General features: G+C 39.9%; 59 protein-coding genes, 2 pseudogenes and 1 riboswitch (1 of these 62 running past the window's edge). Of the genes and pseudogenes, 9 read left to right on the top strand and 52 right to left on the bottom strand.

Annotated features, from left to right (window positions below; genetic code table 11):
* Positions 1-91 precede the first annotated feature (91 nt).
* The 19 genes from J2Z32_RS06630 to J2Z32_RS06720 form a co-directional block, all read right to left on the bottom strand.
* Positions 92-1,045 (bottom strand): peptidoglycan recognition protein family protein, encoded by a 954-nt coding sequence (locus J2Z32_RS06630; protein ID WP_342453926.1) that lies wholly within the window; start codon positions 1,043-1,045, stop codon positions 92-94.
* A gap of 46 nt (positions 1,046-1,091) precedes the next feature.
* Positions 1,092-1,325 carry a hypothetical protein gene (locus J2Z32_RS06635; protein WP_245251267.1) on the bottom strand — a complete coding sequence of 78 codons (234 nt, stop codon included), beginning with the start codon at positions 1,323-1,325 and terminating at the stop codon, positions 1,092-1,094.
* Positions 1,326-1,493: 168 nt separating this feature from the next.
* Positions 1,494-1,796 (bottom strand): hypothetical protein, encoded by a 303-nt coding sequence (locus J2Z32_RS06640; RefSeq protein WP_210088403.1) that lies wholly within the window; start codon positions 1,794-1,796, stop codon positions 1,494-1,496.
* Between the two features lie 17 nt (positions 1,797-1,813).
* Positions 1,814-2,716, bottom strand: a complete 903-nt coding sequence (locus tag J2Z32_RS06645) for a hypothetical protein (protein WP_210088404.1) — start codon at positions 2,714-2,716, stop codon at positions 1,814-1,816.
* Positions 2,717-2,752: 36 nt separating this feature from the next.
* Positions 2,753-2,881 carry an XkdX family protein gene (locus J2Z32_RS06650; RefSeq protein ID WP_210088405.1) on the bottom strand — a complete coding sequence of 43 codons (129 nt, stop codon included), beginning with the start codon at positions 2,879-2,881 and terminating at the stop codon, positions 2,753-2,755.
* Positions 2,881-3,189, bottom strand: a complete 309-nt coding sequence (locus J2Z32_RS06655) for a hypothetical protein (RefSeq protein WP_210088406.1) — start codon at positions 3,187-3,189, stop codon at positions 2,881-2,883. Before J2Z32_RS06655 ends, J2Z32_RS06650 begins: the two co-directional genes overlap by 1 nt.
* A gap of 26 nt (positions 3,190-3,215) precedes the next feature.
* A complete protein-coding gene (locus J2Z32_RS06660) occupies positions 3,216-4,277 on the bottom strand; it encodes an NHL repeat-containing protein (RefSeq protein ID WP_210088407.1) in 1,062 nt (353 codons plus the stop codon).
* The gene (locus tag J2Z32_RS06665; RefSeq protein WP_210088408.1) at positions 4,274-4,591 is read right to left on the bottom strand and encodes a hypothetical protein; all 318 of its coding nucleotides are present in this window, start codon (positions 4,589-4,591) and stop codon (positions 4,274-4,276) included. The genes J2Z32_RS06660 and J2Z32_RS06665 overlap by 4 nt, the downstream gene beginning before the upstream one ends.
* Positions 4,592-5,161 carry a hypothetical protein gene (locus J2Z32_RS06670; protein ID WP_210088409.1) on the bottom strand — a complete coding sequence of 190 codons (570 nt, stop codon included), beginning with the start codon at positions 5,159-5,161 and terminating at the stop codon, positions 4,592-4,594.
* Positions 5,161-5,727: a YmfQ family protein gene (locus tag J2Z32_RS06675; RefSeq protein ID WP_210088410.1), complete on the bottom strand. Its 567-nt coding sequence runs from the start codon at positions 5,725-5,727 to the stop codon at positions 5,161-5,163. The genes J2Z32_RS06670 and J2Z32_RS06675 overlap by 1 nt, the downstream gene beginning before the upstream one ends.
* Positions 5,720-6,838 carry a baseplate J/gp47 family protein gene (locus J2Z32_RS06680; protein WP_210088411.1) on the bottom strand — a complete coding sequence of 373 codons (1,119 nt, stop codon included), beginning with the start codon at positions 6,836-6,838 and terminating at the stop codon, positions 5,720-5,722. The genes J2Z32_RS06675 and J2Z32_RS06680 overlap by 8 nt, the downstream gene beginning before the upstream one ends.
* Entirely contained in the window at positions 6,838-7,329 is a 492-nt protein-coding gene (locus J2Z32_RS06685; protein WP_342453927.1) for a DUF2634 domain-containing protein, read from the bottom strand. The genes J2Z32_RS06680 and J2Z32_RS06685 overlap by 1 nt, the downstream gene beginning before the upstream one ends.
* A complete protein-coding gene (locus tag J2Z32_RS06690; protein ID WP_210088413.1) occupies positions 7,322-7,741 on the bottom strand; it encodes a hypothetical protein in 420 nt (139 codons plus the stop codon). The genes J2Z32_RS06685 and J2Z32_RS06690 overlap by 8 nt, the downstream gene beginning before the upstream one ends.
* Positions 7,734-8,723, bottom strand: coding sequence for an XkdQ/YqbQ family protein (locus tag J2Z32_RS06695; RefSeq protein ID WP_210088414.1), 990 nt, complete (start codon positions 8,721-8,723; stop codon positions 7,734-7,736). Before J2Z32_RS06695 ends, J2Z32_RS06690 begins: the two co-directional genes overlap by 8 nt.
* Positions 8,720-9,388, bottom strand: coding sequence for a LysM peptidoglycan-binding domain-containing protein (locus tag J2Z32_RS06700; RefSeq protein WP_210088415.1), 669 nt, complete (start codon positions 9,386-9,388; stop codon positions 8,720-8,722). Before J2Z32_RS06700 ends, J2Z32_RS06695 begins: the two co-directional genes overlap by 4 nt.
* 10 nt (positions 9,389-9,398) lie before the next feature.
* Positions 9,399-11,195: a hypothetical protein gene (locus tag J2Z32_RS06705; protein ID WP_210088416.1), complete on the bottom strand. Its 1,797-nt coding sequence runs from the start codon at positions 11,193-11,195 to the stop codon at positions 9,399-9,401.
* 165 nt (positions 11,196-11,360) lie between these two features.
* On the bottom strand, positions 11,361-11,522 hold the full coding sequence (locus J2Z32_RS06710) for a hypothetical protein (protein ID WP_210088417.1): 162 nt from the start codon (positions 11,520-11,522) through the stop codon (positions 11,361-11,363).
* Complete coding sequence (locus tag J2Z32_RS06715) at positions 11,522-11,977, bottom strand: phage tail assembly chaperone (RefSeq protein ID WP_210088418.1); 456 nt, start codon at positions 11,975-11,977, stop codon at positions 11,522-11,524. The genes J2Z32_RS06710 and J2Z32_RS06715 overlap by 1 nt, the downstream gene beginning before the upstream one ends.
* 165 nt (positions 11,978-12,142) lie before the next feature.
* Positions 12,143-12,559, bottom strand: coding sequence for a phage tail tube protein (locus tag J2Z32_RS06720; protein ID WP_210088419.1), 417 nt, complete (start codon positions 12,557-12,559; stop codon positions 12,143-12,145).
* 39 nt (positions 12,560-12,598) lie between these two features.
* Between J2Z32_RS06720 and J2Z32_RS22510 the strand changes: the two genes are divergently transcribed.
* Complete coding sequence (locus tag J2Z32_RS22510; RefSeq protein WP_280921112.1) at positions 12,599-12,730, top strand: hypothetical protein; 132 nt, start codon at positions 12,599-12,601, stop codon at positions 12,728-12,730.
* 74 nt (positions 12,731-12,804) lie between these two features.
* On the opposite strand, the gene J2Z32_RS06725 is transcribed toward J2Z32_RS22510, so the two are convergent.
* The 10 genes from J2Z32_RS06725 to J2Z32_RS06770 all read right to left on the bottom strand — a co-directional run bounded on the left by J2Z32_RS06725 (position 12,805) and on the right by J2Z32_RS06770 (position 20,392).
* The gene (locus J2Z32_RS06725) at positions 12,805-14,262 is read right to left on the bottom strand and encodes a phage tail sheath family protein (RefSeq protein ID WP_210088420.1); all 1,458 of its coding nucleotides are present in this window, start codon (positions 14,260-14,262) and stop codon (positions 12,805-12,807) included.
* Between the two features lie 115 nt (positions 14,263-14,377).
* Positions 14,378-14,863, bottom strand: a complete 486-nt coding sequence (locus J2Z32_RS06730; protein WP_210088421.1) for a hypothetical protein — start codon at positions 14,861-14,863, stop codon at positions 14,378-14,380.
* 63 nt (positions 14,864-14,926) lie between these two features.
* Positions 14,927-15,106 carry a hypothetical protein gene (locus J2Z32_RS06735; RefSeq protein WP_210088422.1) on the bottom strand — a complete coding sequence of 60 codons (180 nt, stop codon included), beginning with the start codon at positions 15,104-15,106 and terminating at the stop codon, positions 14,927-14,929.
* Positions 15,107-15,387: 281 nt separating this feature from the next.
* Entirely contained in the window at positions 15,388-15,966 is a 579-nt protein-coding gene (locus J2Z32_RS06740; RefSeq protein ID WP_210088423.1) for a DinB family protein, read from the bottom strand.
* 69 nt (positions 15,967-16,035) lie between these two features.
* Positions 16,036-16,974: a helix-turn-helix transcriptional regulator gene (locus J2Z32_RS06745; RefSeq protein ID WP_210088424.1), complete on the bottom strand. Its 939-nt coding sequence runs from the start codon at positions 16,972-16,974 to the stop codon at positions 16,036-16,038.
* Between the two features lie 3 nt (positions 16,975-16,977).
* A complete protein-coding gene (gene queF, locus J2Z32_RS06750) occupies positions 16,978-17,475 on the bottom strand; it encodes a preQ(1) synthase (RefSeq protein WP_210088425.1) in 498 nt (165 codons plus the stop codon).
* Positions 17,476-17,753: 278 nt separating this feature from the next.
* Positions 17,754-18,488 (bottom strand): 7-carboxy-7-deazaguanine synthase QueE, encoded by a 735-nt coding sequence (gene queE / locus J2Z32_RS06755; RefSeq protein ID WP_210088426.1) that lies wholly within the window; start codon positions 18,486-18,488, stop codon positions 17,754-17,756.
* On the bottom strand, positions 18,485-18,973 hold the full coding sequence (gene queD, locus J2Z32_RS06760; RefSeq protein WP_210088584.1) for a 6-carboxytetrahydropterin synthase QueD: 489 nt from the start codon (positions 18,971-18,973) through the stop codon (positions 18,485-18,487). The genes queE and queD overlap by 4 nt, the downstream gene beginning before the upstream one ends.
* A 2-nt stretch (positions 18,974-18,975) precedes the next feature.
* Positions 18,976-19,659 (bottom strand): 7-cyano-7-deazaguanine synthase QueC, encoded by a 684-nt coding sequence (queC, locus tag J2Z32_RS06765; protein WP_342453928.1) that lies wholly within the window; start codon positions 19,657-19,659, stop codon positions 18,976-18,978.
* 155 nt (positions 19,660-19,814) lie between these two features.
* A riboswitch (PreQ1 riboswitch) is annotated at positions 19,815-19,858 on the bottom strand.
* A gap of 57 nt (positions 19,859-19,915) precedes the next feature.
* Complete coding sequence (locus J2Z32_RS06770; RefSeq protein ID WP_210088428.1) at positions 19,916-20,392, bottom strand: ArpU family phage packaging/lysis transcriptional regulator; 477 nt, start codon at positions 20,390-20,392, stop codon at positions 19,916-19,918.
* A gap of 176 nt (positions 20,393-20,568) precedes the next feature.
* On the opposite strand from J2Z32_RS06770, the gene J2Z32_RS06775 reads away from it, so the two are divergent.
* From J2Z32_RS06775 to J2Z32_RS06785, 3 genes are all read left to right on the top strand, one after another.
* On the top strand, positions 20,569-20,919 hold the full coding sequence (locus J2Z32_RS06775; RefSeq protein WP_210088429.1) for a helix-turn-helix domain-containing protein: 351 nt from the start codon (positions 20,569-20,571) through the stop codon (positions 20,917-20,919).
* A 115-nt stretch (positions 20,920-21,034) separates the two neighbouring features.
* Positions 21,035-21,658, top strand: a complete 624-nt coding sequence (locus J2Z32_RS06780; protein WP_210088430.1) for an ImmA/IrrE family metallo-endopeptidase — start codon at positions 21,035-21,037, stop codon at positions 21,656-21,658.
* The gene (locus tag J2Z32_RS06785; RefSeq protein ID WP_210088431.1) at positions 21,636-21,956 is read left to right on the top strand and encodes a hypothetical protein; all 321 of its coding nucleotides are present in this window, start codon (positions 21,636-21,638) and stop codon (positions 21,954-21,956) included. The genes J2Z32_RS06780 and J2Z32_RS06785 overlap by 23 nt, the downstream gene beginning before the upstream one ends.
* A gap of 143 nt (positions 21,957-22,099) precedes the next feature.
* On the opposite strand, the gene J2Z32_RS06790 is transcribed toward J2Z32_RS06785, so the two are convergent.
* Both J2Z32_RS06790 and J2Z32_RS06795 read right to left on the bottom strand, forming a co-directional pair.
* On the bottom strand, positions 22,100-22,900 hold the full coding sequence (locus J2Z32_RS06790) for a metal-dependent hydrolase (protein WP_210088432.1): 801 nt from the start codon (positions 22,898-22,900) through the stop codon (positions 22,100-22,102).
* Positions 22,901-23,037: 137 nt separating this feature from the next.
* Entirely contained in the window at positions 23,038-24,495 is a 1,458-nt protein-coding gene (locus J2Z32_RS06795) for a glycoside hydrolase family 1 protein (protein ID WP_210088433.1), read from the bottom strand.
* A 487-nt stretch (positions 24,496-24,982) separates the two neighbouring features.
* Here J2Z32_RS06795 and J2Z32_RS06800 point away from each other — a divergent pair, with 487 nt between their 5' ends.
* Positions 24,983-25,981: a Gfo/Idh/MocA family protein gene (locus J2Z32_RS06800; RefSeq protein WP_210088434.1), complete on the top strand. Its 999-nt coding sequence runs from the start codon at positions 24,983-24,985 to the stop codon at positions 25,979-25,981.
* 152 nt (positions 25,982-26,133) lie between these two features.
* Here J2Z32_RS06800 and J2Z32_RS06805 read toward each other — a convergent pair whose 3' ends face one another.
* On the bottom strand, positions 26,134-26,934 hold the full coding sequence (locus J2Z32_RS06805; protein ID WP_210088435.1) for a MurR/RpiR family transcriptional regulator: 801 nt from the start codon (positions 26,932-26,934) through the stop codon (positions 26,134-26,136).
* 282 nt (positions 26,935-27,216) lie between these two features.
* On the opposite strand from J2Z32_RS06805, the gene J2Z32_RS06810 reads away from it, so the two are divergent.
* Positions 27,217-29,373, top strand: a complete 2,157-nt coding sequence (locus tag J2Z32_RS06810) for a 5'-nucleotidase C-terminal domain-containing protein (RefSeq protein WP_210088436.1) — start codon at positions 27,217-27,219, stop codon at positions 29,371-29,373.
* A gap of 135 nt (positions 29,374-29,508) precedes the next feature.
* On the opposite strand, the gene J2Z32_RS06815 is transcribed toward J2Z32_RS06810, so the two are convergent.
* The 14 genes from J2Z32_RS06815 to J2Z32_RS06880 form a co-directional block, all read right to left on the bottom strand.
* Positions 29,509-31,146 carry a response regulator transcription factor gene (locus J2Z32_RS06815; RefSeq protein WP_210088585.1) on the bottom strand — a complete coding sequence of 546 codons (1,638 nt, stop codon included), beginning with the start codon at positions 31,144-31,146 and terminating at the stop codon, positions 29,509-29,511.
* 58 nt (positions 31,147-31,204) lie between these two features.
* Positions 31,205-32,980 (bottom strand): sensor histidine kinase, encoded by a 1,776-nt coding sequence (locus J2Z32_RS06820; protein ID WP_210088586.1) that lies wholly within the window; start codon positions 32,978-32,980, stop codon positions 31,205-31,207.
* Between the two features lie 104 nt (positions 32,981-33,084).
* Positions 33,085-33,939 carry a carbohydrate ABC transporter permease gene (locus tag J2Z32_RS06825; RefSeq protein WP_210088437.1) on the bottom strand — a complete coding sequence of 285 codons (855 nt, stop codon included), beginning with the start codon at positions 33,937-33,939 and terminating at the stop codon, positions 33,085-33,087.
* Complete coding sequence (locus J2Z32_RS06830; protein WP_210088438.1) at positions 33,936-34,910, bottom strand: carbohydrate ABC transporter permease; 975 nt, start codon at positions 34,908-34,910, stop codon at positions 33,936-33,938. The genes J2Z32_RS06825 and J2Z32_RS06830 overlap by 4 nt, the downstream gene beginning before the upstream one ends.
* 273 nt (positions 34,911-35,183) lie before the next feature.
* Positions 35,184-36,497, bottom strand: coding sequence for an ABC transporter substrate-binding protein (locus tag J2Z32_RS06835; RefSeq protein WP_210088439.1), 1,314 nt, complete (start codon positions 36,495-36,497; stop codon positions 35,184-35,186).
* A gap of 339 nt (positions 36,498-36,836) precedes the next feature.
* Complete coding sequence (locus J2Z32_RS06840) at positions 36,837-37,304, bottom strand: P-loop NTPase family protein (protein WP_210088440.1); 468 nt, start codon at positions 37,302-37,304, stop codon at positions 36,837-36,839.
* The gene (locus J2Z32_RS06845; RefSeq protein ID WP_210088441.1) at positions 37,301-37,840 is read right to left on the bottom strand and encodes a GNAT family N-acetyltransferase; all 540 of its coding nucleotides are present in this window, start codon (positions 37,838-37,840) and stop codon (positions 37,301-37,303) included. The genes J2Z32_RS06840 and J2Z32_RS06845 overlap by 4 nt, the downstream gene beginning before the upstream one ends.
* 324 nt (positions 37,841-38,164) lie before the next feature.
* Entirely contained in the window at positions 38,165-38,605 is a 441-nt protein-coding gene (locus J2Z32_RS06850) for a zinc ribbon domain-containing protein (protein ID WP_245251268.1), read from the bottom strand.
* A gap of 224 nt (positions 38,606-38,829) precedes the next feature.
* The gene (locus J2Z32_RS06855; protein ID WP_210088442.1) at positions 38,830-41,103 is read right to left on the bottom strand and encodes a preprotein translocase subunit SecA; all 2,274 of its coding nucleotides are present in this window, start codon (positions 41,101-41,103) and stop codon (positions 38,830-38,832) included.
* A gap of 292 nt (positions 41,104-41,395) precedes the next feature.
* Positions 41,396-41,722 carry a hypothetical protein gene (locus tag J2Z32_RS06860; RefSeq protein WP_210088443.1) on the bottom strand — a complete coding sequence of 109 codons (327 nt, stop codon included), beginning with the start codon at positions 41,720-41,722 and terminating at the stop codon, positions 41,396-41,398.
* A gap of 153 nt (positions 41,723-41,875) precedes the next feature.
* Positions 41,876-42,790: an aminoglycoside phosphotransferase family protein gene (locus tag J2Z32_RS06865; protein WP_280921113.1), complete on the bottom strand. Its 915-nt coding sequence runs from the start codon at positions 42,788-42,790 to the stop codon at positions 41,876-41,878.
* 279 nt (positions 42,791-43,069) lie between these two features.
* Positions 43,070-45,193, bottom strand: a complete 2,124-nt coding sequence (locus J2Z32_RS06870; RefSeq protein ID WP_245251269.1) for a serine hydrolase domain-containing protein — start codon at positions 45,191-45,193, stop codon at positions 43,070-43,072.
* 112 nt (positions 45,194-45,305) lie between these two features.
* Positions 45,306-46,613 carry an ATP-binding protein gene (locus J2Z32_RS06875; protein WP_210088445.1) on the bottom strand — a complete coding sequence of 436 codons (1,308 nt, stop codon included), beginning with the start codon at positions 46,611-46,613 and terminating at the stop codon, positions 45,306-45,308.
* 4 nt (positions 46,614-46,617) lie between these two features.
* The gene (locus J2Z32_RS06880) at positions 46,618-47,358 is read right to left on the bottom strand and encodes a LytR/AlgR family response regulator transcription factor (protein ID WP_210088446.1); all 741 of its coding nucleotides are present in this window, start codon (positions 47,356-47,358) and stop codon (positions 46,618-46,620) included.
* Positions 47,359-47,479: 121 nt separating this feature from the next.
* Between J2Z32_RS06880 and J2Z32_RS22700 the strand changes: the two genes are divergently transcribed.
* Entirely contained in the window at positions 47,480-47,608 is a 129-nt protein-coding gene (locus J2Z32_RS22700; RefSeq protein ID WP_210088447.1) for an IS3 family transposase, read from the top strand.
* An 18-nt stretch (positions 47,609-47,626) separates the two neighbouring features.
* On the opposite strand, the gene J2Z32_RS06890 is transcribed toward J2Z32_RS22700, so the two are convergent.
* The 5 genes and pseudogenes from J2Z32_RS06890 to J2Z32_RS06910 all read right to left on the bottom strand — a co-directional run bounded on the left by J2Z32_RS06890 (position 47,627) and on the right by J2Z32_RS06910 (position 56,398).
* Positions 47,627-48,340, bottom strand: coding sequence for a class I SAM-dependent methyltransferase (locus J2Z32_RS06890; protein ID WP_210088448.1), 714 nt, complete (start codon positions 48,338-48,340; stop codon positions 47,627-47,629).
* Between the two features lie 497 nt (positions 48,341-48,837).
* Positions 48,838-49,116, bottom strand: a pseudogene (locus tag J2Z32_RS06895) (sigma-70 family RNA polymerase sigma factor); the annotation flags it as partial.
* 677 nt (positions 49,117-49,793) lie between these two features.
* Positions 49,794-54,491, bottom strand: coding sequence for an OmpL47-type beta-barrel domain-containing protein (locus tag J2Z32_RS06900; protein WP_210088449.1), 4,698 nt, complete (start codon positions 54,489-54,491; stop codon positions 49,794-49,796).
* 18 nt (positions 54,492-54,509) lie between these two features.
* Entirely contained in the window at positions 54,510-55,136 is a 627-nt protein-coding gene (locus tag J2Z32_RS06905) for a hypothetical protein (protein ID WP_210088450.1), read from the bottom strand.
* Between the two features lie 77 nt (positions 55,137-55,213).
* A complete protein-coding gene (locus J2Z32_RS06910; RefSeq protein WP_210088451.1) occupies positions 55,214-56,398 on the bottom strand; it encodes an IS256 family transposase in 1,185 nt (394 codons plus the stop codon).
* A gap of 403 nt (positions 56,399-56,801) precedes the next feature.
* On the opposite strand from J2Z32_RS06910, the gene J2Z32_RS06915 reads away from it, so the two are divergent.
* The gene (locus J2Z32_RS06915; protein WP_210088452.1) at positions 56,802-56,972 is read left to right on the top strand and encodes a hypothetical protein; all 171 of its coding nucleotides are present in this window, start codon (positions 56,802-56,804) and stop codon (positions 56,970-56,972) included.
* Positions 56,973-56,983: 11 nt separating this feature from the next.
* Positions 56,984-57,247: pseudogene (locus J2Z32_RS06920) on the top strand (RNA polymerase subunit sigma-70); the annotation flags it as partial.
* A 217-nt stretch (positions 57,248-57,464) separates the two neighbouring features.
* On the opposite strand, the gene sigK reads toward J2Z32_RS06920, so the two are convergent.
* Positions 57,465-57,671, bottom strand: the 3' portion of a protein-coding gene (gene sigK, locus J2Z32_RS06925; RefSeq protein ID WP_210088453.1) for an RNA polymerase sporulation sigma factor SigK. It continues 492 nt past the right edge of the window; the window shows 207 of its 699 coding nt (coding positions 493-699); its start codon lies off the right edge, out of view; the stop codon is at positions 57,465-57,467.

A 57,671-nucleotide genomic window follows, 5' to 3' on the forward strand; every position in this document is an offset into this window, starting at 1 on the left:
TAGGGAATGAATGTACACCATTCGGAACCCAGCATACAGGAGGCGCTTTTTTTGTTCAAACCTCAAATTAATTCATTACAGGAATTGCTCCTTATTGCACTGGTAAGCCTGCTGCTTTACGAAGTAGATTAGCAGTTTCGTTCAATTGTTTGGCAAGATCATTTCGTCCGTATGATTTTGCTTCAAACCAAGCAGGGGATAACCAGCGATAAATAATTTCTTGGGCGTTGCTTTTTGGTAGCTTTTGGACTGGCGTCGTTGTTGTGCCTGCGATTGGAATTCCTGCGTTGAGTCGTAAATTATTTGCTAGGTTGTGAAAGTGGTTCATACCTTCAAGATCGTTGCGGTCTTTAGATACGTACCAAATTGGTGAAATATAAGTGGCGATTAGAGATTGGGCTACATTTGCGGGAATTGGTTCAAAGTCGAGGGTAACGCCACCTGAGGCGGGTTGCTTCAATTCAGTTGCGACATCGTTTAATAGGTCCTTTAATGTTTTGCCATTGGTTGCTAATGCCTGATCGACATCACGCTTGCGAGCTGGATCTAGCTGTCGGTGTGAAGGGATATGCACAAACGGGTTTTTCCCCCATTTATCACAGCAATATGCCAAATACCACACATACCGCTTGTAGGCTTCGTCAAAATCAATTTTACGCAGCACCTTGCCATTTCGGCGGCTTTCTCCGTAACATAGCTCAATCGCTAATGCAGCATCATTACTGTCATAGCCAAAACGCTCGTTATCAGTTGTCACGTTGTAAAGCACATGCCACGCTTTTTCGGCAGGGTCACCTCCAGTTCCAGTGGGGATAATTTCTAGAATCATTTTGTCATCAATAAAGACGTGGGCAGAGGCGCTTCTATCTTTTTGTGTGTTAAAGTAGCTATAATGATTTTCTGCTCCTGCGCCCGGATTGCCTGTATCATGCGCTACAAAAAAGGCAGGTGTGCCTGTTTTCAAACGTGTACCAGGACGGACATTTGGACGTTTATCGATATATCTTCGTTCAATCTTATATTTAGTTTTGTCCAAGATATTCACTTCTCCTTTCTAGCCTATGCAAGAAGTTTGCATTTCTGCTATTATTCTATTCTTCTATTCGATCCATTCGCTTGTGCATTTGCTTGGAGGACTCTTCAATTCGTGTTACGCGCTCACTTAAAACGTCAATTCGTTGACTTTGTACACGTTGATCAAGCCTGATATCGTCTACGCCACGCCGAATGTATTCGAGATCCGTCTGCAAAGCGGTCACTGTGCCCGCATCGTGGGCGGCATCTTGCCGAATCGAACGTGTCCTGCCAAGCCAGCCAAGCGCCATGCCGCTAAGGGCGGTAATGACGGCGAAGATTGCTGTGGGGTCCATGGGTTTTGCCTCCTTTTTTTGTGGGATAGAGAATAGCCCTCTGACGGGGTCAGAGGGCATAAAAAATACGCCTTTAGGCGCTGTCTGTTATACTATTAAGTTACCCATACTCCGCCCCTCCCTCTAATAAATTAGTTCATTAAATCCTTGAACATTTTCGGGATCATGTAATTTTATTTCGTCTAATAGATCGGTTCCGTTTTCCATTGCCTTAGTAATAGCAATCGACTTCATTTCAACAAATTTAACCGCATCGGTAATAAGGTCTATTTCATAAGACTTACCATCATAATTGTGATGAATAGTAGTAGAATAAATTCGAGTCTTTGTTCTATCCATAACAAAATACGTCGACAAGAAATCAATCATTGCTGTCATGCGTTCCTCAGAAATTTCTTCTTCTCTATCTGGCATAATATTAAACATTCAAATTCCTCCTCCTACTATTTTGTAAATACATGAATCTCTGAATACATATTAACTCCACCAGTATTCATGAATCCTATTCTATTGTTTTCAGGTTCGTAGTTAAAAAACTGTACAACGTTATTACCGTTTTTAAGAGTTACATAATTTGATAATGTAGTTGGATAGCCTAAATACATATAGTCCATTATAATACTCATTGATTCTGTATTATTATACGGCGGGACATTTTGGGTTGAATATGAGGTGAACCATATAAGATACGGACGGGTAGGAGCGTGAATATAAATTAATGTATTAGGAATAGTCAAAAGATTCTTGTATACATTCTCCTTTATCGCTCCTGTATAACTCCCACTCACCCCAAACAGACTAACGCCCTGCTTAATATTTCCTGCAACCAAATTCGGACTCCCCTCGACCACAATCGGACTATCATAAATCCCAGCTTGTTTAGTTTGATTAGTGGTACTAGGCGTAACTGTCCCGCCAGTCCTAACAGGTAACATCCCAACTACATCTCCATTATCTGTTGTTGCAACCTTCCCTGCTCTGATGTCTCCTGCAACTGCATCACCTGACCCACCAGAGCTATCTGCCAAAAAATCTATACCTACTTTGCGGAAGGTGTAGGGCTTACCTGCTTGTAATTTTCCTGATGTAAAGGCTTTGCCTTTTTGGTCTTTAAGACTGATTGCACCAAGTCCATTAATGTTAAGCGTTACTTCTGCTTCGTTAGTTACATGAGGAACAATAGTAATTCCAAAACCATCTTCTAAAATAATAGGCTTAGGATCTAGGTTAACTGTATAGGCTTCTGCTGTGCCTTCTGTATGAGCAAATGCGGGCTGACGGACATAGTTAGCTTGGAGTTGTTGTACTGTTTCCTCGGACATTTCTTGGAGTGTGATTCCGTTCATAGCTATTCCCCTTTCTTTAGGCATAAAAAATACGCCTTATTCGGCGCTCTGTTTAATTTCCCCATATTGTTCTTCTGTAATCCACTTCTTAACATCAACCGCTTTACGCAAGCCTGCATCATCTAGCTTTTCAGTTAAATACAACCGTTTCAATGTTTCAAACATTAATTAGCACCTCCTAATGAATCTAATACAAGTTGATCAATAATGACTTGTTGCTGTTTTAATAGGACTTGTGTTTGTTCTTCAGGTGTTAATGGTACTTCAATTTCTTCAAGCCATTGCTCCGCCGTAATTGGATTAACAAACCACTGATAGCCCTTGCCTGCTTCGTATTCAGGGAATGTAATTTCATCCTCTACTACAACTCCGATGCTACGATCAATAGAATCATTTTGTGAGACATCCAAATTATATATAGTTTCAACTTTAATTTTTTTATCATTAATTTTCGTCCCTACTAATAATCTCATTTTTTCCTCTTCCTTCCAATAAAACTCTATTTTATTTTATAATATACCTCACCTTGTAATTTTCTCAAAGACGTATTATTTGCTAAAAAGTGTGCACAATACACATCCCCTCTGGAGTCTACGTCAATACCATACACTTGACCTAAATCCAAACTACCCCAAATCTTATTCCAATTTTTATCCATCTTCACAACCGTATCCATTCCTATTGCTGCGCCAATTATACCTACATAAACCCTGCCAAGGCTATCCGTTTTTATCGTTTGACAGTTTCCAACCTTGTTTGTTCTGTTTTTTTCAGAGCCAGAAACACCATCAATCACAGTTATACCGTTGTTCGCCAAGGGGTTGTCTGCAAAACACACATAAACGTTGTTTTCTTCGTCTATCGTTATACCTCGCGGCGATTTAGTCTCGCTTCTCCCCCAAATTCTATTGCCATTACTTGTACTCAATCTCCTGATTCTCTCGCTTGAACTGACAGCATGAGAGCAAACCAAAATGTCATTTTTCACAGCCATACCAACGCAATTAGGTAAATCCGCTTTTTGCCACAACTGAGCAAGACCGCTATTATATTTAGCTACCGATACAGAACCACCAGTAGAACCCTCATACCCAACATATACATTCTGTTTTTCGTCTACCGCTATCGACAATCCGTTTCGGGGTTCGGATGAAGCCAACACAAGACCTCCATCACTTTCCCTTAATTTTATGACGCTATAAGTGCTAGAAGCTAAACCATTGAGCGCCACGTAAATGTTTCCAAAACCATCTCTAGCTATTGCCGATGGAAAATTGAAATTTGTAGAAACATGCGACCAAACCTCTGTGCCGTTTACGTCTAATTTGATTATTTTTTTTACTGAGCCGGAGTTATAACAAACCCAATACGAACTCCGATCATCGTCAACGACGACTCCTTTTGCGAATTGCGCTTGCGATGCGCTCTTTACCCAAGCTACCCCCCCATTCCCCTTAGTATTATCTATTTCTAAGTCCGAATCAGTTACTACGCCCCCAGAAACGTTTTTTTTTGCCCCTAGCCTATAATTATCTAGTCTGTAATCATCTAATAGACTCATTCTATGTCCACCTCACGACCTGAAATGTAATAGTGTCCATTTCCTGTTCCTACTTTGGAAATGAACAACGCTTCACCAGATTCTAATATTTGATCTAAAAAAGGGATTGTTATTGAATCATACTCTTTTAACTCGTGATTGAATGCAAGATGAACATTAGCAAAAGTAATAGTGAATCTTATAGCTGACGAGGAATAGTTGCATATAGAAATCGCCTTGACGAATGCTTTCTTCCCCTCTGGAACTGTATAAACAATGGTAGCTACCCCATCAACTATACTCCCCTTAGCAAACCTCTTACTCACATCAGCCATTTACAACGCCCCCCAATTACTTTGTTGATTAATAATTCTATCTAAATCTCTAATTCTACTAATAGGAACGCTATCTACCGCCAACACCGCCCCATTAATCGCCCCATCTTCCCCAATGGGTACATTTTTCATAACAAGCAGCGACAACTCTGAACCTTCAGCAATTCCTTTGGCAAGCACCAGTTCCGCTCGCTTCACAAGCGTACCAGCTTCATCCCGAACCGCACCCTTCACTGTGTACTGACTCGCATCCAAAAACGCTCGGTTAATGACCACGATCAACGTATCCGTGGCCACCTCAAACGTATCCAGCGGAATCTCAAAGGTTGTTTGGTTATCCTCTGTCGATACCACCTGTAAAGGATAGCTCACTAACTTTGGAATTCCTGTAGCGGTAACTAAGCTAATTTGCTCATCAGTATAAGCTTTGGCTTGCTGGAAGCCACCTCCAACCGCACCATCTAGTTTGTCCCAGTTGTCATTTAGCATCGTCTGGATGTTAAACGTATCGTTTTTGTCTAAAATAGGATCTTTTTTCAATAGACCTAAATTTTTAGTTTTACTGCTCACTATACCTCACTCCTTCCATCAAAGTTACCTAGTGGCTGTGCTTGCATTTGTTCCAATATCATCACCTCATGAATGTCGCTAAGTCGTAAATAATTAAAGGAATATTCAGCGATCAAATGCGCTGGCTTAATTTCTTCAATCATCGCTTTAATATCATCCAAGTTAGGAGGGACACCAATCGTATCTTTAAAATAAATCGTAAAGCTCCACTCCGCTGGCTGAAAGGTGACATCCACATTACCCACGTAATAAGCTTCGGCTACATTTTGGACTAGACGACCTGAGAAGCTGCCACTGCCGCGAAGCTTTGACTCCACCACTGCTCTACGCTGTGAGATCGGCTTACTAGGATCACTATAAATGCCTAGCTCATTTTCCCAATGCACTAATCCCCATGTTGCCGTCTTCACAAAAAACTGATCCAACGTCTCATGGAGCGCTTCACTCAGCTTATCTAACTCTGTCCCCACGCCATCTAAATGAGAGCGCATAACACGAGAGTTTTCGTAATAAGTTGGCAAATAACCAAGCATTTCTCGTCCCGATTCACTCATGACTTCATTCATGCACATTCACCTCGCCAAGCACCGCCACCTGACCAAATGGGATTTCGATGTTGCTATCTGTGGAGCCATTTACGGTTAAACCAGAATAGTCTGTGATCGGCGGAATATCTAACAAAACCGCGGCAATACGTGTAATCCGCACCAAGCTATCCTGAAAAGCTAGCTGCTTTAGGTAGCTCGTTACTCCTTTTTGAATGAGTGCTTTGACCTCGTCTAGGGTCGCCTCCTTCGCCAAAGTAAGCTGTACCGAAATGTTAATCGGCACTTCCTGAGCAGGCATAACTGTTGTGATTGCTCCTGCTGGTGCCATGCCTTGCCCTTGCCCGTCCTGCGTGGGGTCAATATACGTCTGAACGGCTTGCACAATGTCTGCATTAGCTGCACGTTTTTCAGTATCAATGACATAAATACCAACTGTGCCAGCCCCTTGCCACAAAGGCTTGACCTGTACACCTCCGACACCCGCAATTTCAGTTGCCCAAAGCGTATAATGGGCTTTGTTTCCACTCGTGCCTTGGTTACGAACTCTTGCATAAAAACGCTCTAGCAATGCTTCATCCGACTCAACATTTGCGCCACCACTAAACTCTTTTTCATTCGTAATCTTTGATATCCCTTGAATTGGGGTGGACATAATTGTAATTACGCCACTAGGGACATTGCCTTGCTTCCCTGCTACCAAAGCAGCTGCTCCCACCTTGCCAACGCCTTCATCATTTAAGGTGACATCAGCATTTGTGACATACTCGATGCTAGCTTCGCCAGTCCATTCGTCGGCAAGTGTCGCTAAGATCGTCCCCTTAGGTACGACCTGCCCTGGAGTACCTGAAAACGTAATCCCACCACTAGCAGCAACAGCACCACGACGACTCACACCATGCTCTGCCACCCGATAGTCCAAATATTCGCCATACGTTGTGCTTGCAAATCCACGCGCTAACACCTGCTGCGCCCAAATTGCGGCTTCAGATAACGCAAACGCCACCGGCGCTTCCGCGTCCCAAATAAAAGAACCTTCAGATTTATCAATATCCGAAGGCACTTTGTCCAGCATTCGCTGCATAATTTGTTCTTCTGTTTGCTCCTGTAAATAAAGCGGCAACTCTGCCATTAGAACGACACACTCCTTTCCAGCCTACTGCTCTCCTGCCTTACACTTGTGACAACACAGCTAAAATGACACGCACCTTCCGACCAATCAAACTGGAATTGATCCACCTCAGCCGTTCTAGGGTCCACCATTAATGCTTCCGTCGTCATTCGTTCGATTTCGGATTCAAGCGCTGGCTTACTATATGCTCTGCCTATTAACTCATCGTATTGCTGTCCATAGTCATTGGAGTACACCAAATGTCGGTATCTTGGCGTATGTAGCGCCTTCATGCACCACACCTTCCAAGCCTCTAGCTCGTCTGCGACCGCAATCCGTTTCGTATTTGTAAAAATAAAATCCCCTTGCTCAAAATCAAACTGCCAGCTTCGTCCAAACTGAACCGCAGAAGCGTCACTAGATACGTTCAATACATCATCAACCGCATCAAGCTCGTTACCACTTCCGTTACTCTCAGCCCAAACGACATCATTTGGAAAAAGATCAGCCACCTGCACTCACCACCTTGCATAATACAACGGCATCTTGCCCTCCATTGAGCTGTAATACAACCACTCTGTCCCCAGCTACTAAACCTTTGGCTAAGCTCATGCCTACCTTTGGAATCTCACCAGCTTCAACCTCATAGCTCATCTGTCCTGTCCCAGAGCTTAATTCCTCGCTATCAGGATGATCAGCGTCAACCTTTATTTTGCCCTTTTGAGTATAGGCTGGCATGGCTAAAGTCACGTTAAAATCTGCAACATAATAGTCCTGAATTTCATGCTTAAATTGATCTAGCTTAAGTCCAGTTGCTGTAATTGTGCCTAGCTCCGCTCCAGTACCTAACATCATCTGCTGGGCATGCCCAGAAATTTGCTGCTTTAAGGAGGAGGCAAAAGATACATAAGGATCATCAGCCATAATTTAAAAAATACCTCCTTTTCACAAAATCCTTCGACGCTAGCTCTAGCGACATATGCCCTGGATCACCTAGCTCATGCGTAATTGAGGTGACAATGAGCTTCAACCCATTAAAATGTACAAGATCACCTGCACGCATCGTATTAATGTCCATAGCACGAACCGTAAAGGTTTCAATCACTCCCGTCAGCATGGATTGTGCTAGTTTTTTGGCAGCGGCGGTTGTTTTTGTTTCTTCGTTTTGTACAATTTTTTGTAATGTGCCTAGCTTAGGAATATCGGGAGAAGAAGCTATCGCTAACACTGGAGATGGTGAATCAGCGCCTGACTTCCCATTTTCACTATTTCCAATGACCTTCACCTTCGTGATTGCCCCTTCAAGAGTACGCACCTGTGTTACTTCCTCTATCGCTTCCAGATTCCATACCGTTTTGTTACTTCCGATTTTGAAAAGCTCTAAACCTGCTGGCGTCATGCGTGGAATATACATCTCCCCACCAGCCTTGACGGTTTCTTGTAGGTCTTGCGTAATCATGTTGTAAATAGGCTGAGCACGATGAGTTGCTTTACTTAGCTTCGTTGAAATATTAGGGATATTCCCTAATTTAATCTTCCAGTCTGTCGCATACTTTTTTAATCGTTGACTCGCTGTACTTCCCGCTTTGAAAAAATACTCATCCTCTGATTTTGTCAAATAAATGGTGCGATCATAGGCAACGATAGTAATATGCTTACTACCTTTTGTATTACTGCTCAGATCCCAGACCACCCCAGGATGAAGCAAATACACCATACTGCTACCCTCATATGGAACACCGCTAACTCGAATACCTTGTCCCGGTTCAATTTGTATTCCCTCAGTAGGCACTTTTAACTGAATGGTCGCTTCATACGATATTTGCTCTAAAGAATCCTTGAGTGAAATACTCTCAATGAGTTCTCTTAAATAATACTTATTGTCTAAAACAACCTCGTAACTCACGATGGCATCACCAACTTTTGTCCAACCTTAATTTTGTTAGGGTCTGCACCAATCGTTGCCTTATTAAGCTTATAAATATCTTGCCACTTAGAGCTAGAGCCTAACTCCCTTTTTGCAATTTTAGATAAGCTATCCCCTGATTTCACGACATAAGTGACCGATTTTTTACGCGTATCACTACGTGAATCCTTAGCTTTTGAGCTTGCACCTGTTTTGCTTGCAGTTGAAACTGTCCCTGCCTTCGTGTGCATTTTAGGCTTTCGCCAAGTACGCGCCACGATATCAAAATAAATATCGCCAGGCTCCCCACCTCGAAATGAATTGTTATGTGCTGAAAGAATGACAAGTGCATTCAGTAGCTTGGAGTTTTCTCCTGCAATAAGCAATCTTAGCGGCTCCCCTTTACTCATCATCGCAGTAAGTTGATCCATCGCTGTTTTGGGATCTGGAAAATCTTCATAGGTACAATAGCTTTTGTTATAGTGAAGTGGAAAAAAAGAAGAGAAGGCGATTTCCTTCACCTTCTCCCCTCCCGGGAAATCATATTCGCCAAGAGAAAGAATGTTCACCGTCTCCACATCTTTGCCTCTTGTAATACTCACTTCCTCCGGATTTACAGGAAATTTAAAATCAACACCAGAGGAATCTTTTAAAATAAACTCCATATTCCATTCCTCATCTCAACTTCGTATTTTGCCATGCTAACTGAACAGAGCTTGTAATTTTCGTCCCTACAACGCTAGCAATTTGATCATAATTTAGCTCAGGCTGATTCACGGTAAGCTGTACCGCCCCGACTGGCAGGTTAACTTGAATCGTTGGATCAAGTACCTGCTTTTGCACGTCAGGCTGTGCCTGCATCGTTGCAGTAGGGGTGATTGGGGTTGGAGCCATACTAGTACCTATATTTGTACAATTGCAATTGCAGTAACAATGGCAACCTCCATTGTTAGAAGGTGTAAGTCCTCCCCGATCTGATGTTGGTGATGATGGAGGCCCCATAATAACGTTATTTCTAGGATATCTAATAGAATCTGGGATAGGCGCAACGCTTGCTTCACGTTGTGCTAAAATTGGAGAAGATATTACTGCTCCAACAGTTTTCTTAGGCTCCTCTTTTCCATAGATTAGATCAAAAATCCAACCACCTACAGCATCACCTGCATGGGAGCCTGCTGCACCGCCAGCAAGTGCACCTGCTGCTGTACCTATACCAGGTCCAAACAAAGTCCCAATTGTTCCACCAAGGAAACCTCCTCCAGCAGATAAAATAGCAGAGCCAATCGCTTGTGCTCGTTCTCTACCAGAACCTGCAGTTATTATAGACACTCCATCTACCAATGCTCCTAGTGCTCCACCCATACGTCCAAGTACATTTTTCCCAAATTTCCCTATCGCTTTAGTACCATTCCAAGCTCCCTTTAAAAAATCACCAGCAGAACCTAAACCTTTAGAGATGCTTGAACCGACACCCCCAAAAATATTTTTGCCCCAGTCTAGCACCTTACCACCTACATTTTTAGTGCCATTCCAAAGGCCTCCACCAACATCTTTGGTTTTATCCCACAGGTTACCACCAATATTTTTGACTCCATCCCATAGATTTCCACCTACGGTTTTAGCCTTTTCCAGCACGTTACCGCCTACGTTCTTCGCTCCATCCCATAGGTTGCCGCCAACGGTTTTAGCCTTCTCCCATGCTTTTCCAGCTACTTCGGTACCTTTACCAATCCATTTGCCAGCCGTTTCCCCCATGGATTTGATTTTATCCTTGCCCCAATCGCCTATTTTATCTAATACTGCATCCTTTAGCGCTTTAACTAAAGATCCAATTTTAGATTTCTCAAGAAACTTATCTATTAAAGTGGAAAGCTTATCTGCAATTAGATTTTTAAGGGTATCTATTGCAATATCGATAATAATATCGCCAAGACTATCCCCATCTTTGCCACCTGAGCCATCACCTGAATCACATTTACATTCACAGCAGTCCTCTTTCCCTTTTTCAATAGAAGGGATTGCAATTTGAACTGTGGATAGCTGAATAGAAATAGAGCTAGATATTGAGGTAATCGTTTTGCTAGCCTGATTAGAAAACCACTTTCCAAATGTGCTACCAATCATCGATTCCCAATTTACCTTCTGTAATTGAATTGCCCATCTCTTAGAGGTTAATGCTCTTAAATTAGCTTCCACACCCGCAATCTCTGCCGTAGCAAAATCATTTATGTGAAGGGTCGGCATAAAGGTTCGACGATTAAGTCGTAGTAACCGATTCTCAATCCTAGTCAAATGATCCGACAGCTTATCATTAAGTGCAAGCGTTGGCGCAATATTCATCTTGCCTAAAGCAGTACCTCGCCGCTGTGCACGCTCAAACAAACTATCCACTCGACTTATCTTCTTTTCAAGCTGATCTAGCTGGCGCACACTTTTATCTGTGTTGACTTCATATTCATTTTGTTTAGCCATAATCTCCTCCTTTCTAGACTTACATCCAAAAGAGATTCGCTAAGTCTTTTTCTAATTCCGTTATCCCTCTATACCTCATTCAATTTCATTCCAATGGATTAAATTACATTCATCGCATTTGCTGCTTCTTTACGCACTCTATCCTATCAACCAAGCATTCTCGCTTTATCGCTTATCTATCGAACCTGTAGCTAACTCTAGCTCTTTTTCTGAAAAAGCGCGTAGTAGCTTGCGTTCCCCTTTAGACAACGACCAATACACCCCGGGGCGAAGATGATGCCGATTCCACAGATGGAACATAAGCGCCGTCTCCCCACCGGAGTCCATTAGTTTTTTATGTCTTCGATGTTAACCCCAAATCCAGAAATTTCGAGCACCTTGTCACCTACTGCATCCAGTTCCCCTGCTAAAAGCAAACGACGAACCGCTTCCTCGCCACCAGACAATTTCAAGCGACTCACCAGGCGATCATCCCCCCAGCCAGAAAGCTGTACAGAATGCTCAGTTCCTTCCTTGTCCTTTTTCACGACCTCTAAGGCTGCCGTTGCTTCCTTAATTAAAGCCGCATTAAACAGCTCACTATCTACCTTTTCAGAAACATGACCTTTGTTCGTTTTCCGCACTGTACAACGCTCACGAATACCATCTACCTTGCTAGAGGTCAAACCACGGAGCGTGATGCGCAAATTCAGACGATTAATAAACACCGTTTCCTCGGGCAAATTAGCCGCCGTTTCAAACAAACCATCCAAAATATCCTGCTCGTTAAATACTTCACTCATCTTTGTTTCCTCCAGTAAATTGACTAATTTGATTATGATTTTAGATAATAGAAAAGCTCCTTCGCCTATAAAAGTTAGGTTTGGGAGCTTTCCTTCTATTTCTCTATGCTAGTATGATGTTATACTGCATGATTGTTATCTTCTCTTTTGCTTTTTAATTCCTCTTTATGAAGCTTGAATCGGATCAAGCAATTCATAGGATTCAAACGTAAATGGAGTTTCCTCGGTTACCTCTTCTCCTGCTGTCCAGTTCGCTAGCTGAATCTTATCTACAATACAACCAGTCAACTGAATACGCTCAAAACCATAAGATTCAGGATCAGCTAACTTGTGGATAATGTCGAAACGTTCAAAACCACGTTTAATCATATCCGAAGTCACTTTATATCCACTCATCGTGCCTGTTCCCTTTTTGCGCCCAAGCTTAACGACCGTATAATCTGTACCCACTAAATTTAATTCCTTTTTCTCCACCTCAACACCTGCTTCCAAATGATTGAGATTACTTTGCCAGTTCCCATTAATAAAAATTTGACCAAAGGTCCCCATAATTACCCGAGTTGGGTCAAGATGCTGTGCCATATATAAATACCTCCATAAATTTTAATTTTTTTGAAAATATTGGCTGAATATCACCTTACTTTATACCGCCACAGTCAGCGTAGAGCAGGGGGATTGCGGAGAAATGAAATGTGCGCCTTTAAAGACGGATTGTATTCCTTAATCTATTCCATTCAAGGAATCCGTCTTTAACAGCGCTCGCAGCAACCCTCTGCTCGTAGCGACTCCCTCACCAAAAGTAAGTTTTTCAAGCCTTCATTCACTTATCACACATAAAAAGTCCCAAAAATCTGCTCCATCACGTCGGTTGTATCTGCACGCCATGTCAAATAAACCTGATCCGCATCAGGCGTAAATTGCTTTGTATTACCATAGAAGCGAGGGTCAAGTGCAACCTCATAACCTGTGGATTCAATGATATTTTCAGAAGCTAGACGTTGTAGGTATTGTCTACTTGCTTCGATTAAAGCTAAGCGGCCTTCTTCGGTGTTATTCACTTTACCGATATAGTTGTCCTCAGCTTGACGTTGTAAATCACTATTAATTTGATCAATGACGCGAATTTTACGGATTTTTTTGAAGCTAGTTCCTTGTCCCTCCGCTAAAGAGGTCAAAGTATTAACACCACGAAGTACCTTCACACGTAAACCGTCATGAATCAAAATAAATACGCCTTGCTTCACCGCTTGCTCTTGCTCTGCTCTTGTCCAGCGACGAGTGACATCATCAAATGGTGAGATCGCATAAGTCGTTGATTCCTTTAAGCCTTGACCTGCAATTAAACCAGCAACCCAAGCAGCCACCTGTGCGGAGGAATAGCTTACGCCGTTAAGCTTTGCACCTGTACCCACGTTGATGATGCCTTCATGATTAGCCACTTTGCTTCGTTCAATTGCATTTTGGACTGCGTTTTCTGCTAAATCCTCTGCATTTGAACCTCCAAGTGTGAGCAAAATTCCTTTTCCTTCTTTACGCACACGTTTTACCCAAGCAATTAGGCTTGTTCTTAGAGCCGCATCACTAACACCATCTAAGGTCAACACATGGAATTCCTCAGTTTCAAACACATTTGTTGCCGCGATATAATCTGCATTGGTAATGCCAGCAATCCCGCTATTTCCGCCTGCTAGTGCAGCTTGAGCCACATTTGCGAGTACACCCTCTGCCAGCTTTTCAGCTACAATATATTTCTGTAAAGTAGCATTAATAGCTGTAACGGCCTGCTCAACTTCACCTGTCCCAAGGTTCACTGTACCTAACAGCGTTGTCCCCTCTAGTAGCTTTAATTCCTTTTCCTCAGGGGTAAACTCATTATCCTGAATCGTAATGGTAAAGCCATTTCCGCGTTCACCTGCATATTTAGCTTTAATATTTAAAATGGCATCGCCATCTTCACCTGCTTTATTTAAGCGCAATGTAGCTTGCTTCGCATTATCATCTGCAAGTCGATAAGCCAATAGCTTTTTAGGGCCTCCTAACAAAGCAAGCTGTAAAGTCGTGTGCGCCGTAGCGCCTCCTGTTACATTTTTACTAAACACATCCGCAATCGCTGCTTCATGTGCAATCTCTACAACCTCGCCAATTGGGCCCCAATGAGCCTTAACAGGTGCAAGCACAATCCCTCTTGCCCCTGACTGAATCGCATTACCTGCTGCACTTAAAAAATTCATATATAAACCTGGTAATACCGGTTGATCGTTTAAACTCCAATTTCCTCCTGCCATTAAAAAAGCACCCTCTTTTCTTGTTCAAATTTTTTTGTTAAACACATTTGTACAACATTTTTTGTGAAACAATTTTGTAGACTAATGAAACGACTGTCATGAGCCGTTGTAGCCATCATGAACCAAATTGAATTTTTTGCATGACATCTACTTCAGATGTCGTTAGCGCCGTCCTACCACTTAACGTTAATGTAACTGTGCATTCGCGTTTAGGCTGCGACGGTGTCGGTTTCGTGACATTTCCTCTACACGAGGTGACATGCACATATTTGGGGTTAGTATTCAAGCTACTCCCTTCCAATGCAAGCTTGGGCTGAGTTCCTATCGTTTCCAGCAGCTTTGTCATCCAATTAAGCTCCTGCAATGGATTTTCAGCTACAATCGTTGCCGTTAACGTCTTGTTAGTCTCAAACGAAGTAATCCCACGATGTAACACCTCCATGCTGCTCAATTCCCACAACACATAAGGCATAATAACCTCGTCGCTTAAAGCACCAACGTACACATTGCTATTTTCACCTAAAATCGTTTTGGTCCATTGACCTGCACTTTGCAGCCAGTTATCGATGGCTATGTTTGATGCTTGGTCATACATACTCATCCTCCCTCCTGTTCAGTCACGGTGGCATTCGCATTCCCAGCTAGGCCAGCCACTATCACTTTCCTAGCTTATTGCCTTGCGCCGTAGCTGCTTTTTCTTACTAGATGTAAGCTGCTCTGGCACACATCGTGGCAAGCTGCACACCTGACTTGTTCCGACCCATTTCCCCCACAAGCAACCTTTGCAGGCTTGAGGCTGTTGTGGGAGATCTATGGACGGTAAGCTTTTTAATTTTTTACTCACAAATATCCCTCCTGCAAAAAGACACAAAAAAACAACCGCAAGCATGTACGGTTGTTTTTGATGTCCAATATTGTTAATGAATGAACTTAGATGATTTGATGATAACGTGATGTTTCATCCCTTATCCTTTTCATCCACATTACTAATTTAACACGAGATTTGTCTATGCAAGGGACAGGTGGCGGTCAAGTAGCGGTCAACGAGAGGACAGGTTACTTTTCACCTTATAAAACAAGCTTTATTCACAATAAATCCCTTGTTCATTGATTACCTTTTATTTTTTATTGTGAGCTCTTCGCCCCTAACTTCTGTTTCAACCGAGCCAATTGCAATAAATGATGACAGAAATGCATTTCAATGAGCAGGAACCACTCCTTTGCATCTAAATATCCAAATCTAGGATGAGCAATTTTATATTCATTAGTCTCAGTAGCATCACTAATAGTATGGTTAACTCTAGGCTCGAGTTGTTTCATTTCCTCTAATACCTGCAACAGTCCTGAAAGAAGTTGCTCCTTGCTCTCTGGCTGTTTTGGTGTATACTGCGGGGAAGCAGGCACAGCAATACGGATCGGCGCAAAGCCTCCCTGATCAAATATAGCTTGACCTTGCTCTGTTTTGCTTGTGGAAGCGGTCGCGGAAGAAATCGTTGCTGGCTCCATTCCAGTTAAGCATTGCTTAATGTTAAACATGTGCATGTTTTGACTGGCTTGAATTAAATGCATATACATTTGACCTAGTGACCAATCTACCTCATCTGTCGTGTAAAGGAGATCATTCATACTCAATCTCTCTAACTCCGCAACATATTGCTTTATTGTTTCCTCAAGCGAATCAAGCGCTTCTTTTGTGCTTCTCATTGTATTCATTTCTCCTTTTTATTTTGTTTCCTGCCTATATAGTAAAAAAACGCTACTGACAACTGTATGTCAGTAACGTTTTAACATTTTTAAAGTCTCTTCTTTTATTTTTTGTCTAAAATCAAGTGGTTGTACCACTTCAACTTTACTTCCCCAACCTAGAACATGAGGCAACAATTCCTCCACTTGACGTACTTTAAAATAAACAAGTAAGTGCTGAGCCTGATGCTCTACTTTATCCAAATAAAAATGACTTTGCTCTTTTATTTTATCAATAATGTTAGGGTCTGCCCTCAAGATGACCTCAATATTTCGATCAGCCTGTGGAGCATATTTCTGTAGATTAAAGCCTTTTGGATAAGCAAAGGTTTCATCTAAAATATGAAGCTTTGTCATACGAGACAATCTAAAATGACGAATGCTTTTTCGTAAATCACAATACGCCACTACAACCCAATTTCCATTAAAAAGCGTTAGACCATAGGGATCAGCGGTGCGCTCAGTAGCACGATTCCCATCATCCTCAGCAATGCTTTTCATATAATGAAAGCAAATTTTATTACGATGTATAATCGCAGCTCTAATTTGCTCTAAAGCTTCCTTTTCTGCATGATCAGGTTGATGCTTAATGAGCTTCATCGTATCGCTGATCAATCTAGCTTCAGCTTGAATCGCTTCGGGCAAAACCGCTTGTACCTTTCGTTTCGCAGACATTGCCGCGGTGCTATAATCCTTCTCCAAGCTTTGCTGAATAAAATCCATCCCAACAAGCAATGCCACAGCTTCCTGCGCAGTAAAACCAACTGGTGGCAAAAAATAACCGTCCATCAGCAAATAACCTTGTCCAGGTGCTCCAATGATCGGAACCCCAGCTTCACAAAGTGCTTGAATATCTCGATAAATCGTTCTTATACTGATTTCAAATTGCTGTGCTAACTGCTCTGCCTTTACTACCTTTTGGTGTTGAAGCTCTAACAAAATAGCAAGCTGTCGGTCGGTTTTATTCATAATTTAGCGATTATCCACCTTTTCTGGGTACATATCATGGTTCATTAAGCGGTGCTCTGCCATCTTCTCATATTTTGTGTTTGGTTTTCCGTAATTCGTATAAGGATCAATGGAGATCCCTCCACGTGGCGTAAACTTGCCCCATACCTCAATGTAATTCGGGTCCATCAGCTTAATGAGGTCATTCATTATAATATTGACACAATCCTCATGAAAATCTCCATGATTACGGAAGCTGAATAGATACAGCTTTAAGGATTTGCTTTCTACCATTTTAACAGCAGGAATATAGCTAATGTAAATGGTCGCAAAATCAGGTTGTCCTGTGATAGGACAAAGGCTTGTAAATTCAGGGCAATTAAATTTCACCCAGTAGTCACGGTACGGATGCTTGTTATCAAAGCTTTCAAGTATTTCTGGTGTATACGTAAATGGATATTGTACCCCTTGATTGCCAAGTAGGGTCACGTCCTGCATTTCTTCTTTTTGTCTTCCTGGCATAAAATAATCCTCCCAAAGAAGGCACTTACAATTAGCGATTGACGTAAGGAAGAAAAATGACGCTACGAGCAGAGGGTTGCTTCACTCGCTGTTAAAACTAAATTTCTGATTAGAAGTAGCTGTACGTTGAAATTTAGTTTTAAAGGCGAACATTGCATTGTTCCACAATCCCTCTCTCTTCCGCTTTGTATTCCTGCCGAAGTCAAACACTAATTATAATTGAGCCTTATTTATTATAATTTTTTAGAGTAAATGAATTTTAAAAACTTTAAAATAACCTAAACTCCTTGCTTATTCCCCCACACTAATGCATGAAGCTGTGGTAATACTCTCACATCGTTTAGTTCACTCGATGCCATCACAGACTCAATAAGCAGTTCATATCTGCGCAATAAATCCATCGTATGTGCGGGGTAATCCATTCGCTTGACGTCTTCGTTTCCGACCTGCAAATATAAGGTGACGTCAGGGAATTTACGATGAACTAGCTTGGCGTATTCCAAGTCCTCGTCATTAAATATGACGACCTTGAGACTCACCTCATAAGGGACAGGACGCTCTGCTAAACGGTTCACGATCATTTCTAGCGTCTCCCAATTTGTAGTCATGCCAGAGCTTGGTGGCTTAGGCGATAAGGTGACTTGATCAATTTCTAGTAGCCATGACTGCCAACGTGAACCTTGGGTTTCGATCGCCACAGTAATGTCATATTGATGCAAAAGGCGAACTAGCTCACCCATATTTTTTAGCAAAGCAGGGTTGCCACCTGAGATAGTAACGTGTGAAAAACGATTGCCAGCTAGAGAGGTTAGCTCCTGCCAAATTTCGTGGGGAGTCATCGAAACAATTCGCTCCTTGGCGCTTCCATCCCATGTAAAAGCAGAATCACACCAGCTACACCGATAATCACAGCCTGCTGTGCGTACAAACATCGTTTTTTGCCCGATCACCATCCCTTCTCCCTGAACAGTTGGACCAAAAATCTCCATAATCGGTAGACTTAATTCCGTCATGACATCCACTCCCGTCTAGCTTCCGCATAGCTTGTAGGAGTTTCATATAAACGTACAAATTCCACTCTCGCTGCTAGCTCCCTCGGACAATATTGCCCAGATTCAAAAGCTAGCTGTGTTTGTTCATATATCCACACGACGATATTTTCAGCGGTTGTATTCATCGCTGGTAAGGTTTCGTTTAAATATCTATGATCTAAATAAGGCTCGATTTTTTCTCGCCAAATTTGCTTTAATGTTCCAAAATCGACGGTAATACCGATATCATTGGTAAAACCACTAATGCCAAAAACAACCTTGTACGTATGCCCATGCAAATTTTTGCATTTGCCTTCATAAGCATGTAAATGGTGTGCAGCATCAAAGGTAAATTCCTTACTAACCAGTACACGCCGCTGATGATATTTTAATTGCTCCTTGGTAATGTCTGCTCCAAGCTTTTGCAAAGCTTCAACAATGACAAATTCCCCTGGCAGCTTGTTCATACTCATAAGCTTAATTCCTTTGATTTGGGCTTTTCATCCTTATCCTGCAAAAACGACTCCAAACCCGCCTTACGCAACTGACATGCAGGACATGTGCCACAACCATCTCCAATGATGCCATTGTAGCAGGTTAACGTTTTTTCACGCACAAACTCAAAAGCACCTAATTGATCCGCAAGCTGCCACGTTTGCGCTTTGTTAATCCACATTAATGGCGTATGAATAACAAAATTATGATCCATTGCTAAGTTTAAGGTTACATTTAACGACTTAACAAAATTGTCCCGACAATCTGGATAACCACTAAAATCCGTTTCGCATACCCCAGTTACTAAATGTCGTGCACCAATTCCCTTCGCAAATACAGCCGCAAAGCTTAAAAATAAATGATTACGTCCCTCCACAAAGGTGCTTGGCAATTCACCTTCTTTATGCTCGATTGCCACATCGTCACTCGTTAGTGCGTTATGGGTGAGCTGTCCAAGTAAGCTCATGTCTAGCAGCGTCCATTTGACCCCTAATTCCTCTGCAATTTGCTTAGCACAATCAATTTCAAGGGAATGTCGTTGCCCATACCCGAATGTCACCGCCTCAACCTCTGCAAACTGCTGCATAGCCCAAAACAAACAAGTGGTACTGTCTTGCCCTCCGCTGAAAACAACAACGGCTTTTTCTTTTTTGAACACAAAAAATCTCTCCTCTTCAATAAAATATAGACACGAAGGTCTACGGAAGAAAGAGAGTTTCATGAACTAAACCATAAAAAAACATTGATCGAAGTATGTCCCTAAATCAATATACCTGACCGTAACAAAAAAATCGGGTATAAAACCATACTCCGATTCCATTAGTTTTTTATAGAGGGAGTTCGCGAACCTCTCCCATGCTAAGCATGGATATCTTCATTTGCCTTCTCTATTGTAGCACATCTACATGTTAGACTTAAACTAAAACGTTACACTCTGCCTGCACGTACACCTCTAAATTCATAGCCACCGCAAGCAGCGCAATCGCACTAGCCTTAATTCTTCGATATGTACGGTCACTAATGCCCATCTCATTACAGCTAATAAAGTCGTATTCACATTCATCATCTAAATAGCTACGTCGAATAACCTCCTGTTGGGTGGTGGATAAGCTTGCCATCGCTTGGTCAAGCAGCTCTGATTTTGCTCTAAGCTGTTGCTCCCGATCCACATTATAAATGGCAGCTTGGGCGGTTGTATTACTAATTTTATGTGTTGCACCATGAAAGCGTTCCTGATAGCTAGATGTCAGACTTACACTTTTACGAATGATACCAATTTGACGATAAATTCTAATTTCTTCTAAACGTTGCTCCACTGCGAGTCTTGTTGCCGTACGGTCTATAGGCGCGGTATTAAAAATAAAAGAAGATACTTGATGACGTCGTTTCATAATGAGCAGCCTCTCTTTCTTTGTTACCGTTTCGGTAATTATATCTTTATTATATAGTACCGTTTCGGTAATGTCAAACCTTTAAATAAACCAATTCGGTAATAAAAAACTTTACCTATGAAGTAGAATATGTTATGCTGTGTACAGTAATTTTATAGGGCAGAAGAGGGATAATAATGCAAACATTAGGTGGGAGAATTAAATATCTCAGAGAATTAAAGCACTTAACTCAAAAGGACTTAGCTGCCCAAGCGGATCTTACAACGGTTCAGCTATCCAGGTATGAAACCAATGACCGCAAGCCAGATCCAGAAGCTTTAAGACGGATCGTGGATGCACTTCATACCAGTGGAGACTATTTGCTTGGACGAACGGAAGACCCTGCTCCGATTGAGGAAAAGGCGTTGAATATGTCCTTTTATGGTGGGCCAGAGGCGTATACCGCAGATGAAATTGCAATGATGGAGGCGGCACTTAAAGCCTACCGCGAACAAAAAAAGAAGCTGTTAAAGGATTCTGAGCGTTAACGGCGAATAATAAATAATAAGATAAGCACAAAAGCTAAGCCCTTCATCTGTAGGGCTATTATTTTCACGCTTTAACCGAACATACATTCCTATTTTCTATTATGAGGTGGTACTATTGTTATTTTCCTACTATAAAGAAACGTTTCTTGAACAGTGGATTCATAATAAATATGAGGAGCATGGCATTATACATATTACAGACTACAGCATTGAAAACATTGCCGCTGCCTTTGATGTTAATCTTGTTTTTGGCAACTTTCCTCCCTTTTCTGACAATGAGGATCGTGTCATTTTTTTAAATAAACATAGTGATCCTGTGCTAACTAGGGCGATTTTTTTCCATGAATTATGCCATGTGCTTAGACATGCAGGTGACCAACGTGTCATGCCAGAGCTGTTTAAGGATGCGCAAGAGGCGGAAGCGGAGCAATTTGTGCTTTATGCTGCAATCCCTTTTTATATGTTTGCAAAAATGGAGGTGCCTGATCAGCGCTGTGAAGCAATTCCATATCTTGCTGAGCATTTTCAAGTTTCAATGAAGGTTGCTGAGGATCGCTTGGATCAAATCCAACGTCGCATTTTACATGGCTCATTATTGGCTGCGGCACGTGAAGCACATCAAGAAAACAAGCCAAAACAACAGCCAAACTGGACACCAGAAACGACACGTATTTTAGATCAGCTTAATCAACAGCTTGTTAAAAGGGGGCAATCTCATGCACATCGCCGCGTATTGTGATTTTGATGTTGATTATGTAAGACCAAGACAACTTATCGTTCGCTTACTACCGCAGGATTATAATAAAGAAATTATTTATTTTCCGATATCAGGTCCGTTTGTTCCTTTTGAAGCAGAGGATTTTAACGAAGATTTGTGGGTTTCGGTGCTTCTAGAGGATTTAGTGCGTCCCGCTAAGGGACAAGGAGTCATCGGTATCCACTTAGCAGCAATTCATGCGCGGCATGGAATTGAAGTGCTTAATCTCGTCATTCAATTTGATGATGTGGAAGAGGTACTTTTAATGCGCTCAAGATGAATAATACGAGAGTTGAAATGCAATAAGGGGATGCAAGTGGGAATACACTGTAGCCAAACATTTTACTTTTTTGGAGCAAATCGTGAAGCTACGTTGTTTTCCCACTATTGCCTTTGCTTAGGCCAATGAAGTATTAAGATTATCTAGTAAACTAGCTGTATAAGCAACATAGCCCAGATCACAATCGAAAACACCCAACATAAGTGAGCAAGTCTTTTTTCCTTGCGACTCCCATTTTTTACTAGACGTAAGGCTAACTTTAGTTTAGGTAAAATCTGAGAATGTATCCCTTCTGACCCTAAGCTATCTGCGATTAGATGAGTCCACCACCCTGTAATAAAACCTAAGGCTAAATACATAATCATTAGAGATTGCTCACTCGCAAAGGAGGTTAAGCCAATCGTTAATATTAACCCAAATTCAGGGGTATGTATAAAACCACGATGCGATAATAGCGGGACAAGCAACAAGCTTAGACCAGCAAAAGAGGCAATCCAATGCCAATCGTACAGCATATAACCCACAAGCAGTAAAGCGCCAATACCTGTTAATACCATCACTCTTAATCTAGCTAATACGGCTGCGAGCAGCCCTGCTCCGATCCATAACGGCCAGCTTCGACTTACTAGCTCTATCTGAGAATATAGCGGGAAGCTAAGTGAAGTGATGGGTAGTCCTGCTTGCAAACCTAACAAAACAGCTCCAACTCCAATTAAGAAAATGGAGATACCTCTCAGCCATTTGCGTTTTTTTCGAGATAGTTGAATAATTTGACTTGCTGTACTTGATTTGTGATCAATGTCTGGGGCTAGGCCACCAACAACCGCCATTCCCATAAACAGAGATAGCGGTAAAAAACCTGCTTGTACATCGATAAGGGGGGACAATGCAACCATAGCTGAACCTGTAAATACTGCTGCTGCAACGTGCCCTTGCTTATTCATTCCTTAATCACATCCATTTCTGTAGTTCATGCTGTAGTAGACTTAAAACCAAAAATCCTAAGAATAAAAAAGCCCCATCCAAACAATCTGGATGAGACTTATCTTAAGCTAGGCAAGTACTCACTTATTTACTAAGTTTACAGTTCCTCACCATTTGTTGCAATGACTTTTTGATACCAAGCAAAGGAATCCTTTTTGCTACGTTTTAACGTTCCGTTTCCTTCATCATCTAGGTCTACATAAATAAAGCCATAACGTTTAGACATTTCAGAGGTCGACATACTTACAAGGTCAATTGGGCCCCATGCTGTATAACCCATCAACTCGACACCGTCACCAATAGCTTCCTTCATTTGCTCGATATGCTGCTTCAAGTAGTCGATACGATAGTCATCATGAATAGAGCCATCTTCTTCTACCTTATCGTATGCACCCAGTCCATTTTCAACGATAAACAATGGTTTTTGGTAACGATCGTACAAGTTATTTAAAGTTACACGAAGACCGATTGGGTCAATCTGCCAACCCCAGTCAGACGCTTTCAAGTAAGGATTTTTAACCCCGTTAAACAAGTTGCCAGACGATTTTTCCCCTTGTGGTTCAGAGGATACAGTTAACGTCATGTAGTAGCTGAAGGAAATAAAGTCAACGGTATTGTTACGTAACATTTCCTCATCCCCAGGCTCCATCGCGATCACAACGTCATTTTCTTCAAAGTAACGTTTGATATAGTTAGGATAGTAACCACGAGCATGAACATCTGTAAAGAAGTAATTCATTTGGTTTTCATGTTGTGCCTTCAAAATATCTTCTGGATTACATGTGTTTGGATAATATTCCATGCGAGCCAACATACAACCAATTTGCGCACCAGGCATAATTTCATGACCAAGCTTAGTTACCATTGCACTTGCTACAAATTGATGATGCAACGCTTGGTACATGGTTTGAATTTTGTTGTCAACATCATCCACTAATACACCACCACCGCTATACGGGCTCATGGTCATGACATTAATTTCGTTAAAGGTAAGCCAATATTTCACTTTGTCCTTGTAACGCTTAAATACGGTTTCCGCATAATTCACATAAAACTGAATCACTTCACGACTTGCCCAGCCATTATATTTTAAAGTTAAGCCAAGTGGTGTTTCATAGTGTGATAAGGTAACTAATGGCTCAATTCCATGCTTATTAAGCTCATCAAAGACGTTATCATAAAATTTAAGACCAGCTTCATTAGGCTGTGCATCGTCACCGTTAGGGAAAATACGTGCCCAGTTAATAGACAGACGGAAAGTCTTAAAGCCTAGCTCTGCAAATAAAGCGATATCTTCTTTATAGTTATGGTAAAAGTCGATACCGTCTCTTTTCGGAAATCTTGCTTCAAATTTTCCAGCCAAAATTTCTTCGATTCTTTCTTTAGTAATATCCATGGCGTGGTCATTTTTGCGTTCTGCCTTAGGAACCCAAGCAATCATATCTGCTGTAGATAAACCTTTACCGTCTAGATCATAACCGCCTTCAAGCTGGTTAGCTGCAGTTGCACCACCCCATAGGAAGTTTTCAGGAAATTTCAACGTTTTTTTCGCCATCTTCTTTGACCTCTTTTCGTAAGTATTTATTAATATGGTGAGTCCACTATGGACTGATAAAAAAAACCTAAACGTCTGATAAAATTAGCCTTCCCCATTCAATAAAAAGGAAAACATTACTTTATCATCGGTTTAGGTTTTGCCTGCAAATTGCAGTAACAATCCAAAGTTTGATGAAATTGATTTGATTAATTTTTATGGTAGCATAGCATTTTTTTAAATGCAATTCATGTGGTGTAAGTTGAATTTTAATTTCAAAGATAGGCTTCAATGTATGCTTTCTATGAAACTGGAATCCAATTTTCACTCAAAATATGACTATGTCATAGATTAAATGCTAAGATACGTTTATATCTTTAACTCATTAATCAGTAAAAGGGGTCGAAGCCACCCTCTGCCGTAGCTGCTTTCCCCCTGAAGTTAGCATTCCACTAATTTTTGTTTTGAGCTCTTAAAGTTTATGAGAATTAGAAAATGAGGTGTTGACATGAACATTGCTACAATCGGGACAGGAAGTATTGTAGATACATTTTTAGCGGCAGCAGAGCAAGTTGCTGGAATTACACCCGTTGCTATGTACTCTCGTAAGGAGTCTACGGCAATGCCCTTAGCCCAAAAATATAACATATCTAAAATTTATACGGATCTTAATGCTTTAGTCTGTGATTCATCGATTGACTTTATTTATGTCGCGTCTCCGAATAGCCTACATTTCGAGCACACACTCCTTGCGCTTCAGCATGGCAAGCATGTGATCTGTGAGAAACCCTTCACATCTACGGTGGAAGAATTAGAATTATTGATACAATATGCTAAGCAAAATAAGCTAATGCTATTTGAAGCAATTACTACGATTCATTTACCCAATTACAAGCTCATTCAAGAGCAAATAAACCTTCTTGGTCCAATCAAGTTCATTCAATGCAATATTAGTCAATATTCACGAAAATATAATGATTTTTTAGCTGGAGAAACACCAAACGTGTTTAATCCTAAATTTTCAGGCGGCGCATTATACGATATTAATATTTACAACATTCATTTTGTGCTTAATCTGTTCGGTAAGCCAACTCATATTCATTACACTGCAAACAAGCATGCTAATGGCATTGATACTTCTGGTATTGCAGTATTAACTTATCCTGAATTTATTGCAGAATGTGTGGGTTGTAAGGACACGAGAAGTATGAACTTTGCTTTGATCCAAGGAGAAAAAGGTTATATTCATGTGCTTAATGGAGCCAATGGCTGTGAAAAGATTTTAGTTCATCTTGATAACGAGGTACATGAATTAAATGAACAAAACAATCCAAATTGGTGGTATTACGAATTATTCAACTTCAAACAGATTTTTGAAAATAAGGACTACGATGCTTGTTACGACCTTCTAGCATATAGCCATAATGTGCTTGAAACGCTGGTTGCTGCACGTCAATCCGCAGGTATCATATTTGAAGCAGATTCTGTAATAAGAACGACAAAATAATCAAAAAAGGCTCAGTCTTAAAATAGTACTTCACAGCCACTCCAAACTCGTGAAGAGGCAGGGGGATTTTGCTGAAGATTTTCTTTTAAAGGTAATCTTTTGAAGATTTCTTCTACAATAAATCCCCTATACTAACCCTCGCTTTATGCAGTTTATTCTTCCTGTTGTCTTAATACATACATATATAGAACATCAAAAATATACTTTACCGAAATCACACTTGTTATTTTTGACAAACGCATCTGCTGCATATATCCATTGGTTAATAACACTTCGTTACATAGCGTAGCTAAAGGGGAGTTCTTATCATGTGTCACCGCCACAATGTGCTTACTATGGTCCTGTAATATTTTTGCAGCCTCGATCATTGAGGCATTCATGCCTGTATTTGAAATAAGGAATGAAATCGTTGGTTTTTGTTTTGGTGCGCTCATTAAATAATGAAGGTTTGCATTGTTGTGTGCAACAGCATGAATGCCAATCTCATTCCATTTTGCGCTTGTTTCCTCAGCGACATAATAATTTGTATTCGTTCCGTATATGTCTACACGCTCTGCACCTTGGATCCAATCCGCAATCCTTTTTAATTGAGTCACGTCAAAACTTGCCTTGGTCAACTCTAAACTTTGATTATATAAATACGGAACCTCTTCAATAATTGAGGTAAGTGAAGTAGCTTGAGAGGTAACTTGTGATGTAGCATGATCAATTTGTTGCTCCACCAAGTTTTTGTGATCATATTCTAAGGCGAATTGAAGCTGAAAATCCGGATAACCTTTGAAGCCAAGCTTTTTACATAAGCGGATGATCGTTGCAGCACTTGTATATGTAATTTGCGCTAATTCATGCGCAGTACTTGTGAAAAGCAACTGCGGTTTTTCTAAAATCGTATCTATAATTCCCTGCTCTAACGTGGTGACATTAGACATATATTTCAGCTTCTGTATTAGCATCTTTAAAGTTTTTTCCCCTCGCTAACATAAATTAAAACCTTACGATAGTTAGTCCTCAAAATGGTTAAAGCTTGATGATATTAGTATACCATGTCCACATCATATAACGACAACTAAAGACTTCTGTTCAGGCATTATCTGCTACCAATCTCCTAAAATGAGTGTAAATCTAATACTCTTTACCTATTTTTTACATAGAATTAATATATTCTTTGATTTCTCTCGACTCTATTATGCTATGATATTTTGGAAACTAAAGAATCGAGAGGGGTTTAGTAACTTATGTCATGGAAAAAAAATGTGGTTAAAGCAACCGTTCGTGTAACGGCAGCAGCATTATTACTGACTCAACTACTTGGCGCAGGTGGCGTTGTCTCTGCTGCGAGTGAAGATGTAGAGGTGCATTTAATTGGGATCAATGATTTCCACGGTCAGTTAGATACGACATCCGTAGTTAGTGGTAAAAAGGTAGGCTCTGCTCCAATTCTAGCAACCTATTTAAAGGAAGCTAGAGCCAAACACAAAAATAGTATCCTTTTCCATAATGGAGATTCTGTAGGTGCTTCTGCACCTGTCTCATCTCTTGAAAGAGATGAACCTACGATGGAATGGATGAATATGATGGGCTTTGACGTAGCCTCTTTAGGTAATCATGAATTTGACCAAGGGATTGCGGCATTAAAGGCACAAATCTTTGGTGGACTTGATCCAAAAGAAGGCAAGGTTACTCATGCTGGCGCAAAATTTGATTATGTAAATGCAAACGTAATTGAGACCTCCACTGGCAAAACGTTAATTAAACCATATGTAATTAAAGAAGTAGGCGGAGTTAAAATTGGATTTATTGGTCTTGTCACTAAATCTACACCAGCTAAGGTTGCCCCATCTGGCACTAAGGGCGTTTCTTTCTTGAGTGCTGAAGAAGAGGTTGCGGCGGTCAACAAATATGCTAAAGAATTACAAGATCAAGGTGTAGAAACGATTATCGTCTTGGCGCATGATCCAGCAACAACTAAAGATGGTGAAACAAAAGGTGAAGCCGCTGATTTAGCAAAGGCATTGCCAGCAGATTCCCCAGTTGATGTAATTGTTGCAGGAGATAACCATGCATTAGCTAATGGTGAAGTGAACGGAAAATTGATCGTACAAGCTTATTCTTATGGAACTGCATTTGAGGATATTAAGCTAATCATCGACCCTGCTACTGGGGATGTAAAGGAGAAATCCGCTACCATAACCCAAACTTATCAAGAAGGTATTAAGCCAGATGCAGAAAGCTTAGCTATTATTAAAAAGTCATTAGATAAGCACCCTGAGCTGACGAAACCAGTAGGTACAACAGACGGAACGGTTACGCGTACAGATGCTTATAATAACGAAGCAGCATTAGGTAACTTAATTGCTGATTCAATGCGTTATGCTGACTTTGGAGATAAAGCTGAGGCTGCTGATTTTGCATTTATGAATCCAGGTGGTATTCGTGCAGACCTTCCAAATGGGGATGTTACTTTTGCAGACTTAGCGAAAATCCAACCCTTTGGCAATACCTTAGTTAAGTTAACGCTTACTGGGGAACAAGTAAAAACCTTGCTACAACAGCAATGGGGCACAAATGCAGATGGTACGCCAAATACAAAAACGTTGCAAATTTCTGGTTTAAAATATAGTGCTGATTTTAGCAAGCCTGTAGCTGAACGTGTAACTAGCGTGACATTGACAGATGGTACACCACTTCAGGATAGCAAAACCTATACAGCCGTCGTTAACAACTTTATGGCAGCAGGTGGCGATAACTATAAAGTATTAGTTGAGGCGAAGTCCTCCTTAATCGGTCCAATTGATCTTGATATATTCTACAAATATATTGTAGATACATTTAAAGGTGGAAAAATCGAAGCTAAAATTGAAGGCCGTATTAATAATCTAAATTTGCCGAAAGTAGAAGAGCCAGGCAAGGAAAAACCAGTTCCTGTTCCTACACCTAATCCTGTTCCAACTCAAACTATCTCTCGTGCTGAATTTGTAACTATATTAGTGAATATTTTGAAGCTTAATGAAGTAACAACTGCTCCTAAATTCAAGGATGTTGACGTAAATGCAAGCTATGCAGATGCAATTGCAGAGGCCGCACACGCTGGCTTCATTCAAGGGTATGGTGGCAACTTTAATCCAGATCGTGAGATTACGCGCGAGGAAGCCGCTACGATTGTAGCTAAATTGTTAGCGAAGCAAGCTTTAAGTAAAGATGCCAAAATTATTGTTGCAGAGTACCAAGATGGTACAACCGTATCTAGCTATGCGGTTGAGGCTGTAGCTAAGCTTCTTGAAAAAGGAATTTTTCCGCGTGTTGATAAAAACATATTAGATCCAAGACATCCATTAACTCGTGACGATGCAAAAGAATTAATTGAAAAAACGATTACGGCAAAAGCGTCATAAACGTTAATTCGTTTTAATACTAAGCGTTTATATTTACGGTGGTTGGTACCATTATATGTAGTAGAGGGGGATCTCAAAGTGCCGAAATGGCAACTTGGGATCCCCCTTCCATTGGCTTTTCTATCGATTAGCTCCCTAGTTATTGATTAGCTCCGTAGGATTCATCCCCGTTATTTTTTTAAATAACGTACTGAAATAAGGAATGTTTTTGTAACCGACCCGTTCTGCCACCTCGTAAACTAACATGTTACGCTCTAGCAAAAGCTCACGTGCTTTTTCGATTCGTACTCTAGTTAAGTAGTTATTAAACGTTTCGCCTGTGAAGCTTTTAAAAATAATTGCAAGATGATTACGTGAAATAAACACCTTATCTGAAAGCTCTGCAAGTGTAAGGTCTTTCGCATAATGTTCATGAATATAACCCGTCATAAACTCCACAATTTGCCTATGCTTACTACTTCCCTTCCATTGTCTACTGTTAAAAATTTGGGTGATTTTGTTCGTAAGCCATTGCTGTAATTGGTCTAGCCCAAGTAAGCTATCAATTTCTTTCACAATGTCATCATGATTAAAAAACTCGTCTAGCTCCTGTCCAGCTTCATATAAGGAATAGGTAATCACACCCCATAACTCACTTGCCATCAATTGAAGTGCCCTTTGGGAAATTGTGTGTTGCTTCTTTATTTCTAACATATAGCTACTGACAAGCTGATGTGCCTCGGTTTCCTGTGATGACTTGATCGCAGTCGCCAGTTTATAGCAAAACTTAACAGGAGACAAATGAGCTTTTCCCTGCTCAATATTTTCATTTTCCCGATACATATACACCTCACAAGCAGTTGTCATTCGTAAGGTTCTATCATCCATAGCTCGAAATGCTTCTTCTGTAGAGTCAGAAATCTGTGTCCATGTATCCTTTAATCCTCCAATACCAATACGTGCAGCTAACTTTAGATAACTCCCGATGTTTTGAATAAGCTTAGTCCCAAGCTCTTCAAGCCTGGGCTCTACTTGCCCCGTTTGTTGCATTTCTTCTAGGCAATGGGCATCAGGATGAATAATAAGTAACGCCCTTGTGCTATGAAGCTCCGTATATTCCATATCAGAGAAAAACCTACCTGCCACTTCACAGGCGATATTACTGACAGCAAATCGAAACAAGTTCCAATCAGACAAAGACAAGCAATTGGCACGTTGATCACGAATTAGCTCAATCCCAACAGTAAAATGCTTTCGCTCTAGCCAATATTGATAGGGTGGGGGAATACGCCCATTCTCTTTATACAATTCATCCAACGTTCCAACAGCTACAGAACGAACCCATTCTTTCTCCACAAAGGGCTCATACAACCTCATTTTAAATTCCAGTTCTCCTACAACAATCCGCTTCTTTTCCTCTTCCTCCAGCTCCTGAATCACTTTGGACAAGATCGATTTTAATGTAGGTAAGCTAATCGGCTTAGAAATATAGTCACTAACCCCAAAACGAAGTGCTTGCCTAGCATGTTCAAAATCCGAGTAACCACTCAAAATAATAATTTTACCTTGAAAGCCTTCCTTTCTAAGCTGCTGGATCATCTCAATCCCACTCATAACGGGCATATATAGATCAGTAATCACAATGTCTGGCTGAACGTCGGAAATCATGAGCAAGCCGTCCTCGCCATTAAGCGCTTCTCCTACCCATTTTGCCCCTAGCTCCTCCCAAGGAATTGCCCCTTTCATCCCCTTTAAAACTTGGCGTTCATCATCGACAATGGCGATTTTCCACATCATGGTCCCTCCTCTGTTAACAAGACATAAACCTTTCATGCTCCTTTTTATTTTACATTCATTCCGTTTTAGTTGGAGGCGCTTGCAAAAGAGGGAGTTTAATTTCTACCCTCGTGCCTCCTTCTTGACGTTCAGTCAAGGTAACACCATAGCTTTCACCAAAATAACCAGCAATCCGCTCCTTCACATTACGCACTCCATATCCACCAGTGCGCCTTGGATTATCATTGTGCAGGGATTGCTTTAGCCCAACTCCATCATCTTCAATGACAATCTTTAGCGTATCCCCATTCTTTTCAATCCTTATAAATACGTAACCCTGATGCTTTTTATTAAAACCATGTACAATACTGTTTTCTACAAACGGCTGTAGCGTAAGCTTTGGAACAAATAAGTCTTGAAATTCTGATGTTTGAGGAACATCAATTTCATATTGAAGCCCTTCTCCCCAGCGAATCTGCTGAATTTCCAAATAACATTTAATATGTTGCAGCTCGTCTGCGATGGTAATAAAGCTATTTCCGTTAGATAAGCCAATCCGAAACATTTTGCCCATCAATTCTAAAATCCGACTAAGCTCATTTTGACCCGCCTCAATTGCCATCCAGTTCAGTTGATCCAGCATATTATACAAAAAATGTGGGTTAATGTTAGCTTGAAGTGCTTCAATTTCCGCTTTGCGTTGCTGTTCATAACGTTGCTCTAATGTCAGGTATAGCTCTTCAATTCGCTCATTTTGTTTACGATAACCAGAAAATAAATAGCCAAACTCGTTTTCATAATCACGAGGAAGATCTGCAGGACCACCGCCAGAACCACCATGCACACCACGCCCAGCGCCACCAACTGAATAAACACGCATCGCAGTCACTAATTTTTTAATCGGCTTTGTAAACTGTCTGCTTAAGAAGTGAGTAATTAATAACACAAGCAAAATTGCGGCAGCACCAATTAACGCAATCAACTCTGCTAGCTTGACACTACTTGCCGTCACCTGTGTCCATGACGTAAATTCAATCAATGTCCAATTCGAATTATTCATTCGAGAGTACACAAGCAAGGTATCCTGTAAGTCGCCTGTTTCTGGAATATGCTCATATCCTGATTGATTACTTTTAAGATCAACCCACTTTGACCATTGACTTTGCTCCAGTGTGGAACCGATTTTCATCATTTGTTGTCCATCACTGCCCACCATAATTCGATTTGCCCCATCTGAGTTCCCTGCTAGCAGCTTGCGAATTTCATTGGCTTTAATATGGATAACAAGAACCCCTAAAGAATCATTTTCATTACTCACCTTTCGGGCAAAGCTAAGCACGGGAATCTCACCTTGTGTACTGACAAAATTGTACTCCTGTGACCAACAATAATCGCTTTTCACCAAACATTTAGACCATTTTTGCTCATCCAGCTTTTGCAGGTCTCTAAACTGAATATAATTTTGACGTTCACTTAAAATTGGGTTATCCATATAAAGATCAATACCCTGAATAATCGGAATGGCATAGGTTAAGTTAGCTAGACCACTTTCCACCCCTGCACGTCGACGATAACGCTGAAAGTCATCTTGTCTATTAATTAAAAAATTAACCAGCTCTGTATCACGTGAACTAGAAAGGGAGATCTGTTCAATCATAATCAAACGTGTGTTAATTTCATTATTACGTTCATCTAGCAATTGCTGCTGATAATGAGAGGTTGCCTTCACAAGTGCTTTAGAAGAATTGCTATAGCTTGTCCAGGCAATAACCGCAATGACGGTAATAAGAATGAGGGCAAAGCTATAAAAAAACAGACGATCAATTCGATACTTTTTAAAAGGGTTAGTCAGAGGCACTCCCTACCTTCTCTACCTATTTAGACTATTTAGACGAAATAAACGGTAAAGCTACGAGTTTATTCGATGCTTTACCGTAATAAAATGTTTTATATATTTTAACCTTTAATCCCTGTTGTTGCAATTCCTTCCACAAAGTATTTTTGCAGTAACATGAAGACGATCGTAGCAGGAATAATTGAGACAAGCGACATCGCAAGCAGTTGTCCCCACTCCGCCGCAGATTGGGAGTCATTAATCATCCTTAGCGCTAAGCCTACCGTATATTTTTCTACTGAATTGATGTATAACAGGTGTCCGAGGAAATCATCCCAGTTCCATAAAAAGCAAAAGATCGTAACTGTCACGATCGCAGGGAACGCAAGCGGCATCACCACACGCCAGAAAATTCCGAACCATGAGCAACCGTCTATTTTCGCCGATTCATCTAATTCCCTTGGTACGCCTCGAATGAACTGAATGAGTAGGAAGACGAAAAAGCTTCCACCCGCCCCGCCTGCAAGAAGATGGGGCACGATAAATGGCAAATAGCTATTTACCCAACCTAGCTGATGAAACAAAGAATATTGCGGAATAATTAACACTTGTCCTGGCATCATTAACGTCAACATTAAAATGCCAAACCAAAACTTTTTCAAAGGAAAATCCAATCTAGCAAAACCAAATGCAACTAAAGTACAGGATATTAATGTGGTAATAATAACGGCGATTTCGAGTAAAAACGTATTAAGGTAAAAATGAGTGAAGGTGTAGCCAGGTACAGCATTCCAGCCTTTTACAAAGTTATCCCAATGCAGCACAGAAGGAAAAATGGAGGGGGAACTAAGCTCAGTTGCATCTTTGAGTGAAGCACCTACCCACCAAATAATAGGATAGACCATAATGAAGCTAAAGAGAATCATAAACAGATGACGCAACGTTGGTTTCCATTGTATTCTTTTTAGTGTACTCATCTGCGTTTGTTCCCTCCCCGTTTCTCTCCTGTATCTGACTCATAAAATACCCAATATCTAGAGCTGAAGGCGATTAATACTGTGGCGATCACAATGACAACCAGCATAATCCATGCCAACGCTGAGGCATAACCTAACTCATAGCGGCTAAATGCACGCTCGTATAAATAAAGTGCATACACATAGGTTGCGTTCATTGGCCCACCATTTGTAATTACAAAGGCGGAGGTGAACATTTGGAATGCACCAATTACAGCCATAATTAAGTTAAAGTAAAAAATCGGTGAAAGCATCGGTAATGTAATTTTGAAAAACTGTACGAATTTATTGGCGCCATCCACCGAAGACGCTTCATACAAATCGTTAGGAATCTGCTTTAAGCCTGCTAGAAAAATAACCATCGTCGAGCCAAATTGCCACACGGTTAATAAAATTAGAGTCCCAAGTGCGGTATCTGGACTAGTAATCCAGCCTTTCCCCTCAAACCCAAACACAGCAATCAATTTGTTAAATACGCCATCTACACCAAAAATGTTGCGCCATAATAACGATACCCCTATACTACCTCCAATTAGAGACGGGAAATAAATCGCTGTCCGATAAACGCCAATGCCTTTGACTGCCTTATTGAGAATAATAGCTACAAATAATGCTACCGCAAGCTTTAAAGGCACTGAGGCCAATACATAGGTAAAGGTTACCTTTGCAGATTGAATAAAATTAGGATCAGAAGTAAAAATCCGTTCGTAGTTACGCGTGCCTATCCATTCCATTGGCTGCATTAACGTATAGTTTGTAAAGGAATAATAAAGCGATAAAAACAAAGGATACGCTGTAAGTGCCAAAAATCCGATCAGCCAAGGTGAAATAAATAAGTAGCCTGCTAGGGGCGCGTTCCATCTACTCCGAAAATAAGATGCTTTTTTCTTTTTTGGGGTAGGTTGGACTACAGTGGCTGTGGAACTTTTCATCTATGTTCACCTCTTGATTCAATTTTTGAAAAAATAAAAGATATATTGAGGCATAGTTTAAATTAGTGGTTGGCAACATCCCAAGCAAGCGAAGGGACAAGGGATTCTGGAGAAGTGAAACGTTCATCTCTTAAAACCAGATTTCAACCCTCAAGCTTTCATGGAATAATAAGGAATCTGGTTTTAACAATGATCGCAAGAACCCTCTGTCCTGTAGCCTTCCATCTCCATTATTGGCAACCACTAATTTTTATTCAGACCCATTTCTAATAATTATTTTTCATAGGACAACGATGCATCCTTTAACTGCTCAAACGCCTTCTCTGGTGTAATTTTGCCAAAGCTAAGCTGATCGCGTACTAATACCCAGTCTTTATCAATAAAGTTCGTCCAGCCACCTGCACCAGCAGACCAAGCTTGACCATCCTTTTCTGTCGCACGTAGAAGACCTAAGCCCACCTTATCCAGTTCACTCATGTTAGCTTCAAGTGAGGCTGAAATATCCTTATTCGCAGGTAAACCACGGAAGGTTTGCATAATATTTCCTGCTTCTGGATCGTTAACTAGCCAATTCACAAACTTTTTAGCTTCCTCTGCATGCTTAGAATCTTTAGAAACTGACAGGAACATAGATGGCTTCAACCAGCCCCCAGCTTCTTCAGCACGTGGCATTGTGACAAGGGCATATGCACCTGGCTTGATGCTGTCCCATGTACCTAAGTTGTTGGAGAAGCTATAACGGAATAAAACCTTTCCTGCTGACAATAAATCCATTTGTGGATCATGCTCTTTATCAGAAGCGTTTACATCTGCTGGAGGCACTAATCCTAATGCACGGAGCTCTTCAAACTTTTTCGTCCACTCTAAAAACGAAGCTTGATCGATGTTGAAATGCCCATCATCTGTAACTACTTGCCCTTTACCTTTAGCATATTGATAAGCGGAATACATAAAGTAGTTACCTGCATAATCTAATGTGAAATATTGGCCACTTGGTAATTTAGACTTGGATTCCTTTGCTAATGCGAAAAAGTCATCCCAAGTCCAGCCATCAGTTGGATTAGCAATGCCAAGCTTATCCATCGCTGCTTTATCATAAACCATACCAAAGGCTACGGAGCCCATTGGAATTGCGTATTGCTTCCCATTTAATTGACCACCTGATAGCAATTTTGTATCAAATTTACTGACATCCACCTCAGGAGATAACTCCATTAATTGGTTGCGTCCCATCCAATCTGGCATCCAGCCTGGATCGAGTTGTATCACGTCAGGTGCGTTATTGGATGCAGCTTGCGTTGATAATTTATCCAAATACCCATCCATCCCAGAATATTCAGGCTCAAAGGTAACGTGTGGATTTTTTGTAGTGTACAATTCTAGTGCCTTTAAGGTTGCTTCATGACGTGGCTGAGATCCCCACCACATAATACGTAACTTGACAGACTCGGTGCTAGACGTAGCTGGCTTATCACCATTTGCTGTCTTACTTGAATTTTTTGTGTCCCCACTACTTCCACATGCAACTAAAGTCCCCATTATTCCAATGACAGTTAAAACCGAGAGAAAGCGCTTCCATTTAGACATTCTTAACCCTCCTAATTATATCTGTGTGAATATTCCTACATCGTTATATTAACAATTATGAAAACAAGTTTGTATATGAGTAATGCACGATTTATTTCAAAATCTCACGGAAAATGAGGGGTAAAAAATCTTAATTACAATTTCAGGATCTATTTAGAAATTAGTCCATGACAACGATAGGAGTCTGGTAGCTACGATTCAGAGCGTTCTTGCCCAATTTCAAATAAAAAAAGACTAAAATTTATAGGTATTTTAGTCTCTTACATTATTAATGTCAGAACAATTAATATGAATTATACTGAAAATAATTATAATCATTAGGATTTCATATAGCTCAATCTAGCTATTTATCGTTATCACCTTTTCCCCGTATAACATTAGCTTCGCTTCAAACTCATCTCTATTTTTTTCAAAGTCATCTGTCCATTTAAACATCTCACGGAGCATTGTTAGGGTTGGCTTATAGTGGCACTTCTCTACCCCAAGTTTTTGCTTAATAAACCTTAGAACAATTCTAACCTTTCTCTTCCATAGCGGGGGATCAAGGAAAATAATACGATCTGCCATATCATATAAATATTGATAGGACTTGCGATCTGTGCCTTCAAAAATCCATTTTCCATGCTGATCTATGTCCATAATGACTTGCCATTGCTCATCTGGGGTTCGTTTTGATCTCCCCTCCAATGTCTGGTGGTGAACAACAGCATCTAACTCATACCAAGGAATATTGAGTTCCTGAGATAACTCCCTAGCTAAAGTCGTTTTACCGCTGGCTACAATGCCTACAATAAAAATTTTGTTCATTCCACATTACGTCTTTTCCATTCATCCTCTACGATACGCATTTCAATCAAATTCAAGCTTTTATCCTTCATTTGGATATAGTTTGGGATAAACTTATCTTCCATAAATCCTACACTTTTATAACATTTTAAGGCAGAGATGTTGTAATCAAATACACCTAAGGTAATTCGTTGTAATTTTAAATCCTCAAAACCAACCTTCAAGATAGCTAGAAGCATTTGTTCACCGTAGCCCTTACCTCTACTACCTGGATCGCCAAGAAGTACTTTTCCAATTCGCCCTGATCTATTTTCTCGATCTATTGCACCAATTGAAATATGACCAATGCTTTTATTTGTACCTGGATCTATTACTTTATAAATTAGTTTGCTAGAGGTATCCATATCATTCGCATCCTCAAGATAAGCCTCTAATTGCTCCTTAGTAAGTGGGTATTTAAAATTTACCCCAGCCCATTGTAATAAAAAGGCTTCATCCCCACTCCAACTGATCAGTTGTTCAAAATCTGATGCTTCAAAATATTTTAGTGTGATCATGGCATGACTCCTTCGCTAGTTGGGGGTGTTTGTCACCCACTTATTTAAATAATCAAAAATAATTATACCAATATTTATTTCCTTAAATATTATCATACTTTAAATTAAGGTTTTCTGTAAATTTCGTTATGAGTACACTTTCTTAATGTTCCCTTCCTGCACCACCATCAGCATGAAATTCTGTTGAATGACGAAAAATCTGAAATCCCTCACTCGTTTTTCTTGATACAAAATGTGCATACGTGCTATACCCTATGTTATTATTTTTATTTAAACGACATGTAAACTAATCATAATCTTTTTTTACAATAATTACTTTATTCATTACTGCTTTAGCTCCTTACCACATTTTGAGCAAAACATATATAAATCATTTTCTATTTTGTTCCCACAATAAGGGCAATAATTTAGATCTCCTTCAGCTTGAGCTTCGTGCGAGTCGGTGTCCTTATATGAGTTGCTACGTTGATGAGTGACCTCTTCATATTCTGCTTTACTAATAAATCGGTCAATTGGATCAGGTTCTTCATTACCTTCGGTTATGTCAAACATGGACATGCGATTTTTACTAGTTGCATTAATAAAATGAAAAATGGCTTGCGCAATGGCTACTCCCACAAATACGATTCCAAATAGAACAAAAAAACCAGGTGCTTCCATGCTTGCAGCCATAATTGTCCAAAATACACCAAATATTCCAACCGCAACACTACCTACGACTCCCATTGCTGAAGAGCCTCTCCCAGGTTTAACACTTCTTCTCAATGAAATCCCCCTCTTTGTCTAAGATATAATTTCTATTTACATTAAGGCTTACTTATCAAATAGTAATATTTTTGAATGAAGGATATCCTCTCACGTATATCTTCTCTATAATCTTTTACAATTTAAAAGGAAAGCTTCATAAAAAGTTATGGGTGCTATTTTCCCCTGCATTTCATCTAATCTTAACGATGATTTTATTTTTAATATGGAAAATTTGTGTGAAGCTAGCGCTTTAATACTGGTTTAATTGCTTTACGCAACCAAAAGGCAAGCACCGTACCTGCGCCCCATGAACTCGGGTTTTGTAGGTATTCGTTATAATGATCGTTAATCATATAAGTCCGTGTGGAGGTGGGGCTTTTTAACCCAAACTCCTCCCATACTGCCGGATCATTAGAGCCGCCAAGCTGGATGAGCATGTTATCTACTTCTTGCTGTAATTTAAGCGGGATTTCGTTATAGGCTTGAATAATTTGGTCATGAAATTCATTGATTGGATTGCGGTTGCCAAGACTAGTCAAGTGAATACTCTCACGAATATATGAGACGTACGCTAGATGTTCCGCCCAAAGCTTGTCTATATAATATAGTCGCACCCTCCGCTCAGAAGGACTCATATGCAGTTCTCCTTTTAAAATAGAAAGACGCTCCTTATACAGCATACGCCGCTGCATTTCGAGCACATCGGAATAGCTGTTTAGTTCCTGACGAATATCAAAGTTTTGTCCCATCATCATACGCTGAATTTGCCCAATTTTTTTACTTAACATCGGTTCATTAATCGCCTGTTCTTGCCTTGGGACGGAAATCATTTTATCCAACCCAAAGCGCATCAGCAGTTCATCTTCTAAGCTTACAATAAATACGGAAGCTCCAGGATCACCTTGGCGACCTGCCCGCCCACGTAACTGGTCATCAATTCGCATACTCTGGTGCACATGTGTACCAATGACGTATAAGCCTCCTAGCTTCGCAACCCGCTCTGCTTCTGCTGGATTTCCACCTCCCAGTCGAATATCAACACCACGACCCGCCATATTCGTAGATACAGTTACGGCTCCAAACTCCCCTGCTTTAGCGATAATCTCTGCTTCTTCGGCATCGTTTTTGGCATTTAAAACATGGCAAGGCACGTTAGCAACTGCTAGTGCCTCAGATAGGATATTCGACTCTTCCACACTAGCTGTACCAATAAGAATTGGACGTCCTGTTGTATGGACAGAAGAAATTTCTTGTACAAGCGCCTTTAGCTTCGCCTCTTTATGCGTATAGACCCTATGCGGCTCATCCCTTCGTTGATTAGGTTGATTGGGGGGAATCTGTAAAACCTGCAATTCGTATAATGCCTTAAACTCAATTGCTGAGGCATGAGCTGTCGCTGTCATTCCAGAAATTTTGGGATATAAGCTAAGGAAGTGTTGAAGTGTAATTGTGCCTAACACCCTGCCACCTGCTTTAGATTTTAATCCTTCCTTCACATAAAGTGCTGCTTGTAAACCGTCAGGTAAATGTCTATTTTCTGCCACACGACCCGTATACTCATCAATTAATTCAATTTGACCATTTCGGACGATATAATCTACATCTTTTTTTAGTAAAACTTCCGCGTGTAATGCACAATTTAAAGACATCAACAGCTGGCTATGGTGACTTTCATACAAATCTCCACATCCCAATAGTGCTTCCACTTTGGTAGCACCTTCTTCATTTAAATATACATTGCGTTTAAATTCATCAAAATCATAATGCATATGTAGCTTAAGCTGCCGCACAACCTCAGCCAATTCCATATCCGCTTTCTCAGTCATGTCTCTATCCCCAGCAATGATTAGCGGAACACGCGCTTCATCAAGAAGCAAAGAATCCGCTTCATCCACAATGACATAGTGGAAAGGACGGTGAACAAGATCATCTTCATCAAGTGCAATGGTATCACGCAAATAATCAAAACCCGCTTCTTTTGCCGTGACATAAGTAATATCTGCCCTGTATGCGGCCCTTTTTTGAGATAAACTCATATTTGCTTGAACTGCATTTACAGACAATCCAAGGAAAGTATAAATAGGACTCATCCAAGTCGCATCCCGATTTGCCAAATATTCATTAAAGGTCAGCACGTGAACCCCTTTGCCAGTTAAGGCGTGAAGATATGCAGGCATAACTGCGGAGAGCGTTTTTCCTTCCCCAGTGTGCTGTTCAATTAAATATCCCTCATACAAAGCAATCGCAGCCATGATCTGAACATTATAGGGACGTAAGCCAAGCTTTCTTTTTGCTGTCTCATAAACAAGTGCATAGGCGTCTACAAGCAACTCGTCCAAAGGTGTACCATCTATTGCTTCCTTTTTTAAACGAAGAGACTCCGCTTGTAGCTCTTGATCATTCCAAGCTTCTAAATTCCGATTTTTAATCTGTTCGGTCTTCGCTTTTAACTGTGTTAGTTTGTGGTTGTGATCACGATTCTTGAAGCTTTGGATTAACTTCTTTGCTGGATTCATCAAATAAAATCGCTCCTTTACGGTAAACTACTGTAGCCGACATTAGCCTGTATTAGGTAGATGTTGATCTATTTACGTTCAAGAGCCATAAACGTTGCACGTTTTTCCTCATATTATTTGGAAACTAACGTATACTCTGCTTACACATTACCAATAAATTAGCTTACTAGCAAAAAACAAAAACGGAGGTGACTTTTAGACAATCTCCGTTTTTACCTTTTTATTATGTATTTTTCTTTATATCTGTCACATCGAAAGAAGAAACTGTACTACACAAATATTCTTTGAGCTATTAACGCATTTCTAAGATATTAATTCCCTTCCCTTCAATAAAAAAGTCTTCAAATGTCTCTGCAAATTTAGTCGCTTCTTCAAAAAAGTTTCCGTCACCCGCTCCAACAATATACAACCCTACCCCTTCTTGTCCCTTGCCATAATAATACACATTACCACCTAAGTCTGTAGCAAAAATTAGTCCCTCCTTAATATCTTCTTTAAAATATGGATAATTGTCATCAACATTAATAATATCTGTAACATAAACAAAGTTTATAATTATTGATGTACCCTTAATCTTAAAACCATAAATGATTGCCTCTTCCAAAATATCAATTAACATTTTAGGTCCGTGGCATTTCACTTTCGTTATATAAGCTTACAAATCGGCTGTTAACTACAGATAATAAATTCATTTTTGGCCTCCTTATGGAAAGCTTGCTCATCCATCTGTCACTTTTCATGATGAGATTCGTGCAGTATTGACTTTGCTATTTCATATTAGATTATTATCGTAGATTTGTTGCAAAAGGTTTCGTCCATAATTAACGATGACCTCAGCGTTATTTTGAGTACCATAATAAATATCGGCAATCGCCATTTTGATACAGCAAATTTGGATTTGCCCCTTTTTGTCTTTCAACACTTCTAGCCCATATCCATTAAAGAAGGCATTCATCGCTACTTTGTTATTTGCAAAATATCTTTCAAATAAGATCGAAAAGTGGTCCACATCTATGCCCCATAACATATTTTCAAAATCAATCATGCCTGTTACAGTCCCACACTCATCTACTAACCAATTACCAGGCGTAGAATCCCAGCTTATAGGCACTGGCTTAACATGCTCAAAAACTTGAATATTGTGAAGTGCGCACTGAGCAAGCTCTATTTCCATAGGTGTCAGTAAGTTTTGCTCCTCACAGCGATTAGACGTTTCTTGAATTGAATCGTAAACATAGTTCATTGGATTTTTGCTAGGCGAAAGGTCAATTGGGGTTCCTTTTAGATCAGGACGACCAAACCATGTTCCACTTTGTGAATCATGTAGTATTTTTATTAACTCCCCAGCTTGGCGGTAGGCTTTTGTAGTTGCCTTTATATCTAAATCTGCCTCTCTCATAATGACACCATCAATAGAAGTAATTAAGATAGCATAGAGTCCTTCTTTTTCAAATACATCAATTAATTTAGGGACATAGGATTGCAAAGGGTGTAACCAGTTTGTATAGGCGTAAACTTCGGGGTGCCATCGTTCTTTTCGATTAAAAGCTTTTAAGTAATAACAGCTTTTGTTTATATCTGAACAAATCTTCCATACTCCAGTTCTTGAACTATTGGGTCTGTAATTAGCAAGAATTTGAAATGGTCCGATGCAGTTTTTTATAAATTCAGAAAGTTGAGAATCCAATGCATCTGATATTAAATGATTGATAATATCACCCTCTAATTGATGTTTTTATACTTTGATATACTTCTGTATTGTTTATTCATCGGTGGGATCTCCTGCTGCAATGTTTAATACAAGTATAACCTCACTTTCAAATTTTTTTAAGTTATACTAGACTTTTAGAAAAAAGCCATCTTTTTTTCCAAAAAGATGGCCTTGATCTCAACAGTATTCAATTTGTATTTCTACCCTACTCCCCATACAATTGTCCACTTTCGTTTTAACTCCGATTTAGTTTTATTACTCACGCTTTAGTGTAATCTTAAATATATCGCGCGCTTCGCCGCCAAAGACGATCAAGCCACCCTCAGGCAAAACCACGCTAGAGCTGCCACTGGCCACCGAATGATGAATCGGTATTCCATTGGCGTCATAAACCACGAAGCCGCTAGACTCTGGCATCTCAACCGTCATGGTTTTTCCCCCTGCTCCCTCACCAATTTGGAACCAGCGCGCATGGCCAGACGCAGGAATGGTTACAGTAGAGGCACTTCCGTTATAAATCGGCATAATCGCCGTTTCGCTGATGAAGGTCCAACCACCCGATTGTAAATATTCAATCCCATTCTCTTTATAAAAAAACAAATCAAATGCGTCACGGCCGTTCATAACGGGAATTTCGGCAATGTTCATTGCCTTATTGTTCTCCATAATAATGGTTCCATTAGCATAACCGCTTCCCTCGTCAAGCTGAATCTTTTTCGATAACACTTGAGGCGAAAAATAAAACAGCGAATTAATTTTTTCATTTACTGCATAATAGGTTTTTCCATCGCGTTTCTTCCATGCCTGTGTGATGGCAGCATCCGGCGTATTAGCGTCCAGCTTCTGCAGCTCATAATGATCGAGAGCGGATTGTCCAAATCCGGGAAACTCCAGCACACTCTGGACACGAACATAGGTCTTTCCGTTACTTTGCTCATCGAAGCTGATAGCTGTACGTCCATCCTCTCCCATAAAGACCTGATCACCGATATAAACGTAGGTTTGCTCCGGAATGAGGCCGCCCTTCATCGCAGGCAGGTTTATTTCACCATCCTTGACCGTAAGGCTAAGTGTAGAGCCAACCTTTCCATATAAACCGGAGTAGGCCTTAAAATGATCCGGCATTTCTTTTTTGACAGGTGCTTCGAAGGTTTTGTCTGGTCGAATATCCTTGATTTCACCGGCTCCCTTCAGGTAAGCCAACAAAATATTTGATGCCGCCGCTGTATTGAAGGTGGACGGTCCACCTGCTGTCAGAAACGCAATCGAAACCTCCTGCTCCGGCAAAGCAATGTACGCCGCATGATACAGAATCGTATTTCCGCCTTTGGTCACTGCTTGAATGCCGTAATCGTCAAAAGGAGCCAAATCGACCGAGTCCCACCCCAGCCCATACCCGTAAACGTTCGAGCTTCCGTCAACCCAAACGCCGTTGCGGTATTCTGGCTGCTGCATAGCAAAAGCCGCCGCTTTCGACAATAGGTTCGGTTGTTTGCCTGTCAACACTTCCGAGAACAAGGTCAGCTCCTCAGCGGTGGAATAAATGCCGCCGGTTCCGAGAACGTTGGCGTTTTCGACGGGGAGCGCACCGTCGATGCCTGGCACACGCACCGGGTAGATCTGATTTCGATCAAACGTGTCAAGCGGGGTTTTCGTTGAAGTCAGTCCTAACGGGGTACTAATGCTTTGTGCAAGAAATTGGCTGTAGCTCATGCCACTTACCCGCTCCACCAAAATCTCGAGCAATTGAAAGCCGTCGTTGGCATAAACGGAATATTCACCCGGCTCCGACTTTAGGCGCTCTGAACGCAAATTTTGCAGTAATATGTCATGATTCTCCGTATCATTATCTGCAAACAACATGCTGTTTCTATAATGACTACCATAAAACCCAGCCGAATGGTTCATAAGCATGCGTGGTGTAATCTGTTTGTACCTTTCGTCGGCCATTTTGAAATCGGAGATATAGTTCGTAAGAGGAGAGTCAATGTCCACCTTACCAGCATCGGCCAACATCATCGTTGCAGCGGTTACGTACATTTTGCTGACCGAGCCAATGGCAAACATGACGTTATTTCCGATCGGCGTCTTGTTTCCTGCAGCATCGACGCCTAGTCCTCCAGACAATACGATCTCTCCTTTGCTGCGGATTGCATACTGTACGCCACTTGCACCATAGCCGTCGATAAGCGTCTGCGCCATCAATTGCGCTTCCGCGGCGGCTAATCGCCTAGCTTCTGAACCTTGATCGGCCTTTGTCACCCCGTCCTCAGACTTTGCTACTATACCCTGATTAGCCTGTACCGCTCCTTCAGCCATCGGAGTTGCAAACAGCACAGCTGCGATCATGACTACGCCTGTTCTTTTCCACATTTTCATTTCGTCATTCCCTCTTTCTGCAGATCATTGTGTAGTGAACTCATCATAGTGGAAACAGCGGGAAGAAAAGAACAAATCCCCCTGAAACGAAAAAAAGAATCCCCGAAATGCATTACGTTCGGGAATCCCTGGGGCTAGCGAACGGCAAAACAACCATATTCTCAAATTGTTGCGATTCGCTTTCGATGGTCATGTGCCCGCCATATTTTTCGCAGATTCGTTTAATATTGGTCAATCCGTAGCCATGATATTCTGGATTTGCTTTTTTGCTCTGCAAATTGGTTATCTCCCGCTCCACATGATTGCGAACACGGATAAATAACGCAACTTCATTGGAACGAATATGTATAAGGATGTGCCTATCTTCAGCCATTTTTATTTTTTTTGAAGCCTCGATGGCATTGTCCAGCAAATTACCTAGCACAACGCATAGATCATAACGATCAACGGGTAGCTTACTGTCGAACAGAAGAAGCTCAGTTGCCATAGTAATTCCATTCGCTTGCCCGATGTTTAGCGCATTGGTTACCAGAGCGTCGATAACAAGATTGCCGGTGTTAATTCGGTGATACGCCCCTTCAACCTTGTTCAGCGTGACGCGGATATACTCGCTCGCTTCAACCGTCATGCCCCGACTGATGCATTCTTCAATGTATAGCAGGTGCTGGTTAGTGTCGTGAATGATGCTTTTGATTTTTTTGAAGCTATGCACCGTCTTTTCGTAGTTAGCGTCCTGATAATCCATTTGAAGCTGGAGCTGTGTATTTTCGTGCAAAAGCTGGAATCTCGCCATGACCGTATCAAGGATATAGACGACCAGCACGTTGAGTATGATAAAGCCAAAAACCGAAAGAAAATAATTGATGTTTTTTTCGCTGTAGATCGTAAGCACATTTACCTGATAGATACTGATGGCTGGCACACTGAGAAACAGCAAATAATAACGGAGGCTTAGCGGGTAGCTTCTTCGTTTGGAGAAAAAGCGAATGACTTGAATCACCGCAAACATGATGATACAGCTAATTAGTAGAGCTCTACCATAAAGCATCTGATCCCCATTATTGCTGGTGTAGGCATTGTCCAGCGCCACGGACAGCGAGGGATCAAGCAAATAAAGACAAAGCGTGTTAACAAGCGTCAGCAGCACAGCATAAAGAACGGAAAACACCAGTTTCATTCGAAGCTCAGCCTCATACCCCAATGACAAACAAAAAATAACCGTCACATACAGCAAGTTGGACCATAACAAGGAAAAAGGCGCGGTCAAATACAGCACATTGATGATCAGAAACGCCAGAATGTACTTCCACTTCGTTGGCTTGCTTCTCTCTTTGCCAAAGACGGAATTAAAATAAAAATTCACTTGAACTGCCATAACCAGCACAATACTCAGGTTCAACATCAGCATTAGAGGCTCCATCGTTTCAATCCACCTTCATGACCATAAATTTGGTACATACATCTTTAACTTCCTTACTCTTGGAGCGGCCAATCGGTAGCTCCAGTCCGTTAGACATCACTACGTTGTTCCCTGAAAATTTATGCACGTGAAGCAGATTGATAAGAATCGAGCGATGAATCTGCAGAAATTTGCTGCTTTTTAATGCCTCTGCGTATTGCGAAATCAATCCACGACCGTCATAAACGGCACCCACCGTCGTAAATTTCAGCTTTCCCTTCACCGTCAAGCTTTTAGCCGCTTCTATGGCAACAATGTCCTCGATTCGCAGCACAAATTCCTCATATGCCGATTTGATAATTAAAATATCCTGATCCCGTTCTTCGAAATACCGACACAGCCTCAGCAGCTTACTCTCGAAAACCTCTGGCTCAATCGGCTTCATCAAATACTGGAAAGTAACCACGTCAAAGCTTTCCAGCATATATTCAGCGTAGCTCGTCAGAAAAACAATTTGTTCGTGATTCCGCTTCATTTCCCGCAGCCTGCGCGCAGTCTGAATACCGTTTAAGCCGCTCATCTCAATATCAAGAATGAGGATATGGAAAGGAGCCTCCTCCTTCTCGTAATGCGCGATTAACCCCTCGCCGGAAGCAAACTCTACCACCTCGAAGTCGCTCCCGCTTTTGACGGATAGAGCGACCAGCATCCCTCTTACCTTCTCCCTCTCTCTTTCCTCATCATCGCAAATAGCAATTCTGTACATATGATTTCTCCTCTCTTAAACAAAAAAGTTACCATCTACAAATGGTCCACCTCTTTACGAATATATAAGTAACCCCTTACGAATTGCCGATATTCCTAATTAAAAGTCCATTCCACGAATGATGATTAACCAAAAGGAATTCCGAAGCCTTCGTCATTTAGAGATGGAATTATACGATTATATCAACTGGTTCAACAAGCAACGATTTCATGTTGACAATGCAAACCACCAGGAGAAAATATTTAATTAAAAAAACTTTTGAAGGTCTTTATTTTGACCATTCATTTAAAGTTACCCATGTAAGCACATCTCCCTTAAGCAAAATAGGTATTCCATCTCTATTTATTTCTATTTGATAAGGTTTTATATCATATTTCACACATGTCCAATTTTCATAAATACTTTTAAGCTTGTCCACTAAATAATGTGTTTCAAAATTCAATTCATACATAGGTTCGATTTTCTCACCTGAATCTATATTTCGTTCAGATACATTGGTGCTAATGATAAAACTATTAATTCCCTTAGCCTTAGTGCCCTGCATTATTTTTGCAACAACATTATTAAACGTATACTCACAATCTAAATGCTCCAAGCTTGATACCGCAAAAATAAAATCATAATGTCCGGCTTCAATAGAAAAGTTGGCAATGTCGCTTAAAACACATTCCACTTTGTTAGTGACATTAAACTTTGCAGCGTTGAGTTGTAATTTATGAATAGCCGATTCTAACAAATCAACACATACCACTTTACCATTACGATCTCCTAATGCTTCTGCTAAAGGTATGCTATTTCTCCCTACACCACAGCCCAAATCTAGCATGTTAATTTCTTTCAGGTCCTCAAAGGTTGAAAATAAATTCAAAATAGTTTGCACCGGCTTATATAACCAAGAGCCCTGCTCAAATAAAGCATACTTGTCATAGCAATGATCATGATAAGCTTTTTCTTTGGATCTAATCGTTTGAATGCGATTCATAACCGTAAAGGTCAGCCCTTTCTACATTTCAGGTCTCCATACTACCTCTAAAACATTGAGCACTAAAACTACGACCACGCGATTTTTACTCTATTATCTATGTTATATTATATAGATTACTATTTATTTACTTATACGACAAAATTTTCCCTTTAGATAGCGACTTATTAGTTCGATTCTCTTTCATTTGGAATCTGTCCTAGAAGTTATTTCCAACCTAATCATCGGTTCTAATTTCAATATACCTATGATTTTGAATTTTAGCAAAAACACCAGTGAATCTACTAAAATATTGAAACTAAAATTAGATAATGGGAAGATAGTGTATATTGAACTTTAAACCAACTGAAGATTTATAATCTAATCTCTATACAAAAAGCCATCTTTTTCGCCCAAAAGATGGCCTTTGCCCCAACAGTATTAAAATTGTATTCCTATCCTACTCCCCATACAATTGTCCACTTGATCATCCTTATTCATTTTCAATATCAAATTCACTATCTCTTCTTATAAAACTCATGATACAGCTTCATTAACGCTCTTTTCTCAATCCTAGACACATAGCTACGGCTAATCCCCAATTCCTTGGCGATCTCTCTTTGCGTTCGTTCCTCGCCACCCGCTTCAAGCCCAAACCTGCCAACGACAACCTCTTTTTCGCGATCATCCAAAATATCTAGGTTTTGATATATTTTACTTTTTTCCATTTTAAGCTCAACACTGTCTGCAACCTCATCGGATTCTGTGCCTAAAATATCAATTAATGTAATTTCATTAACATATGTATTATAGACATGATTTTTCATATGAATTTCCTCTTTGTTTATAAAGATTTTTACCTCGTTATATTCCCGCTGTATATCGGCCAGTTTTGAATAAACTTTAACCTGCCATTACAAATACGACAAACATCTTTATAAGGGAGGAAAATCATTTATTGTCTGAAAAATCTAACAATGTAATTTAAAAAAGCAATATTTATATAACGGACAGAGGATAAAACAGCATGTATTCTCTTTCAAATACTGCAAGTAATTACTTGACGTGAAATTACTCATTATGAGTTAGTATCAAAAATGAAGAGGTCAGCCAAGATTTCAGCTGACCTTAACAATAAAAATTATTACTTTCTGATTACCTATCTTCAAGGTTTAGTGTATTAGGTTCATATCCTTGTAACTCAATTACTAGATTATGAACTGAAGGTTTAATTAACATTACAAGTTAGTCAGCAATCCTTTTGAAAAAATAGTATCCACAATTATAGAGTCTTGAACTAACAATCCTATATATCCTATTTCTATAATATCCAGATATATTACTTTGTATAAACCATTAATACTAGTATTAGCTATCCATCTTCATCACAAATCATTAAGGTAATAGTTGTATTACTTCCTGAATGTATTTTAGGTATGCTACTAATTGTTATTTGTTGTAGATTTTTTAATTCTTATCCCTCAACAAAGTTAAAATATTTTAACCAACCAACTTCAGACCACTCTGACCAATTCTGGCCGTTGTATACTCTTACACGTACCTGCAAGGGTATATTTAATGGGAGATTTTGATCCACTTGCCATGAATTATTTTTAGTAGTTACTACTTGCTCAACTAGTCCAGAATCTAGAATTACTACTCCATCTCCATCTAATAATTGGACCTGATAGGCTACAAAGTTGTTTATCCCAAGACCTTCCTGTCTCCACACAATAGATGGTTTACTAACACTGCTTTCTTCTGGAACATCTTTAGTCCCTATTGGATAAATCAGACTAACTTCTATATCCTCATTGTCCTTAAGAAGTTCTGGTGTGATTTGATTATTACCATCTTGTTTATAATCCATAAGATCCTGTACCTTCAACCAACCAACTTCAGACCACTCTGACCAATTCTGGCTGTTGTATACTCTTACACGTACCTGCAAGGGTATATTTAACGGGAGATTTTGATCCACTTGCCATGAATTATTTTTAGTAGTTACTACTTGCTCAACTAGTCCAGAATCTAGAATTACTACTCCATCTCCATCTAATAATTGGACCTGATAGGCTGCAAAGTTGTTTATCTCAAGACCTTCCTGTTTCCACTCTATAGATGGTTTACTAACACTGCTTTCTTCTGGAGCATCTTTAGTCCCTATTGGATAAATCAGACTAACCTCTATATCCTCATCGTCCTTAAGAAGTTCTGGTGTGATTTGACTCTTACCATCTTGTTTATACTCCATAAGATCCTGTACCTTCAACCAACCAACCTCAGACCACTCTGACCAGTACTGCTCATCATACACTTTGACTCGTACTTGCATAGTTTTCCCTGAAGGTAAAACCTGATCTACTGTCCATCCATTTGTATTCGTTGTTACTGCCTTGTTCACTACCCCAGAGTCTACAATTATTTCACCATTGTCATCCATAATCTCTACCTGGTAGGCTGCAAAATTTGTCAATGCTGCATCCTCTTGTTTCCACTCAATGGATGGCTGGCTAACATTACTTCCTTCTGGAACCTCTTTCGTCCCCTGCGGATACACTAGCGTCACCTTTGGCGCCTCATTGTCTTTTACCTCTGCTGGTGCTGTATGAGGCGTAGTACTACCATCACCCAACTGCCCTACCTGATTTACACTACCATATGCCCATACACTACCATCCGTTTTACTTAACACTACGTAATCTCTTCCACAGGTAATAGCATTTACCTCACTGATTCCTGCAAGTTTAGTAGGCGTTTTGAGGGTCCAGTGCCACACACTACCATCTTCACTTATAGCAAAGTTACTATTTGCTCCTCCAGCGATAGCTTTAATATTACTCAGACCCATCACCTGGGTTGGTGCATTGGTTCCATCCCATAGCTCCACACTACCATCTTTTTTCAATGCCAGTAACCCAGTGCTATAACTGGACCTAGTCGCAATACTAACCACACCACTTAAGCCTGGTACTTGGCGTACGGAGTTATTAGACAATCTTAGCACTGTGCCTCCACTAGTCAGTGCATACGTCCCACTTGTTCCTACTGTCAGTTGACTAACTCCACTTACCCCCTGTACCTGCACTGGTGACATTGTGAATCTCGTATAGTTTGTCTCCCCAAACTGACCCTCATTATAGCCCCAAGCCCATACCGTGCCATCATCTTTCAGTGCAAAACTCGATGAATCATACGCCATCACTGCAATAACCCCTGTCAGATTTTCCACCTGTTCTGGCTTAGTATATGTTCCATATCGAACTCCATGACCGATCTGACCTGCTGAATTATACCCCCAACTCCATACAGTTCCATCCCTTTTCAAGGCTAAACTATGGTCTCTTCCTGCTGCTACAGAAAGTACATCACTCAGATCGTTTACCTGCACAGCTACTGTTTTCGATGTTTTCGTTCCATCTCCTAATTGACCATTTCGGTTATCTCCCCACGCCCACACACTACCATCTGCTTTTATCTGTAGACTGTGATTCTCTCCAGCAACTAAACCAATTGGTGTTAATATACTAAACTGACCTGCACTAGAAGAATTTCCTGCTTCATCCCTTGCAATAACCGAAAAAGTGTATTTTGTATTTGACGCAATATCCTTAAATAAATATTTACAATCAGTAGTGCTACCTATATACTTTGAGTTTGCATAAAGATCATAACTAGTAACTTCAACGTTATCTCTAGATGGGCTCCATGAAATCCCCACTTTGTTAGATTGCATCAAATATGTAGCAAGACCTTCAGGTTGGGTAGGATTAGTTTTATCAACTTTTGCTTCACCTGTTACTTCATCACTATTGTTAAAGACATTATCAACTGATCTAGCAAATACATTATGCAGCCCTTCTGTATCTATAATTATAGGATCAATATAATCTTTCCACTCATCATTTTCCCCTATTTTATATTGGTATTTTTGAAAGCCACTATCTGCATCTTGACTACCAGACAAAGTAATCTTAACGAATTGATTAGTCCATTTTAGTGGCTCAACATCCATAATTGGAACTGTTGGGTTAGTTGTATCTACTTTTATCGTTTCAGTCAAAATTTCTGAATCATTTCGATTTTTATCTCTAGCAAAAGACTTAAAATGATATATTCCTGTATCGGGCAACTGAACAGGGTCAATATATTCTTTGAAATCAGAATCATTTAAATCATAATAAACTTTATATATTCCTGATTCATTATCTTGACCAGTTAGTTTATATGCAGCACCTTTACCATACCATTCATTTACACCTTTAATACCAAGCATATTTGAATCAATAGTTGGTTTAATTTCATCTTGAGTTCCTAAGGGATCTAGTTCTACAGATGGAATAATAGTTTGGTCAAATTTCCCATCTCCATCTTCATCTATTTCTAGTTTAATTTGTCCATCAGCATTTGTTTTAGATGTAAACACAGAATTAGGTGTAACATTAACTTCGTCGAATCTTACTGTCTTTACCTCTTCATCATTCTCATCTACCCATACTAATGAATAGACCATCTCTCCATAACCTGTTCCCTTTAATTTAACGTTATAATCACCATCATTTAGAAGAGCAATTTTCGTTTCACCATCTGTGTAATAACTTCCAAATGGAATATTCTCTTCATAGCTAGTTGATCCTGTAGCACCTAAATGATTTCCTGCACTATCATATACATTTAAGTCAACTGGACATTCAATCTTAATTTTTAAGGATTTTGTCTTCCCACTTGTTTTTCTAATATTAGGAGATAATTTATTTGGATTTCCAAGAAGGATATTTTCTACTTGTTTTTGAACATTAACGTTCCCTGGTAATTTAGAGTGTTCTTCCTGAATGTAATATGTTCTACTAGAATTCAACTTATTACCAACACTAGCACTAATTACAGGTACAGTTCCATCTCCCTGAATTGATTTAACATCTCCAACTGTTTGGTTGACAGCCACATCGTTAATATTCATTCCACCAAAAGTGCTAACTTTATCACCAATAATATAGTAGGAATCTATAGAATTAAGATTATTTATAATATCTAAATTATCATGGAATTTTTCAGCGCTGTTTAACATCGAGTCATTTAACCATTTTCTTGAACTCAAATAACTTTTTGTCGAATAGTAATTATCATGTTTAATTTGTTTAAAATTTGATTTAAAATTGGAACTGTATGGAGGTCCTATTCTAACACTATGAGAAAGATAATATGTATTATTTAACGAAAAATAATTTTTCGAAGGTAACAATTCATAAGCAGATAAAATATTGGGCATTATTTTTTTTATAGATTTATTAATGTACTGATCTTTTAAAAAATTTCCTGATGGATGACCTGTTTCAAATATATAAGAGGCTTTAGGAGCACCTAAATATGGAGTACCAATGGTTACAAGTTTATCTATGTTCTTTCCATAACCAAGATTAATATATTCAGTAGCTATAATCCCGCCCATACTATGAGCTACAACAAAAATTTTGCTATCCGGTGAGTCAGTCTTTATCTGGTTAATTTTATTTTTTAATAAACCAGCGTTAACTTTGGCACCAAATCTCCAATCATAACCAAAATCCACGACATGAAACTGCTGATTTAAATAATCATGTAGTGTCTTGTAATATTTAGGATCTGGTGAACCAGCTTTCAGTTGTATAATTTCTTTACCCTCTTTTGTCATTTGCAGTTTCTCTATATTCTCCTTGAAATTCCAATCCGGAATCCAAACCTTTTCACTGCCAGCATATATCTCTGAGGCCATAATTCCAGGAATAAGTACCACTCTATGCTTAAATACCTTTACACTAGTTTCATTACTAGAGCCTGAACCATCCATCGGCATAATTTTAAATTTTAATATTCCTTCACCAACATTCGAAGAAAAAGTATAAATATTTGAAAAAAAGGGATTATAATTATAATCTTCCCTAACTAGTTTTGTATCTAAATAAACATTTATTTTTACGGGGGAGTCAATATCATCTAAGTTATAATGTATTTTAATAATTTCACCAAATTCAACCTTACTTTTTTCTGACCAAACATTTGTGCTTCGAACACTACTATCACTTGCAGCGTATATCTTATTAGAAAAAAAGATAAAATCTGAGAAAAGATTTATTACTAGAATCATTACAGTAAATACTAGAAAAAATTTATTGGGTGACTTATTAACTCTCATAAAATAGCTCCTTTATCTTTAATTACAAAACTCTGATGGGTCACATCGTATACTTCTATCTTCATCAACAATAATGTCAATACTATCCTTAAAGCTCTTGTCAAACAAAACCAGTCGAATATTAGGTATTTTAACTTCATTAGCTAGTGTTTTCACTTCATTTTTCTTTATTTGCCCATCTTGTTCTCTGACCATTAAAATCACAGTCCTAATTACTTCATATTTTGTCCTCTCCTCACTTTCTTTAGAATCAATTCTATATGGTAAATCATTTCGACTAATAATTTTTTGAATTTCATTTTTAAGTTCTAATTGAGTATGGTGTGAAGGTGTTCTAAAAAAATTTATAATATTTGTGGAATTAGTTAAGATTGCTGGTCCAAATACTACTCCAGCTATAAATATACAAATTGAAAGCTTAACTATCTTATGACCAACTTTTATATATAGTATTCTTAATGAAATTCCATAGATTAGAGAAAGCATACAAATATATATTACGGATTTCCAAGAAAAACCAAAAGGGATATCTCCCCCTGGTAGGCCTATCAATATGAAAATAAGCAACGCACAAAAATATACTCCTCCAATAAAACTAGCTAAACTAACTATTGTATTCAAAATAAATTTTATGGATATCTTCATCCTATCCCTCCCTATTCATATGGCAGCGTCAAGAATTTTGTGTAAATGAAAATAACCTTAACTTGTAGAAGGTGTTGCTAGGTGGTGGTATTGAACATAGCTGCAAGTTCAGCCCGAGCTTGGTCGAAGCCAAGATGACACCGTGTAGCAAAGCGTTGGTTGTAGTTTTCAAACTGGGTGACGAGGAATTTCTCCAATGCCTCTTCATGTGGAAACTGCTCTTTACGCTTTGTATATTTTTTAATCTGTTTGTTAAAGGATTCAATGAGGTTGGTGGAATAAATGCTTCGCCAGATGGATGGAGGAAAACCGTAAAATGTAAATAGATTAGGATTCTCCTGTAAGGATTTCACCACCTTCGGATAGCTTGTTTTCCATTTGGTACTGAAAGCTTCTAGTGCGGCTCTGCCCCCTGCTTCATGTTCTGCGCGGTAGACGGCTTTAAAATCTTCACAGAGGTTAGCACGATCTGTCACCCTTACTTTATGTGCAAGATTACGTGCCACATGAACGAGACAAGCTTGGTATTTTGCCTTTGGGTATACTTGCTCTATCGCATTCACCATCCCTGTCAGCCCATCGGAAATAAAGAGAAGGACTTCTTCGGTTCCACGCTTCTTCATGTCCTGTAGCAACTCATTCCACATGTACGCAGATTCGTGAGGTGTCACGCAGTAGGTGATGACTTCCTTGGAGCCGTCTTCTCGAATCCCTACCGCTACATAGACCGCTGCTTTCGACACGGTTTCACGTTTGACAGGAACATAGGTCGCATCCATATACACACAAACATAACGTTTGGACAGGGGTCTTTTCATAAAGGCATCGACATGCTCTACCATGACTTTGGTCATGTTGGAAACCGTTTGAGGCGTGTAATGATGACCATACATCTTCTCGATGAGGTCCGCAATCTCGGTCATGGTGACGCCCTTTTGGAACATATGGATCACAAAGGACTCTAACGTGTCATTGGAGCGTTTGTAAGGGGCCACCGTCTGTTGCTTGAACTCGCCGTTACGGTCTCTAGGCATGGTTAATTGCAAATTTCCATATTCCGTGTGTAACGTACGTGTATAGCTACCATTACGAGAATTTCCAGAGTGAATGCCTGCTCGGTCATACTTCTCATAGTCTAAGAAGCTGGTCAGTTCTGTTTCAAGCAAGTGATTCATCGCAGATTCTAGGTGTGAACGAAATACCTCCGTCACATCCTGTTTGTTTACTAGTGCTTCAACCAATTCTGTTGTAAAATGATTCATAGGGAAGACCTCTCTTTGAATTGTTGTGTGGTAACTCAATTCTACAAGAAAAGGTCTTCCTTTTTCATTGGTTTCTATTTACACATAATATTTTACGCTCTCATTCATATATTCGGTTATATTTCAAAATTATTTAATATATTGTATAAAAATTGAAGTTGGTATCAATAAAATAATTATAATTCTCAATAATGGGTAACAAATTATAAACAAAGTAAAAAATAAACGAATCTATTTAACAAAAAAACTGTTTTGAAGTATCTCAAACACTTTATTTACTATTAAATAAAATTTTCATGTAAAAATATTAGTAATTGTAAAATACACAAGTGTACTTACAAAAAAAACTAAAAATAACTTTCTTTTTTGATTAGTCCTTACCTTTTCATTTTGTGTATTACCTGTGTTATCCGTTTCAGCAGCCCAAAACATTAAACCTATTCCTACTACTAAGGCAGATATACTTGGAATGGAACATTCCTTTAGTAAGAAGGAAAAATCGATGACTGTCTCACGCAACGACAAGACATTAACCTTCTGTGCGGGTAAAAAGCAATTTAAAGTAAACACTTAGATGTTGAACGGGATGTAGAGAATCTCATTTTAATTGGTACAATCGATTAATCAAAGCCATCGAGAGCTGTAACCTCAATAAGGGGACTAAGCTTGCTACTTTTGCTGCTCGCTTCATTGAAAAAGAGATTCTGATGCAACTTAGAATCGTTGAAGAAAACTCGAAAAGATGTTTCTATGCAAGATCCGCTTGGGGTTGATAAGGAGGGAATCGAAATCACACTTCTAGATATTTTAGGGACTGAAGTGGATGAGGTAGATCATCGTGTAGAACTTTAAATGGAAAAAGGTAAAATATATCTAAATAATCTTGCTTGATATAACCCTCGTTCCCTTCACTCTCATAGCGAACTGCGCCTCAATAGTTAGACATCTGCTAACTATTGGGGCGCAGTTTTTATTTGGCTAGATTCAGTGCACATGAAAGAATCCAAACGGTTGTGCATTATCCAGCAGGGATCAGAGAGTCATCGAAAATAAGATCTTTATTCTCTTATCTCTTCTTATAAAACTCATGATACAGCTTCATTAACGCCCTTTTCTCAATTCGAGAAACATAACTACGACTAATCCCTAACTCCTTAGCAATTTCCCGTTGTGTTCGTTCCTCCCCACCCGCTTCAAGCCCAAACCTGCCAACGACTACCTCTTTTTCGCGATCATCCAAAATATCTAGGTTTTGATATATTTTACTTTTCTC

This window comes from Paenibacillus turicensis, from assembly GCF_017873435.1.
GTDB lineage: Bacteria > Bacillota > Bacilli > Paenibacillales > Paenibacillaceae > Fontibacillus > Fontibacillus turicensis.

What these genes read in the sequence shown, in the direction of transcription:
- J2Z32_RS06635 (WP_245251267.1), bottom strand. Translation starts at nt 1,325, where the DNA reads ATGGCGCTTGGCTGGCTTGGCAGGACACGTTCGATTCGGCAAGATGCC.
- J2Z32_RS06640 (WP_210088403.1), bottom strand. Translation starts at nt 1,796, where the DNA reads ATGTTTAATATTATGCCAGATAGAGAAGAAGAAATTTCTGAGGAACGC.
- J2Z32_RS06645 (WP_210088404.1), bottom strand. Translation starts at nt 2,716, where the DNA reads ATGAACGGAATCACACTCCAAGAAATGTCCGAGGAAACAGTACAACAA.
- J2Z32_RS06650 (WP_210088405.1), bottom strand. Translation starts at nt 2,881, where the DNA reads ATGTTTGAAACATTGAAACGGTTGTATTTAACTGAAAAGCTAGATGAT.
- J2Z32_RS06655 (WP_210088406.1), bottom strand. Translation starts at nt 3,189, where the DNA reads ATGAGATTATTAGTAGGGACGAAAATTAATGATAAAAAAATTAAAGTT.
- J2Z32_RS06660 (WP_210088407.1), bottom strand. Translation starts at nt 4,277, where the DNA reads ATGAGTCTATTAGATGATTACAGACTAGATAATTATAGGCTAGGGGCA.
- J2Z32_RS06665 (WP_210088408.1), bottom strand. Translation starts at nt 4,591, where the DNA reads ATGGCTGATGTGAGTAAGAGGTTTGCTAAGGGGAGTATAGTTGATGGG.
- J2Z32_RS06675 (WP_210088410.1), bottom strand. Translation starts at nt 5,727, where the DNA reads ATGAATGAAGTCATGAGTGAATCGGGACGAGAAATGCTTGGTTATTTG.
- J2Z32_RS06680 (WP_210088411.1), bottom strand. Translation starts at nt 6,838, where the DNA reads ATGGCAGAGTTGCCGCTTTATTTACAGGAGCAAACAGAAGAACAAATT.
- J2Z32_RS06690 (WP_210088413.1), bottom strand. Translation starts at nt 7,741, where the DNA reads ATGGCTGATGATCCTTATGTATCTTTTGCCTCCTCCTTAAAGCAGCAA.
- J2Z32_RS06700 (WP_210088415.1), bottom strand. Translation starts at nt 9,388, where the DNA reads ATGGAGTTTATTTTAAAAGATTCCTCTGGTGTTGATTTTAAATTTCCT.
- J2Z32_RS06705 (WP_210088416.1), bottom strand. Translation starts at nt 11,195, where the DNA reads ATGGCTAAACAAAATGAATATGAAGTCAACACAGATAAAAGTGTGCGC.
- J2Z32_RS06710 (WP_210088417.1), bottom strand. Translation starts at nt 11,522, where the DNA reads ATGGACTCCGGTGGGGAGACGGCGCTTATGTTCCATCTGTGGAATCGG.
- J2Z32_RS06715 (WP_210088418.1), bottom strand. Translation starts at nt 11,977, where the DNA reads ATGAGTGAAGTATTTAACGAGCAGGATATTTTGGATGGTTTGTTTGAA.
- J2Z32_RS06720 (WP_210088419.1), bottom strand. Translation starts at nt 12,559, where the DNA reads ATGGCACAGCATCTTGACCCAACTCGGGTAATTATGGGGACCTTTGGT.
- J2Z32_RS06725 (WP_210088420.1), bottom strand. Translation starts at nt 14,262, where the DNA reads ATGGCAGGAGGAAATTGGAGTTTAAACGATCAACCGGTATTACCAGGT.
- J2Z32_RS06730 (WP_210088421.1), bottom strand. Translation starts at nt 14,863, where the DNA reads ATGAGTATGTATGACCAAGCATCAAACATAGCCATCGATAACTGGCTG.
- J2Z32_RS06740 (WP_210088423.1), bottom strand. Translation starts at nt 15,966, where the DNA reads ATGAGAAGCACAAAAGAAGCGCTTGATTCGCTTGAGGAAACAATAAAG.
- J2Z32_RS06745 (WP_210088424.1), bottom strand. Translation starts at nt 16,974, where the DNA reads ATGAATAAAACCGACCGACAGCTTGCTATTTTGTTAGAGCTTCAACAC.
- queF (WP_210088425.1), bottom strand. Translation starts at nt 17,475, where the DNA reads ATGCCAGGAAGACAAAAAGAAGAAATGCAGGACGTGACCCTACTTGGC.
- queE (WP_210088426.1), bottom strand. Translation starts at nt 18,488, where the DNA reads ATGACGGAATTAAGTCTACCGATTATGGAGATTTTTGGTCCAACTGTT.
- queD (WP_210088584.1), bottom strand. Translation starts at nt 18,973, where the DNA reads ATGAACAAGCTGCCAGGGGAATTTGTCATTGTTGAAGCTTTGCAAAAG.
- J2Z32_RS06770 (WP_210088428.1), bottom strand. Translation starts at nt 20,392, where the DNA reads ATGAAACGACGTCATCAAGTATCTTCTTTTATTTTTAATACCGCGCCT.
- J2Z32_RS06775 (WP_210088429.1), top strand. Translation starts at nt 20,569, where the DNA reads ATGCAAACATTAGGTGGGAGAATTAAATATCTCAGAGAATTAAAGCAC.
- J2Z32_RS06785 (WP_210088431.1), top strand. Translation starts at nt 21,636, where the DNA reads ATGCACATCGCCGCGTATTGTGATTTTGATGTTGATTATGTAAGACCA.
- J2Z32_RS06790 (WP_210088432.1), bottom strand. Translation starts at nt 22,900, where the DNA reads ATGAATAAGCAAGGGCACGTTGCAGCAGCAGTATTTACAGGTTCAGCT.
- J2Z32_RS06795 (WP_210088433.1), bottom strand. Translation starts at nt 24,495, where the DNA reads ATGGCGAAAAAAACGTTGAAATTTCCTGAAAACTTCCTATGGGGTGGT.
- J2Z32_RS06800 (WP_210088434.1), top strand. Translation starts at nt 24,983, where the DNA reads ATGAACATTGCTACAATCGGGACAGGAAGTATTGTAGATACATTTTTA.
- J2Z32_RS06805 (WP_210088435.1), bottom strand. Translation starts at nt 26,934, where the DNA reads ATGCTAATACAGAAGCTGAAATATATGTCTAATGTCACCACGTTAGAG.
- J2Z32_RS06810 (WP_210088436.1), top strand. Translation starts at nt 27,217, where the DNA reads ATGTCATGGAAAAAAAATGTGGTTAAAGCAACCGTTCGTGTAACGGCA.
- J2Z32_RS06815 (WP_210088585.1), bottom strand. Translation starts at nt 31,146, where the DNA reads ATGTGGAAAATCGCCATTGTCGATGATGAACGCCAAGTTTTAAAGGGG.
- J2Z32_RS06825 (WP_210088437.1), bottom strand. Translation starts at nt 33,939, where the DNA reads ATGAGTACACTAAAAAGAATACAATGGAAACCAACGTTGCGTCATCTG.
- J2Z32_RS06830 (WP_210088438.1), bottom strand. Translation starts at nt 34,910, where the DNA reads ATGAAAAGTTCCACAGCCACTGTAGTCCAACCTACCCCAAAAAAGAAA.
- J2Z32_RS06835 (WP_210088439.1), bottom strand. Translation starts at nt 36,497, where the DNA reads ATGTCTAAATGGAAGCGCTTTCTCTCGGTTTTAACTGTCATTGGAATA.
- J2Z32_RS06840 (WP_210088440.1), bottom strand. Translation starts at nt 37,304, where the DNA reads ATGAACAAAATTTTTATTGTAGGCATTGTAGCCAGCGGTAAAACGACT.
- J2Z32_RS06845 (WP_210088441.1), bottom strand. Translation starts at nt 37,840, where the DNA reads ATGATCACACTAAAATATTTTGAAGCATCAGATTTTGAACAACTGATC.
- J2Z32_RS06855 (WP_210088442.1), bottom strand. Translation starts at nt 41,103, where the DNA reads ATGAATCCAGCAAAGAAGTTAATCCAAAGCTTCAAGAATCGTGATCAC.
- J2Z32_RS06860 (WP_210088443.1), bottom strand. Translation starts at nt 41,722, where the DNA reads ATGTTAATTGATATTTTGGAAGAGGCAATCATTTATGGTTTTAAGATT.
- J2Z32_RS06870 (WP_245251269.1), bottom strand. Translation starts at nt 45,193, where the DNA reads ATGAAAATGTGGAAAAGAACAGGCGTAGTCATGATCGCAGCTGTGCTG.
- J2Z32_RS06875 (WP_210088445.1), bottom strand. Translation starts at nt 46,613, where the DNA reads ATGGAGCCTCTAATGCTGATGTTGAACCTGAGTATTGTGCTGGTTATG.
- J2Z32_RS06880 (WP_210088446.1), bottom strand. Translation starts at nt 47,358, where the DNA reads ATGTACAGAATTGCTATTTGCGATGATGAGGAAAGAGAGAGGGAGAAG.
- J2Z32_RS22700 (WP_210088447.1), top strand. Translation starts at nt 47,480, where the DNA reads ATGATTAACCAAAAGGAATTCCGAAGCCTTCGTCATTTAGAGATGGAA.
- J2Z32_RS06890 (WP_210088448.1), bottom strand. Translation starts at nt 48,340, where the DNA reads ATGAATCGCATTCAAACGATTAGATCCAAAGAAAAAGCTTATCATGAT.
- J2Z32_RS06900 (WP_210088449.1), bottom strand. Translation starts at nt 54,491, where the DNA reads ATGAGAGTTAATAAGTCACCCAATAAATTTTTTCTAGTATTTACTGTA.
- J2Z32_RS06905 (WP_210088450.1), bottom strand. Translation starts at nt 55,136, where the DNA reads ATGAAGATATCCATAAAATTTATTTTGAATACAATAGTTAGTTTAGCT.
- J2Z32_RS06910 (WP_210088451.1), bottom strand. Translation starts at nt 56,398, where the DNA reads ATGAATCATTTTACAACAGAATTGGTTGAAGCACTAGTAAACAAACAG.